General features: G+C 74.5%; 49 protein-coding genes and 1 pseudogene (2 of these 50 cut by a window edge). 21 read left to right on the top strand and 29 right to left on the bottom strand.

The annotated features are described in order from the left end of the window. A protein-coding gene (locus OU787_RS29245; RefSeq protein ID WP_268661162.1) for a PucR family transcriptional regulator crosses the window boundary here: on the bottom strand, positions 1-1,410 show its 5' portion. The gene continues 183 nt to the left of window position 1, outside the view; only the first 1,410 of its 1,593 coding nucleotides appear in the window; it begins with the start codon at positions 1,408-1,410; its stop codon lies beyond the left edge, outside the window. A 284-nt stretch (positions 1,411-1,694) separates the two neighbouring features. Here OU787_RS29245 and OU787_RS29240 point away from each other — a divergent pair, with 284 nt between their 5' ends. The 5 genes from OU787_RS29240 to OU787_RS29220 all read left to right on the top strand — a co-directional run bounded on the left by OU787_RS29240 (position 1,695) and on the right by OU787_RS29220 (position 8,293). Then, positions 1,695-2,582 (top strand): FAD binding domain-containing protein, encoded by an 888-nt coding sequence (locus OU787_RS29240; RefSeq protein ID WP_268661161.1) that lies wholly within the window; start codon positions 1,695-1,697, stop codon positions 2,580-2,582. Beyond that, a complete protein-coding gene (locus OU787_RS29235; RefSeq protein WP_030460384.1) occupies positions 2,579-3,067 on the top strand; it encodes a (2Fe-2S)-binding protein in 489 nt (162 codons plus the stop codon). Before OU787_RS29240 ends, OU787_RS29235 begins: the two co-directional genes overlap by 4 nt. Then, positions 3,064-5,424: a xanthine dehydrogenase subunit D gene (gene pucD, locus OU787_RS29230; RefSeq protein ID WP_268661160.1), complete on the top strand. Its 2,361-nt coding sequence runs from the start codon at positions 3,064-3,066 to the stop codon at positions 5,422-5,424. Before OU787_RS29235 ends, pucD begins: the two co-directional genes overlap by 4 nt. A gap of 189 nt (positions 5,425-5,613) precedes the next feature. Next, on the top strand, positions 5,614-7,077 hold the full coding sequence (locus tag OU787_RS29225; protein WP_030460386.1) for an NCS2 family permease: 1,464 nt from the start codon (positions 5,614-5,616) through the stop codon (positions 7,075-7,077). A 64-nt stretch (positions 7,078-7,141) separates the two neighbouring features. Beyond that, the gene (locus OU787_RS29220) at positions 7,142-8,293 is read left to right on the top strand and encodes an XdhC family protein (protein ID WP_268661159.1); all 1,152 of its coding nucleotides are present in this window, start codon (positions 7,142-7,144) and stop codon (positions 8,291-8,293) included. Position 8,294: 1 nt separating this feature from the next. Here OU787_RS29220 and OU787_RS29215 read toward each other — a convergent pair whose 3' ends face one another. The 3 genes from OU787_RS29215 to OU787_RS29205 form a co-directional block, all read right to left on the bottom strand. Then, entirely contained in the window at positions 8,295-8,570 is a 276-nt protein-coding gene (locus OU787_RS29215) for a hypothetical protein (RefSeq protein WP_030460388.1), read from the bottom strand. Positions 8,571-8,626: 56 nt separating this feature from the next. After that, complete coding sequence (locus OU787_RS29210) at positions 8,627-9,322, bottom strand: hypothetical protein (protein ID WP_268661158.1); 696 nt, start codon at positions 9,320-9,322, stop codon at positions 8,627-8,629. A gap of 112 nt (positions 9,323-9,434) precedes the next feature. Then, complete coding sequence (locus tag OU787_RS29205; RefSeq protein ID WP_268661157.1) at positions 9,435-10,625, bottom strand: Dyp-type peroxidase; 1,191 nt, start codon at positions 10,623-10,625, stop codon at positions 9,435-9,437. Here OU787_RS29205 and OU787_RS29200 point away from each other — a divergent pair. Further along, on the top strand, positions 10,620-11,954 hold the full coding sequence (locus OU787_RS29200; protein WP_268661156.1) for a right-handed parallel beta-helix repeat-containing protein: 1,335 nt from the start codon (positions 10,620-10,622) through the stop codon (positions 11,952-11,954). The two genes, OU787_RS29205 and OU787_RS29200, sit on opposite strands and share 6 nt — an antisense overlap. Positions 11,955-12,210: 256 nt before the next feature. Here OU787_RS29200 and OU787_RS29195 read toward each other — a convergent pair whose 3' ends face one another. Both OU787_RS29195 and OU787_RS29190 read right to left on the bottom strand, forming a co-directional pair. Continuing rightward, positions 12,211-12,993 carry an LppX_LprAFG lipoprotein gene (locus tag OU787_RS29195; protein ID WP_051816985.1) on the bottom strand — a complete coding sequence of 261 codons (783 nt, stop codon included), beginning with the start codon at positions 12,991-12,993 and terminating at the stop codon, positions 12,211-12,213. A gap of 137 nt (positions 12,994-13,130) precedes the next feature. Then, a complete protein-coding gene (locus OU787_RS29190) occupies positions 13,131-15,707 on the bottom strand; it encodes an SdrD B-like domain-containing protein (RefSeq protein WP_268661155.1) in 2,577 nt (858 codons plus the stop codon). 441 nt (positions 15,708-16,148) lie between these two features. Between OU787_RS29190 and OU787_RS29185 the strand changes: the two genes are divergently transcribed. Beyond that, entirely contained in the window at positions 16,149-16,691 is a 543-nt protein-coding gene (locus tag OU787_RS29185) for a GNAT family N-acetyltransferase (protein WP_030464758.1), read from the top strand. 107 nt (positions 16,692-16,798) lie between these two features. After that, positions 16,799-17,092, top strand: coding sequence for a hypothetical protein (locus OU787_RS29180; protein ID WP_030464445.1), 294 nt, complete (start codon positions 16,799-16,801; stop codon positions 17,090-17,092). A gap of 50 nt (positions 17,093-17,142) precedes the next feature. Here OU787_RS29180 and OU787_RS29175 read toward each other — a convergent pair whose 3' ends face one another. The 6 genes from OU787_RS29175 to OU787_RS29150 form a co-directional block, all read right to left on the bottom strand. Next, a complete protein-coding gene (locus tag OU787_RS29175) occupies positions 17,143-17,766 on the bottom strand; it encodes a LysE family translocator (RefSeq protein WP_030464446.1) in 624 nt (207 codons plus the stop codon). A 26-nt stretch (positions 17,767-17,792) separates the two neighbouring features. After that, positions 17,793-18,659: a DUF3626 domain-containing protein gene (locus OU787_RS29170; protein WP_268661154.1), complete on the bottom strand. Its 867-nt coding sequence runs from the start codon at positions 18,657-18,659 to the stop codon at positions 17,793-17,795. Between the two features lie 253 nt (positions 18,660-18,912). After that, on the bottom strand, positions 18,913-20,646 hold the full coding sequence (locus tag OU787_RS29165) for an SDR family oxidoreductase (protein WP_268661153.1): 1,734 nt from the start codon (positions 20,644-20,646) through the stop codon (positions 18,913-18,915). Next, complete coding sequence (locus tag OU787_RS29160; protein WP_268661152.1) at positions 20,643-21,476, bottom strand: M24 family metallopeptidase; 834 nt, start codon at positions 21,474-21,476, stop codon at positions 20,643-20,645. Before OU787_RS29160 ends, OU787_RS29165 begins: the two co-directional genes overlap by 4 nt. A gap of 10 nt (positions 21,477-21,486) precedes the next feature. Then, positions 21,487-22,566, bottom strand: a complete 1,080-nt coding sequence (locus tag OU787_RS29155; RefSeq protein ID WP_268661151.1) for a PDR/VanB family oxidoreductase — start codon at positions 22,564-22,566, stop codon at positions 21,487-21,489. A 344-nt stretch (positions 22,567-22,910) separates the two neighbouring features. Further along, a complete protein-coding gene (locus OU787_RS29150; protein WP_030464451.1) occupies positions 22,911-23,804 on the bottom strand; it encodes a metal-dependent hydrolase in 894 nt (297 codons plus the stop codon). A gap of 208 nt (positions 23,805-24,012) precedes the next feature. On the opposite strand from OU787_RS29150, the gene OU787_RS29145 reads away from it, so the two are divergent. Together OU787_RS29145 and OU787_RS29140 are read left to right on the top strand one after the other, a co-directional pair. Further along, complete coding sequence (locus tag OU787_RS29145) at positions 24,013-24,285, top strand: hypothetical protein (protein ID WP_268661150.1); 273 nt, start codon at positions 24,013-24,015, stop codon at positions 24,283-24,285. Continuing rightward, positions 24,282-24,830 (top strand): pyridoxamine 5'-phosphate oxidase family protein, encoded by a 549-nt coding sequence (locus tag OU787_RS29140; protein WP_051817010.1) that lies wholly within the window; start codon positions 24,282-24,284, stop codon positions 24,828-24,830. The genes OU787_RS29145 and OU787_RS29140 overlap by 4 nt, the downstream gene beginning before the upstream one ends. Here OU787_RS29140 and OU787_RS29135 read toward each other — a convergent pair. The 3 genes from OU787_RS29135 to helR all read right to left on the bottom strand — a co-directional run bounded on the left by OU787_RS29135 (position 24,827) and on the right by helR (position 28,714). Next, a complete protein-coding gene (locus OU787_RS29135; RefSeq protein WP_232794980.1) occupies positions 24,827-25,777 on the bottom strand; it encodes an alpha/beta hydrolase in 951 nt (316 codons plus the stop codon). The two genes, OU787_RS29140 and OU787_RS29135, sit on opposite strands and share 4 nt — an antisense overlap. A gap of 5 nt (positions 25,778-25,782) precedes the next feature. After that, positions 25,783-26,484 carry a DUF6193 family natural product biosynthesis protein gene (locus OU787_RS29130; protein WP_268661149.1) on the bottom strand — a complete coding sequence of 234 codons (702 nt, stop codon included), beginning with the start codon at positions 26,482-26,484 and terminating at the stop codon, positions 25,783-25,785. A gap of 67 nt (positions 26,485-26,551) precedes the next feature. After that, a complete protein-coding gene (gene helR, locus OU787_RS29125; protein ID WP_268661148.1) occupies positions 26,552-28,714 on the bottom strand; it encodes an RNA polymerase recycling motor ATPase HelR in 2,163 nt (720 codons plus the stop codon). A 339-nt stretch (positions 28,715-29,053) separates the two neighbouring features. On the opposite strand from helR, the gene OU787_RS29120 reads away from it, so the two are divergent. Next, positions 29,054-30,109 carry a helix-turn-helix domain-containing protein gene (locus tag OU787_RS29120; RefSeq protein WP_268661147.1) on the top strand — a complete coding sequence of 352 codons (1,056 nt, stop codon included), beginning with the start codon at positions 29,054-29,056 and terminating at the stop codon, positions 30,107-30,109. A gap of 22 nt (positions 30,110-30,131) precedes the next feature. Here OU787_RS29120 and OU787_RS29115 read toward each other — a convergent pair whose 3' ends face one another. From OU787_RS29115 to OU787_RS29075, 9 genes and pseudogenes are all read right to left on the bottom strand, one after another. Then, positions 30,132-31,280 (bottom strand): hypothetical protein, encoded by a 1,149-nt coding sequence (locus OU787_RS29115; RefSeq protein ID WP_268661146.1) that lies wholly within the window; start codon positions 31,278-31,280, stop codon positions 30,132-30,134. A gap of 73 nt (positions 31,281-31,353) precedes the next feature. Beyond that, positions 31,354-31,983, bottom strand: coding sequence for a GNAT family N-acetyltransferase (locus OU787_RS29110; RefSeq protein ID WP_268661145.1), 630 nt, complete (start codon positions 31,981-31,983; stop codon positions 31,354-31,356). Between the two features lie 52 nt (positions 31,984-32,035). Then, positions 32,036-32,824, bottom strand: a complete 789-nt coding sequence (locus OU787_RS29105; protein WP_268661144.1) for an IclR family transcriptional regulator — start codon at positions 32,822-32,824, stop codon at positions 32,036-32,038. A 182-nt stretch (positions 32,825-33,006) separates the two neighbouring features. Beyond that, positions 33,007-34,467 carry a catalase gene (locus OU787_RS29100; RefSeq protein WP_268661944.1) on the bottom strand — a complete coding sequence of 487 codons (1,461 nt, stop codon included), beginning with the start codon at positions 34,465-34,467 and terminating at the stop codon, positions 33,007-33,009. Between the two features lie 327 nt (positions 34,468-34,794). Continuing rightward, a pseudogene (alc, locus tag OU787_RS29095) lies at positions 34,795-35,646 on the bottom strand (allantoicase); the annotation flags it as partial. 104 nt (positions 35,647-35,750) lie between these two features. Continuing rightward, positions 35,751-37,106 (bottom strand): allantoinase AllB, encoded by a 1,356-nt coding sequence (gene allB, locus OU787_RS29090; RefSeq protein ID WP_030460523.1) that lies wholly within the window; start codon positions 37,104-37,106, stop codon positions 35,751-35,753. A 113-nt stretch (positions 37,107-37,219) separates the two neighbouring features. Continuing rightward, on the bottom strand, positions 37,220-38,344 hold the full coding sequence (locus tag OU787_RS29085) for a glycerate kinase (protein WP_268661143.1): 1,125 nt from the start codon (positions 38,342-38,344) through the stop codon (positions 37,220-37,222). Positions 38,345-38,769: 425 nt separating this feature from the next. Continuing rightward, positions 38,770-39,657, bottom strand: coding sequence for a 2-hydroxy-3-oxopropionate reductase (locus OU787_RS29080; protein WP_030460521.1), 888 nt, complete (start codon positions 39,655-39,657; stop codon positions 38,770-38,772). A gap of 72 nt (positions 39,658-39,729) precedes the next feature. After that, positions 39,730-40,575 carry a TIM barrel protein gene (locus OU787_RS29075; protein ID WP_030460520.1) on the bottom strand — a complete coding sequence of 282 codons (846 nt, stop codon included), beginning with the start codon at positions 40,573-40,575 and terminating at the stop codon, positions 39,730-39,732. Between the two features lie 364 nt (positions 40,576-40,939). Between OU787_RS29075 and OU787_RS29070 the strand changes: the two genes are divergently transcribed. The 7 genes from OU787_RS29070 (at position 40,940) to OU787_RS29040 (ending at position 46,555) form a co-directional block, all read left to right on the top strand. Next, entirely contained in the window at positions 40,940-41,236 is a 297-nt protein-coding gene (locus tag OU787_RS29070; protein WP_232794979.1) for a thiamine-binding protein, read from the top strand. Next, on the top strand, positions 41,233-41,604 hold the full coding sequence (locus OU787_RS29065; protein ID WP_030460518.1) for a helix-turn-helix domain-containing protein: 372 nt from the start codon (positions 41,233-41,235) through the stop codon (positions 41,602-41,604). The genes OU787_RS29070 and OU787_RS29065 overlap by 4 nt, the downstream gene beginning before the upstream one ends. Before the next feature lie 152 nt (positions 41,605-41,756). Next, on the top strand, positions 41,757-42,263 hold the full coding sequence (uraD, locus tag OU787_RS29060; RefSeq protein ID WP_157852356.1) for a 2-oxo-4-hydroxy-4-carboxy-5-ureidoimidazoline decarboxylase: 507 nt from the start codon (positions 41,757-41,759) through the stop codon (positions 42,261-42,263). Between the two features lie 46 nt (positions 42,264-42,309). Then, a complete protein-coding gene (gene uraH, locus OU787_RS29055; RefSeq protein WP_030460516.1) occupies positions 42,310-42,642 on the top strand; it encodes a hydroxyisourate hydrolase in 333 nt (110 codons plus the stop codon). A 31-nt stretch (positions 42,643-42,673) separates the two neighbouring features. After that, entirely contained in the window at positions 42,674-43,594 is a 921-nt protein-coding gene (gene pucL, locus OU787_RS29050) for a factor-independent urate hydroxylase (protein ID WP_030460515.1), read from the top strand. A 211-nt stretch (positions 43,595-43,805) separates the two neighbouring features. After that, positions 43,806-45,212, top strand: coding sequence for a nucleobase:cation symporter-2 family protein (locus OU787_RS29045; protein ID WP_030460514.1), 1,407 nt, complete (start codon positions 43,806-43,808; stop codon positions 45,210-45,212). Next, a complete protein-coding gene (locus OU787_RS29040; RefSeq protein ID WP_268661142.1) occupies positions 45,173-46,555 on the top strand; it encodes an 8-oxoguanine deaminase in 1,383 nt (460 codons plus the stop codon). The genes OU787_RS29045 and OU787_RS29040 overlap by 40 nt, the downstream gene beginning before the upstream one ends. A 105-nt stretch (positions 46,556-46,660) precedes the next feature. Here OU787_RS29040 and OU787_RS29035 read toward each other — a convergent pair whose 3' ends face one another. Beyond that, on the bottom strand, positions 46,661-47,896 hold the full coding sequence (locus OU787_RS29035; RefSeq protein WP_268661141.1) for an MFS transporter: 1,236 nt from the start codon (positions 47,894-47,896) through the stop codon (positions 46,661-46,663). Positions 47,897-47,952: 56 nt separating this feature from the next. Between OU787_RS29035 and OU787_RS29030 the strand changes: the two genes are divergently transcribed. Then, complete coding sequence (locus OU787_RS29030) at positions 47,953-48,954, top strand: ArsR/SmtB family transcription factor (protein ID WP_268661140.1); 1,002 nt, start codon at positions 47,953-47,955, stop codon at positions 48,952-48,954. A 31-nt stretch (positions 48,955-48,985) separates the two neighbouring features. Here the strand turns inward: OU787_RS29030 and OU787_RS29025 are convergent, their stop codons facing one another. The 3 genes from OU787_RS29025 to aceB form a co-directional block, all read right to left on the bottom strand. Next, positions 48,986-50,575 (bottom strand): TROVE domain-containing protein, encoded by a 1,590-nt coding sequence (locus tag OU787_RS29025; protein WP_268661139.1) that lies wholly within the window; start codon positions 50,573-50,575, stop codon positions 48,986-48,988. Positions 50,576-50,974: 399 nt separating this feature from the next. Further along, complete coding sequence (locus tag OU787_RS29020) at positions 50,975-51,361, bottom strand: allophanate hydrolase-related protein (RefSeq protein WP_123561602.1); 387 nt, start codon at positions 51,359-51,361, stop codon at positions 50,975-50,977. Positions 51,362-51,443: 82 nt separating this feature from the next. Next, a complete protein-coding gene (aceB, locus tag OU787_RS29015; RefSeq protein WP_268661138.1) occupies positions 51,444-53,090 on the bottom strand; it encodes a malate synthase A in 1,647 nt (548 codons plus the stop codon). 79 nt (positions 53,091-53,169) lie between these two features. Here aceB and OU787_RS29010 point away from each other — a divergent pair, with 79 nt between their 5' ends. Continuing rightward, a complete protein-coding gene (locus OU787_RS29010) occupies positions 53,170-53,988 on the top strand; it encodes an IclR family transcriptional regulator (RefSeq protein ID WP_268661137.1) in 819 nt (272 codons plus the stop codon). Between the two features lie 25 nt (positions 53,989-54,013). On the opposite strand, the gene OU787_RS29005 is transcribed toward OU787_RS29010, so the two are convergent. Beyond that, the gene (locus OU787_RS29005; RefSeq protein ID WP_268661136.1) at positions 54,014-55,288 is read right to left on the bottom strand and encodes an SUKH-4 family immunity protein; all 1,275 of its coding nucleotides are present in this window, start codon (positions 55,286-55,288) and stop codon (positions 54,014-54,016) included. Positions 55,289-55,388: 100 nt separating this feature from the next. Between OU787_RS29005 and OU787_RS29000 the strand changes: the two genes are divergently transcribed. Then, positions 55,389-55,625, top strand: the 5' portion of a protein-coding gene (locus tag OU787_RS29000; protein ID WP_268661135.1) for a hypothetical protein. The gene runs 213 nt beyond the window's last position; the window shows 237 of its 450 coding nt (coding positions 1-237); the start codon lies at positions 55,389-55,391; its stop codon lies beyond the right edge, outside the window.

Below are 55,625 nucleotides of genomic sequence, written 5' to 3'. Positions count from 1 at the left end.
GTCGGCCTGGTGCTCCAGGTCGTAGGCGATGACCTTGTCCAGCAGGCGGCTGCGGAAGGCGCGGCGGACCTCGTCGGGGACGGCGGCCAGCAGCAGGACGTGCGAGGCGAGCTCCTCGGGGCCGGCGACGCAGATCCGGCCGACCCGGGCGGCGGCGATCCGGCGGGCGTGCCGGGCCTCTTCGAGGGCGCCGCGCAGGCCGCCGGACTCGGCGGCGGGGGCGCAGACGCCGACGGTGATCCGGCCCTCGGAGCCGAGGCCGGCCTCCAGCGGGGCGAGCAGGGCGCGGACCGCGTCGGCGGGGACCGCGGTGTCCAGGGCGGGCAGCACGACGACGGCGCCGGTGGGTCCGAGGGCGGCGACCAGGGCCCGGTCGGTGGCGGCGGCCAGCGCCTCCTCGAGGACCGGGCGCAGCGCGCCGTCGGGCAGGCCGGTGGCGTCGGCGGAGAGCACCAGCCACTGGGGCTGGTCGCCGGAGGTCTCGGTGGAGCCCTCGTAGCGGGCGGCCATGGTGGTGGACGCCTGGAGGGCGCGGCCGATCTCGGCGGGGTCGGCGTCGCGCTGGAGCAGGGCGAGGACCTCGTCGGCGATCCGGCGGCGCAGCCGGCGGCCCTCGTCGCGGCGGGTGCGTTCGGCGGCGACCAGGCGGGCCAGGTTCTCGGCGAGCTGCTGGCGCTTGGGGGTCCACTCGGTGACGTCGCCGGCGACGGCGAGGATCCAGTCGGCGAGCGGGGCCTCGTCGGCGGGGTCGGCGGCGGCGGGCAGCAGCGAGTAGGTGCCGGTGGCGAGGCGGACCCGGTGCGGGGGGCGGCGGCGCTGGCGCTGGGCGGCGAGGTGGGCGCGGACGAGCTGGTCGCGGTCGGCGGGCGGCAGGTGGTCGGCGGGTCCGGCGACGACGCGTCCGGTGGGGGTGAGGACCCAGCAGTCGAGGTCGAGGTCGCCGCCGAGCAGGTCGAGGACGGCGTCCAGGCCGCCGGCGCCGGCGGCGGAGACCAGCAGGCGGTGCCGGTCGACCAGGGCGGCGAGGTCGGCGGCCCGGTCGGCGGAGACCTGGCGGCCGACGTACTCGGTGACGGCGCCGAAGGCGACGTCGTCGGGGACGGCGAGCAGCGGCAGGCGGTGGCGGCGGCAGGCGGCGGCGAGGTCGTCGGGGACGGGGCCGACCTCGACCTCGCCGGCGCCGAGGGCGGCGGCGCCGGCCGCGACGATGGTGCGCACGAAGCGCTCGGAGTCGGCGGGGGCGGTGCGCCAGAGCATGCCGGTGAGGACGAGTTCGCCGCCGTGCAGGTAGCGCCCCGGGTCCTGGAGGTCGGTGGTCATCACTCCGGTGACCTGCCGGTCGAGCTCGTCCTCGCCGGCGAGCAGGCGCAGTCGGGGGGCGCCGGGGGCGAGCAGGTCGCGGACGCGCATGGGCGCCCTCCTTGGTCTGTGAGGGTGGGAACGGAGGGTTGGAACGGCCCAGTGTGCACGAGCTGAGCTGGAGGATCGTCCACCTTAGAGGAACGTACAGGACGGCGCGGTGGGCCACCGCCGGGCCTCATGCCATCGGTGACTGCCAGTGGCCCCGGTCACAGCGGTTCACTTGCCAACACGCCGCCGGGCTGCACCGCGGCGCCCGACCGGCCTCCCGGCCCCGGGTGCCGGCAAGGGCGCAGTGCCCGCGTCCGTCGGCGACGACTTGAGGAGTTACCCGCATGGAGTTCCTTCGGCCCGCTACCTGGGACGAGGCACTCGCGGCGAAGGCCGAGCACCCCACCGCGCTGCCCATCTCGGGCGGCACGGACGTCATGGTCGAGATGAACTTCGACGTGCACCGGCCATCCGCGATCCTCGACCTGAACCGCATCACCGAGCTCACCGAGTGGACGGACGACGGCGACGCCGTCCGGTTGGGCGCGGCGGTGCCGTACGCCCGGATCATCGACGAGCTGTCGGTGCCGCTGCCGGGCCTGGCGCTGGCCGCGCACACGGTGGGCTCGCCGCAGATCCGCAACCGCGGCAGTGTCGGCGGCAACCTGGGCGCGGCCTCGCCGGCCGGCGACTCGCACCCGGCGCTGCTGGCCGCGGGCCGGGACGTGCTGGTGGAGGCGCACTCGGTGCGCGGGGTGCGGCTGATCCCGATCGACGAGTTCTACCTCGGGGTGAAGCGCAACAGCCTGGAGCCGGACGAGCTGATCCGCGCGGTGCGGATCCCGGTCGCGGACGGCCCGCAGCAGTTCTCGAAGATCGGCACCCGCAACGCGATGGTGATCGCGGTCTGCGCGTTCGGCTTCGCGCTGCACCCGAAGGACGGCACGGTCGGCACCGGCATCGGGTCGGCCGCGCCGACGCCGCGCCGGGCCGTGGCGGCCGAGGAGTACCTGGGCGGGGTGCTGGCCGAGCGCGGCCTGTGGGAGAGCGGCGAGCTGCTGGGCCCGGAGGTGGTGCAGCGCTTCGGCGAGCTGGTGAAGGCCGCGGCCTCGCCGATCGACGACGTCCGGGGCACCGCCGACTACCGGCGGCACGCGCTGGCCGTGATGGCCCGGCGCACCCTGACGTGGTGTTGGAACGACTATCGCAAGCAGATCAGGAGCGCGGCATGAGGGTCACGTTCAGCGCGAACGGCAAGCCGGTGGAGGCCGACGACGTGTGGGAGGGCGAGTCCCTGCTGTACGTCCTGCGCGAGCGGGTCGGCCTGCCCGGGTCGAAGAACGCCTGCGAGCAGGGCGAGTGCGGCTCGTGCACGGTCTACCTGGACGGGGTGCCGGTGTGCTCCTGCCTGGTGGCGGCGGGCCAGGTGCAGGGCCGCGAGGTGCGCACCGTGGAGGGCCTGGCCGGCCAGGACGGCGAGCTGGGCCTGGTGCAGCAGGCGTTCGTGGACGCGGGCGCCGTGCAGTGCGGCTTCTGCACCCCGGGCCTGCTGGTGCAGACCGACGCCCTGCTGGCCGCGGACCCGCAGCCCTCGGACACGGACATCCGCGAGGCGCTGTCGGGCAACCTGTGCCGCTGCACCGGCTACGAGAAGATCATGGACGCGGTGCGGCTGGCCTCGGCCCGCAAGTGCTCGGTCGAAGGGGTGGCGAAGTGACCGCGCGGACGATCCAGGGCCAGAAGAACCTGCAGAAGATCAACCAGGCGTCCAAGGACGGCGTCGGCGGCTCCCCGCTGCGCCCGGACGGCACGCTGAAGGTGAAGGGCGAGTTCGCCTACTCCTCCGACATGTGGCACGAGGACATGCTGTGGGGCACCGCGCTGCGCTCCCCGCACCCGCGCGCCAACATCCTGTCGGTCGACGTCTCGGAGGCGCTGAAGGTGCCCGGGGTGTACGCGGTGCTCACCCACGAGGACATCCCGGGCGAGAAGTACTACGGCCTGGAGATCCAGGACCAGCCGGCCCTGGCGATCGACAAGGTCCGCTACCACGGCGAGGCGATCGCCCTGGTGGCCGCGGACCACCCGGAGACGGCCCGCCGCGCGGTGAAGAAGATCAAGGTCGAGTACGAGGTGCTCACCCCGATCACCACCGAGGAGCAGTGCCTCGACCCGGAGACCCACGGCTACGTGCACGAGCCGCACGAGTACCGGTCGCACGCGTACGGCAACGTCTGCCACGAGCAGAAGCTGGTCTCCGGCCTGGGCGTCACCGACGAGGTGCGGGCGCTGGCGGACGTGATCGTGTCCGGCGAGTACGAGGTCGGCATGCAGGACCAGGCGTTCCTGGGCCCGGAGTCCGGCCTGGCGGTGCCCGCCGAGGACGGCGGCGTCGACCTGTACATCGCCACCCAGTGGCTGCACGTGGACCGCCAGCAGATGGCGCCCGTGCTGGACCTGCCGCTGGAGAAGGTCCGGCTCACGCTGGCCGGGGTGGGCGGGGCGTTCGGCGGCCGCGAGGACCTGTCGATGCAGATCCACGCCTGCCTGCTGGCGCTGCACACCGGCAAGCCCGTCAAGATCGTCTACGCCCGGGACGAGTCGTTCTTCGGGCACGTGCACCGCCACCCGGCGAAGATGCGCTACGAGCACGGCGCCACCCGCGACGGCAAGCTGGTCTTCGCGGACTGCCGGATCGTGCTGGACGGCGGCGCCTACGCCTCCGCCTCCCCCGCGGTGGTCGGCAACGCCGCCTCGCTGGGCCACGGCCCGTACGTCATCCCGAACGTGCGGATGCACGCCATCGCGCTGTACTCCAACAACCCGTCCTGCGGGGCGATGCGCGGCTTCGGCGCGGTGCAGGCCGCGTTCGGCTACGAGTCGCAGCTGGACAAGCTGGCCGAGGCGCTCGGCATGGACCCGGTGGAGCTGCGGCAGCTGAACGCCGTCACCCAGGGCGACCGGATGCCGACCGGGCAGGAGATCGACGCGCCCGCGCCGGTCGCCGAACTGCTCCAGCGGGTCAAGGACATGCCGCTGCCGCCGCCGCTCGACCTGGAGCACCTGGACGTGCGCACCCTGCCGGGCGCGCTGTCCAACACCTCGCACGGCGAGGGCATCGTGCGCGGCGTCGGCTACTCGGTGGGCATCAAGAACGTCGGCTTCTCCGAGGGCTTCGACGACTACTCGACCGCCCGGGTCCGGCTGGAGGTGATCGGCGGCGAGCCGGTCGCCATGGTGCACACCGCGATGGCCGAGGTCGGCCAGGGCGGCGTCACCGTGCACGCCCAGATCGCCCGCACCGAGCTGGGCGTCGAGCAGGTCACCATCCACCCGGCCAACACCGAGGTCGGCTCGGCGGGTTCGACCTCCGCGTCCCGGCAGACGTACATGACCGGCGGCGCGGTGAAGCTGGCCGCCGAGGCGGTCCGGCACGAGCTGCTGGAGCGCGGGCGGCACCGCTACGGCTGGACGCAGGACGACCTGTCGCTGGTCGGCGGCAAGGTGGTCTCGGCCTCGGCGGGCGTGCTGATCCCGATCGTGGACCTGCTCGGCGAGGACGCCATCGAGCAGACCCGCGAGCACCACCACCGCCCCACCGTCCCGTTCGACAAGGAGACCGGGCAGGGCTTCGGCCACGTCCAGTACACCTTCTGCGCCAACCGCGCGGTGGTGGACGTGGACGTGGAGCTGGGCCTGGTCAAGGTGGTCGAGCTGACGGCCGTGCAGGACGTCGGCAAGGCGCTCAACCCGCTCTCGGTGGTCGGCCAGATCCAGGGCGGCTGCACCCAGGCGCTGGGGCTCGCGGTGATGGAGGAGATCGTGGTCAAGGACGGCAAGGTGCGCAACGCCTCCTTCACCGACTACCTGATCCCCACCATCCTGGACACCCCGCCGATCCCGGTGCAGATCCTGGAGCTCCCCGACCCGAACGCCCCGTACGGGCTGCGCGGCGTCGGCGAGGCCCCCACCGTCTCCGCCACCCCGTCGATCGTCGCGGCCATCCGCCAGGCCACCGGCAAGGCGCTCAACCGCATCCCGGTGCGGCCGGAGCACCTGACCGACACGCTCTGACGGCCCGTCAAGAACGTCCCCGGGGGCGGCACCCAGTCTTCCCTGCCGACCCCCGGGGCGCTGCCGGAGTCTCGCCGGGCCCCGCAGCACCCCCACCCGTGAGTCGAACCAGTCCCCCTGCGTACCCCACCTGACGGGCATTCAGGTCGGCTCGCCCACCCCAACCCCCTATGAACCTTGGGAGTGGACATGTCCCGGACCTCCACGGAGCCCGGCCCCACCGACGAAGCGGCCCCCACCGCGCCCGAAACACCTCCCAGAGGCGCCCTCGACGCCTACTTCAAGATCTCTGCGCGCGGCTCCACCCTGGGCAACGAGATCCGCGGCGGTCTCACCACCTTCATGGCGATGGCCTACATCGTCCTGCTCAACCCGATCATCCTGAGCGGCGCGGACGTCACCGGCGCCAAGCTGAGCCACGCCCAGCTGACCACCGCCACCGCGCTGGCCGCTGCCGTCACCACGATCCTGATGGGCGTGGTCGGCAACGTGCCGCTGGCGGTCGCGGCCGGCCTGTCCGTCTCGGGCGCGATATCCGCGCTGGTGGTGCCGCACACCACCTGGGCGCAGGCGATGGGCCTGTGCGTGATCTACGGCCTGCTGATCGTGCTGCTGGTGGTCTCCGGCCTGCGCGAGAAGATCATGAACGGCATCCCGCTGCCGCTCAAGCACGCCATCACCATCGGCATCGGCCTGTTCGTCTCGATCATCGGCCTCTACAAGGCCGGGTTCGTGCACACCGGCGGCCCCACCCCGCTCTCGCTCGGCCCGTTCGGCGAGCTCCAGGGCTGGCCGGTGCTGATCTTCTCCCTCACCCTGCTGACCATCTTCGTGCTGCTGGCCCGGAACGTGCGGGGCGCGATCCTGATCGGCATCGCGGCGGGCACCGTGGTCGCGCTGGTGGTCAACGAGGCCGCCGGGTTGACCGCGAAGGACTGGGGCGGCTCGGCGCCGACCTGGCCCGGCTCGCCGGTCTCCGCGCCCGACTTCGGGCTGTTCGGACACGTCGACCTGTTCGGCGCGTTCGGCTCGCACGGGCTGGGCGCGATCAGCGCCTCGGTCGCCGTGTTCACCCTGGTGCTGGCCGGGTTCTTCGACGCGATGGCCACCATCATCGGCGTCGGCACCGAGGCCGGGCTGGCCGACTCCAAGGGCCGGATGCCCGGCCTGTCGAAGGCGCTGTTCATCGACGGCGCGGGCGGCGCGATCGGCGGCCTGTCCGGGGCGTCCGGGCAGACCGTGTTCGTCGAGTCGGCGACCGGCGTCGGCGACGGCGCCCGCACCGGCCTGGCCTCCACCGTCACCGGCGGCGTGTTCGCGCTGATGCTGTTCTTCTCGCCGGTGGCCGCCGTGGTGCCGGTGCAGGTCGCCTCCGCCGCGCTGGTGGTGATCGGCTCGATGATGATGAGCCAGGCCCGGCACATCGACTGGTCGGACCGCGAGGTCGCCATCCCGGCGTTCCTCACCTGCGTGCTGATGCCGTTCACGTACAGCATCACCGCGGGCGTCGCGGCCGGCGTCATCTCGTACACCGTGATCAAGGCGGGCACCGGCAAGTGGCGCGAGCCCGGCCCGCTGATGTGGATCCTGACCGGCGTGTTCGTCGTGTACTTCGCGCTCGTCCCGATCAAGTCCTGGCTGGGCGTCCACTGACGCCCCCGCCGCCCCGCCGGACCCTCCGGCGGGGCGGCGCCGTCCCGCTGCGAGGAGCAAACCCGTGCACGACATCGCCGCCCAGCTGCACACCTGGCACGCCGCCGGACGCCCCTTCGCGGTGGCCACCGTGGTCGGCGTCTCCGGCTCCGCCCCGCGCGACCCGGGCGCCGCGCTGGCCGTCGACGCGGACGGCGAGGCGGTCGGCTCGGTCTCCGGCGGCTGCGTCGAGGGCGCCGTGTACGAGCTGTGCCGCACCGCGCTGGAGACCGGCGTTCCCGTGCTGGAACGCTTCGGCTACAGCGACGAGGACGCCTTCGCCGTCGGCCTGACCTGCGGCGGCCTGCTCGACGTCTTCGTCCAGCCGGTCGTCCCCGGCGCGGACCCCGGCCTGGACGCCGCCGTCGCCTACACCGCCTCCGGCACGCCCGTCGCGGTCGCCCGGATCGTCGACGGCCCGCCCGCGCTGCTCGGCGGCACCCTCGCCGTCACCGCCGACGCCCACCACGGCACCTTCGCCTCCTTCCGGCTGGAGCGCGCCGCCGTCGCCGAGGCCCGCGCGATGCTCTCCGCCGGGCGCACCGGCCGGCTGGTCCTCGGCCTGGACGGGCGGCCCTGCGACCCGTCGGCCGAGCACACCGTCACCGTCTTCGTCGAGGCGTACGTGCCGCCGCCGCGGATGCTGGTCTTCGGTGCGATCGACTTCGCCTCGGCCGTCGTGCGGATCGGCAAGTTCCTCGGCTACCACGTCACCGTCTGCGACGCCCGGCCGGTCTTCGCCACCGCGCGCCGCTTCCCCGAGGCCGACGAGATCGTCGTCGACTGGCCGCACCGCTACCTCGACACCCAGCTGGAGCGGCTCGACGGCCGCAGCGTGCTGTGCGTCCTGACCCACGACGCCAAGTTCGACGTCCCGCTGCTGGAACGCGCCCTGCGCCTGCCGGTCGGCTACGTCGGCGCGATGGGCTCCCGCCGCACCCACCGCGACCGCACCGCCCGGCTGCGCGAAGTCGGCCTCACCGAAACCGAGTTGGCCCGCCTGCACTCCCCCATCGGCCTCGACCTCGGCGCCCGCACCCCCGAGGAGACCGCCGTCTCCATCGCCGCCCAGCTCGTCGCCGAGGCCCGCGGCGGCTCCTGCCTCCCGCTCTCCGCCACCGGCGGCCCGATCCACCACGACCTCACCGCCGACCCCGGCTCCCCGCACGCGGCCTGAGCTAGCGGCTGTCGCCGCCCCAGTCCCACCGCCGCGGATCCGCCGCCCGCGGCGCGTAGCGGGAGGTGCCGGCCCCGCCGTAACGCCCCAGGTGGGTGGGCAGGTCGGCGCCGTCCGCGAGGGTGTCGGCCGCCCAGCCCGTGACGTCCAGCAGCAGCCCGTCCAACGGCCCCCCGACCAGCTCCCGGTACACCCGGCCCGCCCGGGGCCCCGGATCGTCGTGGTCCGCCCCGTAGACCCGGCCCCGCAGCAACTGCTCGCTGTCACGCTCGTCCATGGGGCCAGGCTGGCACCCGGGACCGACAACCCGGGCCCGGCGGGCGCCCCCCGGGGTCAGCACTCCGTCTTCTTCGCGGGGCTGAAGAGGATCGGCACGTCCTCCGTCACCCGCTGCCCGTTCCGCGTGACGACGGCCTGGTAGGTGCCGCCCCGGTCCTCGGGGAGGTCGACGGTGTAGAAGCGCCGCTCCACGCCCCCGACCGTGTACCGGGCGACCTCCGCCAGCGGGTGGTCCCGGCCCGCGCAGCTGACCGAGACCGCCTCCTCGGAGCTGGCCATCAGCAGGGCCGTCATGGTGTCGTCGGCGTTCAGCGTGGACCAGAAGACGTGCCGCAGGCCCGGACCGGTCACGGCCAGCTTCTCCGGCCCCTCGCACGTGGACGCCGGGGTGAGGCGGGTGACCGCCTCCACCAGGCAGACGTCCCCGGACGCCGTCTGCCAGAGCAGTTGCGGCACCTGACCGCCGTGTCCACCGATCGAGGCGATGGAACCCTCCACCGGTGACCAGCCCTCGGCCGCCGCCCTCTCCAGCGCCTGGCTGCGCGCCTCGGCCGGGAACCCCGCCACGGGGGCCGCCGACCCGGTGGGCGCCCCGGTGGGGCTCGCCGACCCGGCGGGCGCCCCGGTGGGGGCCACGGCCGTCGCGTGGTCGTCCGGGGCCCCGGAGCCCTGGGTGCAGGCCGCGAGGCCCAGCAGGAGGACGGCCACGGCGGTGGGAGCCGTTCTGCGGCCGATCGGGTTGCGCGCCATCTCTGTTCTCCCCCTTCGACACCCCCGACCCGTACGCCGGGAGGAGGCCCGAGTATGGCACCGCCTCCGGCCCCGACGCCCCGTGGTTTCCCTCCCGTTACCGTGCCTCCCGCTACAGCCCCTCCCCCAGTGCCCCGCCCTCCTTCGCGCCCGGGAGGACCCAGGCGACCGCCGAGGCCGTGTGGGTCAGGAACGGCGTCAGCGCGTCGCGTTCGGCGAGGCGGGTCTGGACGCGGGTGAAGAGGGCGGGGTCGGGCATGAAGGCGCAGAAGAGGAGGCCGCGGTCGGTGGGGGTGTCGTCGTAGGACCAGCCGCGGCGGAGCATCCGGGTGCCGCCGTCGAGGCGGGGGCTGCTGAGGCGGACGTGGGCGGTGGCGGGGATGACGTAGGAGCCGTCGGGGTGCTTGGCGTAGATGTCGGGGTCGTCGTGTTCGGCGGTGCCGGTGAGCGGGGCGCCGGTGTCGGCGCGGCGGCCCATCGCGAGGTCGCGGCCGTCGGCGGGGAGGGCGGCGAAGGCGGCGGTGTCCATCCGGATCCGGCGGTAGACCAGGACGGTGCCGTCCTGCTGCCAGAGGGCGGGGTCGGCGGGGTCGGGGTTGGCGGTGCCGTCCTTGAAGCCGAAGAGGTTGCGCGGGGTCTGCCCGTCGGGGGCGGGGGGCAGGAAACCGGCCTGGTGCCAGCGGAGGGCGGCGCCCGCGGCGGTGGCGGCCGCGAGCAGGTGCTCGGTGAGGATGCCGGTGGTCCAGGGCTGTTCGGCGCTGACCTGGAGCAGCAGGTCGCCGCCGCTGCGGGCCGGGTCGAGGCGGTCGCCGGGGAAGGCGGGGAGTTCGGCGAGGGCGGCCGGGGCGGGCAGGTGGAGGCGGGTGGCGAGGGCCGGCCCGATCGCGGCGAGCGAGGTGACGGGCGGGGTGCCGGTCAGCCGCGGGTCGGCGAGGCCGCCGTCCGCGGCCCGGGCGAGGACCTCGCTCGCGGCGGCGAGCAGGGTGCGCAGCGCGGCCCGGTCGGTGGCGGCGGGCAGGTCGAGGGCGAGCAGCCGGGTGGCGGGGAGCTGGCGGTGCAGGACGCCGGACTGCCGGGCGCCGTGGAACGGGACGGGCCCGGGGGCGGCGGGGCGGCGGCGGGGCCGGGCCGGTCCTCGCGGGCGAGGACGGTCGCGGCGCCGGCTCCGGCGGCGAGCGCGGCCCCGGCGGCGAGCAGCGCCCGGCGGTCGATCCGGGGGCGGGCGGGGGCGGCGGTGTCCTGCGGGTTCGCCCGTTCGGTGTGCATGGCGGCCATTGCAGACGATAGAACACGTTTCATGCAACTCCTCCTCTCCTCTTCACGGTTGATGCACCGTCAGCGCCGGACGGCCCGGCTGCTGCTCGGTGCGGCGCTGCTGCTGCTCCCGGCCGCGGCCGGCTGCTCCTCGGGCGGGGGCGGCGGCACGTCCGCCGACCGCCATCCGCCGGGGACGGTGCTGCGGGTGCCGGAGGACTTCCCGACGGTGCAGCGGGCGGTGGACGCCGCGAACCCGGGCGACCTGGTGCTGGTCGGCCCGGGCACGTACCGGGAGAGCGTGCGGATCACCAGGCCCCGGGTGGTGCTGCGCGGGACGGACCGGAACGCGGTGGTGTTCGACGGCGGGCTGAAGCTGGTCAACGGGATCACCGCGACCGGCGCGGGCAGCGTGGTGGAGAACCTGACCGTGCACGGCTACCTGGCCAACGGCGTGCTGTTCACCGGCGTCACCGACGAGAAGCTCCAGCGGCACGGCGCGGGCGGCTCCGCGTACGACCCGCTGGACACCACCCGCTTCCCCGCCGTGCAGGGCTTCCGGGCGACCCGGGTGACGGCGTACGGGAACGCGCTGTACGGCATCTACGCGTTCGACGCGCGGGGCGGGGTCATCGAGGAGTCGTACGCGTCCGGGCAGGCCGATTCGGGGATCTACGTCGGGCAGTGCAAGCCGTGCGACACCCTGGTGCGGGGCAACACGGTGGAGCGCAACGCGGTCGGGATCGAGATCACCAACGCGTCGGAGAACCTGACCGTGGTGGGCAACCGGGTGGTGGGCAACCGAGTCGGGGTGACGGTCAACTCCAACGACCTGGAGTCGCTGGCGCCGCAGCACGCCGCGGTGATCGCGGGCAACGTGGTGGCGGACAACAACGCGGCGGACTCGCCGGAGCAGGCCGACGGCGGCTTCGGGATCGGCATCGGGATCGGCGGCGGCACCGGCAACCGGGTCGAGCGCAACCTGGTGCGCGGCAACCGGGCGGCGGGCGTGGTGGTGACCGACCCGCCGGGGCACCCGGCGTCCGGCAACCGGGTCACCGGGAACGAGGTCACCGGCAACGGGGTGGACCTGGTCAGCTCGGCCGCCGACCCGGGCAACTGCTTCACCGGCAACGGGCCTTCGACGCAGAGCCCGGACGGGCTGGAGCAGTTGGCGGCCTGCGACGCGACGGGCGCGGGCCGCGTCCCGGCCGGGCGCGCGGCGGGCGTGCAGGCCCCGCCGGGGACGGCGTTCAACGCCGTCCCGGTGCCGCCCGCGCAGCCCTCGCTGGCCGACCCGCACGCCCCGGCGGTGCCCGCCGTCGACCTGCCCGGCAAGGTCGACCCGGACGCCTACCCGCTGCCGTCGGACTCCTGACGCCGCGTCGGCCGACGGCGGCACCGGCTCGGCCTGCCGTCGGCGTCCTGGCCCCGGCTCGGCCCGCGGCCCTCCTGACAGCGGATCAGCCCGCCGCCGGAGCCCTGGCCACGGCTCGGCCCACGACCCTCCTGACATCGGATCAGCCCACCGCCGGAGCCCTGGCCACGGCTCGGCCCACGACCCTCCTGACATCGGATCAGCCCGCCGCCGGAGCCCTGGCCCCGGCTCGGCCCGTCGTCGTCCTGACACCGGATCAGCCCGCCGTCGCCCAGGGCGCCTCGGGGAGCTTCGCCCCGTCCTGCCGGCCCTCGAAGTCGAGGGTGGCGGGGGTGCCGATGCCCGCCATCCGCATGGTGACCCGGCGCAGGCCGCCCTCGGCGTCGATCCAGTAGGTGAGCGGCGAGGTGCCGTCGCCGGTGGCCGCCGCGGTGGTGGCGGCGTCGCGCGGGCGGGGGCCGGAGATCCGGTCGTGCTCGCGGCCGTCGATCCGGTCCCGGCCGAGCCAGCGGGGGCCGGCCTGGGCGAGCAGCAGCGGGTTGTCGGGGCGGTCGGCGCCGAGTTGGACCGCCAGGTCCAGCCCGGCGTCGAGCGGGTCGCTGCCGTAGGTGCGGGAGGCCCAGCCGGTGCGCGGGACGTGCTCGGCCTGCTCCCAGGGCTGCCCGGCCGCCCCGGCGGGGGCCTTGGCCAGGCCGAGGCCCCCGGTGTCCCAGACCACCAGCCCCTCGTCCAGCACCCCCTGGGGTCCGCGCACCCGGTAGCTGCCGGCGGCGTGCCTGGTCCGGTAGTCGATGACGCCGTGCACCTCGACCACCGTCCCGCCGCCCTCGTCGGCGGTGAGCGCGACCTCGACCGGGCTCGCCCCGTACAGGGTGAACCGGGAGAGCGCGAGCCGGGACGCCTCCTCGGTGCTGAGCGGGCGGCTGCCGCCGCCCCGGCCGGACACCTGCCAGGCCGTCACCCCGCCGGCGGCGACCAGGACGGCGGCCACCACGGCCGCGACGGCGTACCGGCGGCGGTTCTTCTTCTGCGTTGCCACGGCTTCCTCTGCTGGGGGTTCACGGACGTCCGGCGCCCGGTGCGGGGTTCACGGACGTCCCGCGCTCGGTGCGCGTTCGGCGTTCTCACGGGCGGGGGCCCCGGGTTGGCGCCCGGGGCCCCCAGTGTGACGTCGGATCAGCTGCTGCGGCGCCTCCTCGCCACGATCACCAGGCCGGTGCCGAGCACCAGCAGCAGCGCGCCGCCGGCCAGCGCGAACGGGACGGCCCCGTCCAGGCCGGTGCTGGCGAGGCTGCCGGAGGGCGCCGGGCGGGCCTGCGGCGGTGCGGGCGCGACCGGGGTCGGCGTGGGGGTCGGGGTCGGGGTGGGCGTGGGGCTCGGGCTGGGTTGCGGGGCGAGGGTGTTGACGGCGGTGGTGATGAGGCCGGCGTCCAGGTGCGCGTCGTCCAGCACGAGCGGTCCGAGGACCGGCTGTTCGGGGGCCTGGTAGCCCTTGGGCGGGCTGACCTCCTGCCAGTAGTAGGTGCCCAGGTCGGCCTGCTCGGTGCAGGTGCCGTCCTCGCCGGTGGTGCACGGGTCGCCGGCCTTGGCGTCGGGCTTCGCCCCGTCGGTCTGCAGGCCGTCGGTGCCGTTGGACTCGCGCCACAGCTGGAAGACCGCACCGGGCAGCGGCTTGCCGTCCTGGTCGTGCTTGACCAGGCGCAGCGCGCCCTGCTGGTGCTGGAACCCGAAGTCGAAGCTGTGGTCGTCCTGGCCGGGGCCGCCGGTGGTGAGCACCCGCTCCACGTAGGTGCCGCCCTTGGGGACGGTGCCGTCGGAGTCGGTCAGGCGGTTGTCGCCGACGTTGTCCTTGGTCGGGACCCAGTGGTACAGCGGGCCGCCCTTGGCGTAGTCGGCGGGGTTGTCGAGCCGGATGGTGTAGCCGGTCTTCGGTTTGAGGCCGCCGGTGACGTTGGTGTCGTCGAAGTAGTACTCGCCGCGGGCGGTGGTCTTGGTGGTGCCGACCAGCTTGCCGTCCGCGTCGTACAGGTGGACGGTCGCGCCGGGGACCGGCTGCTGCTGCGGGAGTTGCTGCCCGGAGCGCTCGGGGTCGTACCAGACCCGGTTGCCGATCTGCAGCGGGGCGCGGTCGCAGAGCACTTCGAGGTCGGCCATCGCGGCGCCCTTGCCGAAGCGTGAGCGGCCGTCGGACAGCTCCTGGCCGAACCCGGGGTCGGGTGCGCCGGTGCGCAGGGTGAACATGGTGCCGGCGGTGACGATGTTGTTGGACACGTCGTAGCCGGAGGTGGCGATCGAACTCTCCACCCGGGACAGCGCCATGCCCGCGAACGTCGGGTACGGGTGCCCGCCGGGGTAGGGCCGGCTCAGGTCGAAGAAGCCCTTGTTGCGGACGGTCTCCCCGCAGCCGAGGTTGACGTCCAGCACGTACGTGCCGCCGGACTTGCAGGCCTTGTTGAGGTCGGCCGAGGCCAGCACGTAGACGAAGCCGGGCGGGAACGGCTGCCCGTCCGGCGGGGCGGCGGCGGCCTGGTCGGCGTACCGGTCGCGGAAGGATAGCAGCATCGAGCCGTCGGTCTCGAAGCCGACCTCGCCGAGCTCGGGCTCCGGGTTGAGGCCGCAGACCTGGCCGTTCTGCAGCGGCTGGTCGTCCTGCCACGGGTACCAGTAGTAGCCCGCGCAGATGTTCGCCGGGGTGCCCCGGTGGTCGAGCGGCTGGTCGAGCACGGCCGCCTTGAAAGCGCCGGTGGCCGGGTCGAAGGGCAGCACGACGGCCCGCAGGTCGGTGATCTTCCCGGTGGACTGGCCGGAGCAGACGCCGCCGACGTAGCCGACCCCGTCCTGCATGCCCAGCCCGTACGGGCGCCAGTCCTCAGCCGACGGGCAGTCGGCGGCGGGGATGGCGTACACGGCCTTGGGCGCGGACGCGGTCGGCGCGGACGCGGTCGGCGCGGTCGCGTCGTACCGGTACAGCCTGCGGTCGTGCAGGTTGACCACGTACAGGTCGCGGCCGTCCTCGGTCAGCTTCAGCCCGCCCAGGCTCTCCTTGCCGACGGCCGGCAGGAACGCCGCGTCGTCGCCGCCGGCGTGGGCGGTGCTGCCCGCGTTCGGGACGGTGGCGAACAGGGCGGTGGTCTTCTTCGCCGGGTCGGTGACGTAGATCGCGCCCGGGCCGCCGGGGCCGTACGCGGTGGCGCGCTTGGCCTGGGCGGAGCTGAACAGCCGCTGGTCGTCGCGGTTCCAGGCGATGCCGAAGACGTTCCCGGTCTCGCCGCTGGTGCCGATGTTCGTGACGTCCTTGTTCACGCCGCGCGCCTCGTACGGGAAGGTCAGCAGGGTGCGCTGGCCCGCCGGGGCGCCGATCGGCGGCTGGCAGGCGGTGGCCAGCGGGGCGTTGCGCTGGCAGTAGTCGGACGGGTTCCACAGGCCGGTGGTGAGGGTGGCCTGCTTGCCCGCGGACAGGTCGACGAACTCCTCGTTGCTGCTCAGCTTGTCCGGCGCCCCGGCCAGGCCCTCGCGGGCGGCGAACGCCGGGTACAGCACGCCCGGCTGCGGATTCACCACCTCGACGCGGTACTTGCCGCTCGCGGTGTCCTTGGCGGGCTTGAGGGTCACCGTGCCGTCGGCCGCCGTGACACCGGTGCGCACCCCGCCGTCCTCGCCGGTCAACGTCACCGTCACCCCGGCCAGGCCCGGCTCCAGCGCCGGACTCCACGTCCCGCTCTCGTCCACCGCCCGCACCACCCGCACCGTCACCGACCCGTCCGCCGAGGCGGGCGAGGCCGAGGGGCGGCGACGGCGGTGGCCGCCGCGAAGGCCGCCACCACGGCGGCGGCCCGTTCGGCCCGCCGCCGACCGGCGCCCCGTACGGGCGCCCTGGTCTGTTGCTCTGTCTGGGTCATGCCCTGCTCTCGTCGTCGCTCCGGAAGGCGCGCCGGACCGCTGCGGAAGGATCACCGGAACGGTGCAGGACGCACCCCTTTTGGCCGAATGGTAAGCGGAATACGAACATCCGCGGTGCCGTACAAGAAAATTGACGACCCATCAGGAAGCACATCGATCACCGCCGCGTGCGCCTCGTGCGCCCCGCCCTGCGACCTCCTGACGCACCGTCAGATCGCCGCGCCGCGGCTGGAACGGCACCCGGCCGATCCGGTACGGTACGGTCCTCGTCCGTACCGGAACCGGGGGGCTGGGATGACGAGGACACCGGACACCACCGCACTGCGCACCGCCGACCTCCACCTGCGCCCGTGGGAGGACGCCGACGCCGACACCCTCACCGCGCTGCTCGCCGACCCGGAGATCCGCCGCTGGTCCTCCCGCCGCATCGACGACCGCGACGCCGCCCTGCACTGGATCGCCACCCAACGCACCAACCGCGCCACCGGCGAACTCCTCAGCTACGCCGTCCTCGCCGACGGCCTGATCGCCGGCCACATCGCCCTCAAACGCCCCGGCGGCACCGGCCCCACCGCCGAGGTCGGCTACTGGACCGCCGCTCCCGCCCGCGGCCGCGGCCTCGCCACCCGCGCCCTCACCCTGCTCTCCGCCTGGGCCCTCTCCCCCGCCGACGGCCTCGCCCTGACCCGCCTCGAACTCATCCACAACGCGGCCAACCCCGCCTCCTGCCACGTCGCCCGCAAAGCCGGCTTCCCCCTCGAGTCCACCCTCCCGCCCCGCCCCCCGCACCCCGCCGAGGGCCACCTCCACGCCCGCACCCGCCCGGCCCCCGAGTAGCCGGCCCCGGCCCCGGGGCGGGGTGGACGTTCCACCGCGACCGGGGTGGGTGGGGGCAGGAGAATGGAACGGTTCGCGGAAGCCCTGAGAGGTCTGGGAGGCGTGCGATGCGAACCCTGATCGTCGCGGAGATCGACACCGAGAAGTCCAACGAGCTGATCACCAGCGGGCAGATGCCCGAGATGATGGGCCGGATGATGGAGCAGTTGCGGCCGGAGGCGGCGTACTTCTACCCGCTGAACGGCCACCGGGGGTTCACCCTCGTGGTGGACGTGGACCAGGAGTCCTCGCTGGTCACCACCATGGAGCCGCTGTGGATGCGGCTCGGGGCCAGGGTCACGGTGACGCCGTGCATGTCGGCGGACGAACTGCGGGCCGGGATCGAGAAGTTGAGGGGCTGAGACCGAGGGGTCGAGACAGCGGGTGCCGCCGCAGCCCGGGGCCGCGGCGGTCAGTCGCCGAGGGCGAGTTTCGCACCGAAGCCGAGGACGGCGATGCCGGTGGCGCGGTCCAGCAGGCGGCGGACGGAGGGACGGCGCAGGCGGGTGCGCAGGGTGCGGGCGAAGGCGATCAGGGCGGCGGACCAGAGCAGGCCCTCGGCCACGTGGACGGAGGTGAGCAGGACGCCGGCCGCCAGGTGCGGGGCGCCGGCCGGGATGAACGGGGGCAGGACGGCGACGTAGAAGACGCCGACCTTGGGGTTGAGCAGGTTGGTGAGCGTCCCGCGCCGCCAGCCGGCCCACCAGCCGCCGGGGCGCTCCGCGCCGTCCTCGTCGGCGGGGTCGTCCGGTTGCGGGCGGCGGCGGAGCATCTGCACGCCCATCCACAGCAGGTAGCAGACGCCCGCCCAGCGCAGCGTCTCGTAGGCGAGGCGGGAGGCGGTGAGCAGCACGCTGATCCCGGCCGCGGAGGCGGTGCCCCAGATCAGGGTGCCGGTCTGGATGCCGAGGACCACGCCCCACGCCTGGCGCCGCGGGCCGAGCACGGCGGTGCGCAGGATCAGCGCGGTGTCGAGGCCCGGGGTGAGCGTGAGCAGGCCCACCACCAGGGCGAAGGAGGCGAGCGGTCCGGCCATCGTCGTCAGGTCCACGGCGGGTCAGTCTACGAGCCCGCGGGGCGGCCGAACCGGGCCAGGCAGTGCCAGACCTGCTTGAGGTGCTGCGGGTCGTGCCGCCCGGTGCGGGCGGCGGCGCCGATCGCCGCCGGGTCGAGCACCCCGTCGCGGGCGATCGCGGCGGCGAGCGCGGTCACGTGCGGGCCGCGGTAGTCGGCGTGGCGGGGCAGGTCGGCGGCGGGGAGGCGGTGGCCGGGGTGCCACTCGACGGGGCAGGGCAGGGCGCGGGCGGCGGTCTCGACCTCGGTGCCGCGGTAGCACGGGTCGAGGACCAGGGCGGCGACGTGCGCGTCGAACCGGACGGGGCCGTGCAGGTGGGCCTCGATGCAGTCGTCCAGGGCGTCCTGCTCGTCGGCCTCGGCGACCGCGAGCAGCGGCATGGCGTCGGCGGTGCCGAAGTCCTCGGGCTCGAAGACGCTGTCGGGGTAGCAGAAGGTGGCCCGGTGCAGGGTGCCGGGCATCAGCCGGAAGTGCGCGGACCCGAAGCGCGGCGCCCCGCCGTAGGGGCTGCGCCGGTAGTTGAGCGCGCCGTAGACGGGACGGCGCTCGGCCGGGGCCCCGTCGTAGGCGCCGCCGAAGATCCGGCTCTCCCACCTCCAGCGGTCGCCGCCGGGGTGGGCGGTGAGGCCGCCGTTGCTGGTCCCGGTGCTGAACTGGGAACGGTAGGCGCCGTCGCGGGCCATCGCGGCCAGGATCGGCGTCCCGTCGGGGCCGGTGCGGTCCGGGTGGAAGTTAAGCGTGACGTCGAGCCCGGCGGGCAGCGGGTCGCCGCTGCTGCGGGCCGCGACGTGCGAAAGGGCTGCGCGGGCTTCGGACGGCTGTTCCATGGCGCGCAGTCTGCCCTGGTCAGCCATGCTCCCGCAGCCCCTTTTCGCGCGGCGAAGCGACCGGATGCGAAAGCAGGGGCGCGGGGAACTGCGCGAAGGGGAACGGGGCTTCGGAAAGATCCGGCTTCCCTCGGCACCCGAATCCTGGTCGCGGCCCCCTGCGGAGCGTGGCACGCGCAGGGGCTCCGCCCACCTGCCACCGGCCCTCCGTCCACGGATCTTGCCCGCGGCCCGTCCCCCTGCGCGCAGTTCCCCGCGCCCCTGATTTCTCGCAGGCTGTTCAGCCCGCGTTGATCCGGGCGGCCTTGCGCAGCAGGGCGGGGCTGAGGCGGCCGAGGAGGCGGGCGGCTTTGGCTTCGAAGGTGACGGGGACGACGGGTTTGCGGGTGCGGACGGCGCGGAGGATCTCGGTGGCGACCTTCTCCGGGGGGAAGTTGCGGCGGGCGTACAGCTTGGAGACCTTGGCCTGCTGCGCGGCGAGGGCGTCGTCGTCGAGGCCGGAGAAGGTGGTGGTGCGGGTGATGTTGGTGTTGACGATGCCGGGGCAGATGGTGGAGACGCCGATGCGGTGCGGGGCGAGTTCGGCGCGCAGGCAGTCGGAGAGCATGAAGACGGCGGACTTGGAGGTGGCGTACGCGGCGAGCTGCTTGGCGGGCAGGTAGGCGGCGGCGGAGGCGAGGTTGACGAGGTGGCCCCCCGTGCCGCGGTCGACCATGAGTCGGCCGAAGGCGCGGCAGCCGTGGATGACGCCCCACAGGTTGACGTCCAGGACGCGGCGCCACTCGTCCTCGGTGGTCTGCAGGAAGGTGCCGGAGTGGCCGATGCCGGCGTTGTTGACGACCACGTCGGGGACGCCGTGCTCGGTGGCGACCTGCTGGGCGAAGGCGTCGACGGCGGCGCCGTCGCTGACGTCGACCTGGTAGGCGGCGGCCTTGGTGCCGGAGAGTTCGCAGAGTTCGGCGGTGCGCTGGGCGGCGGGCAGGTCGCGGTCGCAGACCACGACCCGGGCGCCCGCGTCGGCGAAGGCGAGGGCGGTGGCCCGGCCGATGCCGCTGCCGCCGCCGGTGACGACGACCAGTTCGCCCGCGGTGGAGGGTTCCTGGCGGGCGGCGCCGTGGTCGCGGGCGGTGAAGTCGCGGACCAGGGCGGCGACGGTGGGGCCCTGTTCGAGCAGCGCGGACCAGTGGGTGGCGTTGAGGGTGCGGCGGGTGAGCCGGGGGACCCAGCGTTCCAGGCCCTCGGAGAGGAAGTCGGAGACGTAGTGGTCGCGTTGCAGGGTGATCAGCTGGACCGGTACTTCGGTGTGCCGTTCGCGCGGGGCCCGGACCCGGGGGCGCATGTTGGCCCGGTACAGCTCGATGCCGTGCACGGCGTCCTCGGCGAGGGTGGCCTGCGGGTGGCCGGGCCGGGGGCGGACGGCTTCCAGGTCGCGCAGGACGCGGGGCCAGAGCCGGGCCAGGCCGAGCTTCCAGGCGGCGGGGGCGAGGACGGGCAGTTGGAACAGCGCGATGTACCAGGAGTGGGCGCCCTGGCGCAGCAGTTGGGACAGGTGGCGGGGGGTGGGGCGGCGCAGCCGGTGCCGGATCCAGTACCCCATGTGGTCCAGGCAGGGGCCGGACATGGTGGTGTAGGAGGCGATCCGCCGGTACGCGCCGGGGGTGGTGACGGCCTCCCAGGACTGGACGCTGCCCCAGTCGTGCGCGACGACGTGCACGGGGCGGTCGGGGCTGACGGCGTCGGCGACGGCGAACAGGTCCTCGCCGAGCAGTTCGAGCCGGTAGTCCTCGCGGGTGGCGGGCACGCCGGAGGCGCCGGAGCCGCGGGTGTCGTAGCGCACCACGTGGTGGTCGGCGGCGAGGTCGGCGGCGACGTCGTCCCAGACCGAGTGGTCGTCGGGGTAGCCGTGCACCAGGACGACGGTCGGGTCGGCGGGGTCGCCCTGCTCGTACACGGCGAGGGCGAGCCCGCCGGAGTCGACGGTGCGGCGGCGGATGTCGGTGCGGCGGCCGGTCATGCTGCGTCCTCCTGGAGTGCCCAGCGCCGCACGTGCGGCAGGTCGTCGTCGAGCCAGTACGCGTCCTCGTCGGTGACCACGAGGAGTTCCTCGAACTTGATGCCCACGTCGCGGAACCCGATGTGCGGTTCGACCGCCCACAGGCCGGGGGTCGGCGCGTGCCGGGAGGCCCGACCGCCCGCCCACAGCGGGGACCTGCCCTCCAGGCGCTCCTTGACCAGTTCGCGTCCGAGGGTCTGCAGCGTACGCACTCCGAAGCCGAACAGGTTGACTCCGGCCGGACCGCGGGCGGTGTTCCTGGTCACCTGGTGGCCGATCACCCGGCCCGGGTAGACCTGGTGGCGGTTGTCGTAGCCGTGCGCGGCGAGTTGGGCGTCGACGGCGGCGTACACCTCGGCGAGCGGCTTGCGGGCCTTTACCTCGCGCAGGATCAGGTCGCGGTAGGTCTTGAGGTCCTTGGCGAGCAGGTCCCAGACGGCGTTCTCGCCGACCTTGCCGCCGTAGCCGATGTCGGCGGTGTAGCCGTCCACCACGGGCGCGCAGTCCAGCACGTACGGCATGCCCTCGGCGAGCACCCGGGAGCCGGCGAAGAACTGCAGCGGGGTGTGGAAGTGCCGGAACGCGGTGCGGTCGCCGAACCAGGCGAACGGCACGTGGAAGAAGTCCTGCACGCCGGCCTTCACCAGGCAGCGGCGCAGCTCGGCGGTGGCCTGACGCTCCGTCACGCCGGGTTCGATCCAGGCGGCGACCTGCTCGGCGCAGTGGTAGGACAGCTGCTGGACCTCCCGGAACTTCGCCAGGTCGCGCTCGTCGTACGGGAATCGGGGCACCTTCGACACCTCACACCTCCAGGACGAGGGTCTCGCCCTCGGCGGCCCGGGACACGCACGGCAGCAGCAGGCCGGCGGCCCGCTGCTCGGCGGTCAGTCGGCGGTCGCGGTGCTCGGGCGTCCCGGCGGCGACCTTGAGCACGCAGGTGCCGCAGAAGCCCTGCTGGCACGAGTACGGCAGTTCCGGGCGCACCTCGCGGGCGACGTCCAGCGCGGAGCGGTCCGCCGGGACGGTCAGCGTCTCGTCGCCGACCCGGATCCGGAACGGGCGCCCGTCCAGGATCGGCGCGGCCCCGAACCGTTCGAAGTGCAGCGAGACGGCGGGCGAGGCGGGCAGCGCGCGCTGCACGGCCAGCAGCATCGGCGCCGGGCCGCACACGTACGCGGCCGCGCCCCGGGGCGCGTGCGCGAGCAGCTCGGCGGCGTCCGGCAGGCCGTGCTCGTCGTCGGTGCGGACGGTCACCCGGGCCGGGTCGAGGGCGGCCAGTTCGGTGGTAAACGGGAGCGCCGCGGCGGTCCGGCCGGTGTGCACCAGGTGCCAGTCGACGCCCGCGTGCTGGGCGGCCCGGGCCATCGGCAGCAGCGGCGTGATGCCGATGCCGCCGGCCAGGAACAGCACCTTCTCCTCGCCGCAGAACGCGAAGCCGTTGCGCGGCCGGCGCACCCGCAGCCGCACCCCGACGTGCAGTTCGTCGTGGATCTCCACCGATCCGCCGCCGCCGTCCGCGATCCGGCGCACCGCGACCCGGTAGGCGTGCCGGTCGGCCGGGTCCCCGCACAACGAGTAGTGGCGCTCGCGCCCCGACGGCAGCGTCAGCACGATCCGCGCCCCCGGCTGCCAGGCCGGCAGCATCCCGCCGGACGGGTCGGCCAGCCGCAGCTCCACCACGTCCTCGGCGACCACCCGGTGCGACACCACCACCAGGTACAGCGGCGGCACCGGCCGGGCCTCCGCCCGCCGCGGACTCCGCCGCAGCCCTGGACTCCCCAGCGCGGGGCTGTACCAGTCGCCGAAGGCGGTCAGCCGGGCGAAGAAACGGTCGGCCCGTGGGCGTCCGTACAGGTCGGGGGGCGGGGTTTCGAGATCCATGGCGGGTGCGGGCTCCAGGGTGGAGTGGAGGGTGGATGGTTGCGAAAGCAGGGGCGCGGGGGTGCGAAAGCAAGTGGGGTGGAGGGTTGCGAAAGCAGGGGCGCGGGGAACTGCGCGCAGGGGAACGGCAAGCGGGCGAGGTCCGTGGACGGAGGGCCGGTGGCAGGTGGGCGGAGCCGCTGGGGGTGGCACGCTCCGCAGGGGGCCGCGACCAGGATTCGGGCGCTCAAGGCATTCGGATCTTTCCGAAGTCCCGTTCCCCTTCGCGCAGTTCCCCGCGCCCCTGGCTTCGCAGCCGCTCGCGCCCCAGCCTCCCGGGCTGCGCCAGCACCTCTCGGGAGCCCTCAGCGAGTGGCGGCAGCCTGCGCGGCCGGGGATTTGGCGAGGTAGGCGAGGGCCTGGGAGGAGCTGCCTTCGCGGGTGGGGTGGTAGCCGGGGCCGAAGTACCTGGCGGCGGAGCGCAGGAAGCGGGCGGGTTCGGGGAGGAGGCCGCGGCGGGCGGCGCGCTGGGCGTCGCGCCAGGTGGGGGCGAGGCGGCCGTCCAGGGTGGGGTCGGCGGCGAGCATGAAGCGGGTGCCGCGGATCCAGAGGTGGACCAGGAGCGGGCCGGAGACGAACATGCCGCGGATGCGGCGCAGGTATCCGGGGTCGAGGTGGCGCATCAGGTCGTAGGCGACGCTGCGGTGTTCGACTTCTTCGGCGCCGTGCCAGCGCAGCAGGTCGAGCATGGTGGGGTCGGCCTTGGCGCGGTCGAGGCCGGGCGAGTTGAGGGCCCAGTTGCCGAGGAAGGCGGTGAAGTGCTCGATCGCGGCGACGAAGGCGACGCGTTCGATGATGTTCTCGCGGCGCCGGCGGGCGGTCAGGCCGGGCTTGTCGCCGAGGACGCGGTGGAAGAGCCAGCTGATCTGCCGGACGTAGGGGCGCGGGTCGAGGCCCTGGCCGAGCAGGTGGTCGAGGACTTCCTGGTGGGCCTCGGCGTGGATGGCCTCCTGCCCGATGAAGCCGAGCACCTCTTCGCGCAGTTGTTCGTCGCGGATCAGCGGCAGCGCTTCCTTGAAGACCTTGACGAACCACCGCTCGCCCTCGGGCAGCAGCAGGTGCAGCACGTTGATGGTGTGGGTGGCCATCGGCTCGTCGGGGATCCAGTGCAGGGGCAGCTCGGACCAGTCGAAGTGCACGTCGCGCGGTTCGAGCACCAGGCTGTCGTGCACGGTGACGGGCGGGGTGGGGCGGGGCATGGGTGCCTCCTGACACGCGGCGGACGAGGGGGCGGACCGGGGCGGGGGGCCCGGCGGGCACACCGGCAAACTACTCGCGGGTAGCGGGTCGGACAAGGGTTTCGACCACTCTTATCAACATCGAGTCTAATAAGCCGCCCGATCGGGTGACACCACTCGCCGCGAACCCGCTTGTCCTGCCGCCCCGCGAACCGTCAGGCTGGACCCCATGCCCGGTCAGCACAGACGCAAACGCAGACAGGAAGCGGCACAACGGCGCCAGGCCGCGCGGTACGAGGGCTGGCAGTGGCACCCGCTGTACTCGACGCAGGACTACGCCGAGTTCACGGCGTACTTCCGCCGGCTGCGGGCCGAACGCACCTACGAAGAGGAACGCCTGCGGCTGGACACGTTCTGCGGGCGGCTCACCCACCCGACGACCTACCGGATCAGCGTGCTGATGCCGCCCGACGCCCCGCCGCCGCCACCGGAGACCCCGTGACCGACTCGCCCACCCCCCTCGTCCGCGCGCTGATCGCGCACCCGGTGCTGGCCGCCCCCGCCTACCCGGCGCCGGACCACGCGCCCACCGGCCCGGCCGAGCTGTTCACCGCCTGGCTGCTGGACGCGCTGGCCGCAGGCGTCCCGGACGCGCAGGTGCTGACGCTGGCCACGGTGGACGCCGAGGGGCGCCCGGACGCCCGGGTGCTCGTCCTGCGGGACGTCGAACTCCCCGCCGCGGCCTGGCACTTCTGGACCGAACCCGACTCCCCCAAGGCCCGCCAGTTCGCCGCCCGCCCGGACGCCGCGCTGACCGTCTACTGGCCGGCCCGGGGCCGCCAGGTCCGCCTGCGCGGCCCGGTCCGCCCCTCCCCCGGCTGCGCCACCCCCTCGCCCGACCTGCGCTGCTACGCCCTGCACGCCGCCGAGGCCGAGTTCTGGCAGGCCGCCCCGGACCGGCACCACCTGCGCCGCCGCCACACCCGCACCGCCACCGGCTGGACGGACACCGGCTGGACCGACACCCGGCTGCCGGCTGCCGGCTAGCTGAACAGCAGCCGCCGCAGCCAGTCCCGGCGGGCCGCGAGTGCCGTCCGGCTGACGGCGGCTCCGGGGGCCAGGGTGTCGAAGCCGTGCGGGGCGCCGGGCCAGACGTGCAGTTCGGCGTGGGCGCCGCTGCGCCACAGGGTGTCGGCGTAGGCGGTGACCTCGTCGCGGAAGGTCTCGGCGGAGCCGACCTCCAGGTAGGCGGGCGGCAGGCCGGAGAGGTCGTGGGCCCGGGCGGGGGCGGCGTGCGGCGGGAGGTCGGGGGTGCCGTGCAGCGGGCCGAGGGCGGCCTGCCAGGCGGTGGTGTTGGAGACGGCGTCCCAGGTGTCGTGCCCGGCGGCCTGCCGGGCGGAGGCGGTGGCGCCCCGATCGTCCAGCATCGGGCTGAGCAGCAGTTGGCCGGCCGGCACCGGCCCGCCCTCGTCGCGCAGCAGCAGGGCGAGTGCGGCGGCCAGGCCGCCGCCGGCGCTCTTGCCGGCCAGCACGATCCGGTCCGGGTCGATCCGCAGCCGTCCGGCGTGCGCGGCCGCCCAGCGCAGGGCGGTGCGGCAGGCGTGCAGCGGGGCGGGGTAGCGGGCGGCGGGGGCGAGCGGGTACTCGACGGAGAGCACGGCCAGGCCGAGCGGCTCGGCCAGCTCGCGCAGCACCCGCGGCAGGACGGCGTGCGCGTTGCCGCCGATCAGCCCGCCGCCGTGCAGGTAGAGCAGGGCCGGGAGCACCCCGGTCGCCGCGGCCGGGCGGCCGTGGACGACCGGGACGCCGTCGGCGTCGTGCCCGGCGGCCTCGAACCGTCCGCCGTCGGCGAGTTGTCGCAGGGTCGGGCGGGGCCGCCGGGCGGCGTCGTGCCGCTGCCACTGCGTCAGGTTCTCGGGCGTCAGCGGGGCGGGCACGCCGCCCCGGGCGGCCAGCGCGGCGGCCAGCTCCGCGTCCAGGTGGGGCTTGTGCACGGGGCTCAGACCATCGGGGGGTAGGGCTCGGGCACGGCGTCCGCGGGCAGCAGGTCGAGGACGGCGGCGAGGGTGGCCGCGAGGCCGTCCACCTCGCGGACCTCCCGGCGGCCCTCGCCGTGGCGGATCTCGTAGCGGTCGCCGCCGCGCGCGCCGACCATCGGGAGGTCGCGGCAGAGCGGCCGTTCGGCCCGGCGGCTGAACGTCACCCAGAACATCGACATGCCCGGGGAGAGCGCCCGCAGCCGCGGTTCGGCGTGGGCGGCCTCGATGAACGCGTGCAGTTCGGCGGCGTGCCGGAGCCGGATCCGGGAGGCCCGCAGCTGCGCCCAGCGGGCCGGGACGGGGTCGCCGCACTCGTACGCCTCGGCGAGGCTCCCGACCTCCAGGAAGGGCCACCGGTCGGTGAGTTCGCGCACCGGAACCGGCCGCAGCCACTGCTCCACCGCCCCGGCGGCCGCCGCCAGGTCGTCGGTGGTGCCGCCGGCCATGTGGATCGTCCGGGCCCAGCACAGGACCCGGAAGCCGCGTTCCCCGGCGACCGCCACCACCGACACCCCCCGCTCGCCCGCCTCGGCCCGCACCGAGTCCGGGTAGCGGTCGGGCGTGTCCGGCGGCAGGGCCGTCCCGAGCGCGGCGCGCAGAGATCCGGCCCGCACCAGGTCGGGGTAGTGGCGGGCGTGGTCGGTCGCCGGGTCCTCGGTCATGCGGTCGAGTATGCGCGAAGTGCGGGCCGCCCGCGGCGGATTCACCGGGGCGGCCGCGCGGGAGCGGTCAGCGCAGGACCGCGAGCTGCCCGGTGGCGCGGGTCATCGCCACGTAGCGGTCGACGGCGCCCTCGATGCCGTCGCCGAACGCCTCCGGGTCGACGATCACCACCAGGTCGAACTCCAGGCCCTTGACCAGTTCGGGACTGAGCGAGCGGACCCGGCCCCCGCCGGGGAAGGACGGGTCGCCGATCACGCAGGCGGTGCCCTCGGGGTGCTCGGCCAGCCAGGCGTCCAGCAGCGCGTCGCGTTCGGCGCGGGCGCCGTGGTGGACGGGCAGGCCGCTGCGCCGGATCGAGGTGGGGACGTTGGCGTCGGGCAGGGCGGCCCGGATCACCGGCTCGGCCTCGGCCATCACCTCTTCCGGGGTGCGGTAGTTGACGGTCAGCGAGGTGAGGGTGACCCGGTCCAGGCCGGCCCGCTCCAGGCGTTCGGTCCACGACTCGGTGAAGCCGTGTCGGGCCTGGGCCCGGTCGCCGACGATGGTGAAGGAGCGGGACGGGCAGCGGGCGATCAGCATCTGCCACTCGGCGTCGGTGAGTTCCTGCGCCTCGTCCACCACGATGTGCGCGAACGGCCCGGCCAGCAGGTCGGGGTCGACGGGTTCGGCCTCGGTGTGGTCGATCAGCGCCTCGCGCAGGTCGGCGCCGCGCAGCATGGCGACCGCGCCCTCGCTGTCGTAGTCGGCGTTCAGCAGGTGGTCGACCACGCCGTCCATCATCTCGCGCTCGGCGGCCAGCCGGGCCCGGTGGGCGCGCTGGCGGCGGTCGGCGTCGGTGTCGCCGAGGCGGCGGCGGGCGGCGTCCAGCAGCGGCAGGTCGGCGAGCGTCCAGGCGGCGGGGTCGGTGCGCTGCAGGGTGCGGATCTCCTCGCGGCTCAGCCAGGGCGCGCACAGCCGCAGGTAGGCGGGGACGGTCCACAGGTCGCCGACCAGGTCGGTGGGCTCCAGGATCGGCCAGGCGCGGCGCAGCGCGCCGAGCAGTTCGGGGTCGCGGCGCAGTTCGCGGCGGAGCACCTCGGGCGAGATGCCGTCCTCCTCGTCGTCGAAGGAGTCGGCGTTCTTGTCGAGCAGGATGGTGATCAGCTCGTCCAGGATCTGCTGCCGGGCCTCGTTGTGCGGGACGCCGGGGCCGGGGGCGGCGAACGCCTCGGACCAGTCCTCCGGGTCGATCCACAGCTCGTACCACTCGGTGGAGAGCTTGCGGCCCTCGGCGGGCGGCTCCTCGTAGACGGCGACGGCCTTCTCGATCGCGTGCACCATCCCGGCGGCGGCCTTCAACCGGGCCACCTCGGGGTCGGGTTCGGGGGCGACGGCGGCCCCCTCGGGCAGCAGGTCGCGCAGCGTGCAGGTCTGCACGCCCTCCTCGCCGAGGCTGGGCAGCACGTCGGCGACGTACGCCAGGTACGGCTGGTGCGGGCCGACGAACAGGACCCGGCCCTTGCGGTGGCCCAGGCGCGGGTCGGAGTACAGCAGGTGGGCGGTGCGGTGCAGGGCGACCACGGTCTTGCCGGTGCCGGGGCCGCCGTCGACCACCAGGGCGCCGCGCGAGCCGGCCCGGATGATGGCGTCCTGGTCGGCCTGGATGGTGGCCAGCACGTCGCGCATCCGCGCGGAGCGGGAGCTGCCGAGGCTGGCGATGAACGCGGACTGGTCGTCGAGGGCGGCGTGGCCCTCCAGGCCGTCGGCGGTGAACACCTCGTCCCAGTAGTCGCCGACCCGGCCGCGCTGCCAGCGGTAGCGGCGGCGGCTGGCCAGGCCCATCGGGTTGGCGTGGGTGGCGGCGAAGAAGGGTTCGGCGGCGGGCGAGCGCCAGTCGACCAGCAGGCGGCGGCCGTCGGCGTCGGCGAGACCGAGGCGGCCGATGTAGACCGGCTCGGGGTCGTCGGCGCGGACGATCCGGCCCAGGCACAGGTCGTGGCCGAAGCGGCTCAGGGTGCGCAGCCGGGCGGAGAGTTGGTGCACCTCGTTGTCGCGGTCCATCGCGGCCTGCCCGGCCCCGCCGGGGCTGCGGCGCACCTGTTCGAGGCGCGCGGTCAGCTCCGCGGTGTCCCGGCTCAGGGTGTCGGCGACCTCGGCGAAGTGCCGGTCGTCGGCGGCGATCAGGGCCGGGTCCGCCTTGGCGGCGAGCCGCTCGGGCAGGTCGAAGGCGCTGGTCGTCGGCTGGTTCATGGGTGGTGACTCCGATCCGCTGCCGGGTGGGCCGCGCTCCGTCCGCGTGCTGCTCGCGGTCTGCCCCGTCTGTGCTGTTCGCGCGGGTTCCCCGGTTCAGATCAGCGATTGTGCGGCATCGAGGGGGCCTTGCGGCAAGGCCCCCCTTGCGGTATAAGTTTGATAACGGCAGGAGAGCTTCGGCTCCCTGCCTTTCGTGCGTCCGGGGCCGGTCGCCCGGCGCCGTCCTTCCGCCGGGGTCCGGGCACCGTACCGGGTGTTCGGGCAGCTCGGAGCACCTGGCATGCTGAGCGCGCCGTCCGGGGGGCCGCGCGGCACGGAGCAGGAGGTGGGCGGGAGATGACCGCGACGACGGAGCCCGGGAGTTCGGACGGGGAGGCCGGAGCCGCCGGGAAGGCCGGAGCCGCCGGGGAGGCCGCGGCGGCCGACGCGGAGGAGCGGTTCGAGACCTGGCGGGACCTGATCACCCTGACCAGGGAGTGCGACGCCAGCACCCCGCACACCGACGGGTTCTCGGCCGGCCTGCGGCGGCTGGAACTCGGCCCGGTGACCTTCCTCGGCACCTCCTTCCCGTCCTCCCGGTTCCGGCGCACCGCCGCCCGGGTGCGCTCCTCCGACCCGTCGGTCTTCCACCTCACCCTGCTGCTCAACGGGGCGCTGGACCTGTCCGGCCCGCACGGCAGCGGGTTCGCCTCCGGGGCCGGCGACCTCAGCGTGCTCGACAGCTCCCGCCCCTACGACCTGCGGGCCTTCGGCGCCCGGAGCGCCGGCTCGCCCCGGCCCCGGGTCGACGCCCTCGGCCTCGACTTCCCGCGCGCGCTGCTGCCGATACCGCCGGACCGGCTGCGCCGCCTGCTCGCCCGCAGCTACCGGCCGCAGGGCGGCACCGGCGCGCTGCTGGCCGACTTCCTGCACAGCCTGGACCGGCAGGCCGAGCGGATCCCGCCCGCCACCGCGGAGCGGCTCGGCCCGGTCCTGGTCGACCTGGTCGCCGCCTGGCTGGCCGAGGAGTCGGAGACCACCGACACTCTGGCGCCCACCGCCCGGCGGCGCGCCCTGGTCGAGCACGTCCGGGCCTTCGTCCGGCGCAACCTGCACGACCCCGCGCTGACCCCCACCGTGATCGCCGCGGCGCACCACGTCTCGGTCAGCTACCTGCACCGGGTCTTCACCGAGGAGAACGGCGGCGAGAGCATCGCCGCCTGGATCCGCCGCCGGCGCCTGGAGCAGGCCCACCGCGACCTCGCCGACCCGGCGCTGCGCGCCGTCCCCGTCCACGCCCTGGCCGCGCGCTGCGGCATCCCGCGCCCCGACGACTTCAGCCGGGCCTTCCGCGCCGCGTACGGGCTCTCCCCCCGCGACCACCGCCGGCAGGCCCTGAGCGGACCCGGGTAGGCGCGGCGCCGACCCGCCGGGGTCAGGCCGCCGCTGCCGCCAGGGCGGCGCGGGCGGCGGCGGTGCCGTGGTGGTCCGGTCCGAAGTGTTCCGTCCAGTCGGCGAGCGCGGCGGTGAGCGTGGCCCCGCCCCGGCCCTGGCGGGTCTCGGCGGTGCCGAGGGCGGTGCGCAGTTCCAGAGTGCGGTGGCTGGGGCGGTCGCCGGGCGGGCAGAGCGCGAGGGCGTCGCGGGCGGCGCGTTCGGCGGCGGCCGGGTCGCCCTCGGCGAGGTGCAGGGTGGCGGCGGCCAGGCCGAGCGCGGAGCGGTCGGCGTCGGGCAGGGCGGGCAGCCGGTCGGCGAGGGACAGCGCGGTGTCCAGTTCCGTGCGGGCCGCACCGGTGCGGCCCCGGCCGAGCAGCGCGCGCACCAGGTTGACGTGCAGGATCAGCGCGAACGCGTCGTCGGCGGGGTTCGCCGCCTGCGCCCGGTGCAGGAGTTCCTCGGCGTCGGCGTGCCGGCCGCGCAGGGCGAGGCTGAGCGCCAGGCTGTTGTTGGCCGAGACCCTGGTCCAGGTGGCGTCGGGTTCGGGGGCCCGGGTGGACTCGTCCTTGAGCCGGGCGGCGCCGTGTTCGACCGCCTCGTGCTCGCCCAGGTAGGTGAGTTGGGCCAGCCGGTTGCTCTCGGCCAGCAGGGCGAAGGACGACCGCTCCCGGCGGCCGGCGGCCGCGAGCCCGGCGTACTGCTCGGCCGCCTCCCGGTGCCGGCCCAGGTCGGCCAGCAGGGCCGCGTTCGCGCGCCGGGCCTGCACGGCGGGGGCGAACGAGGCGTCCACCGCCAGGGCGCGGCCGATCTCCTCGACCGCCTCCGGGTAGCGTCCCTCGCTGCGCAGCAGGGAGGTGAGCGCGGTGCGCAGCAGCGCTTCCGCGTCGGGCTCCGGGCCGTCGGCGGCCAGTGCGGCGCGCAGTTCGCGCTCCGCCTCCGCCGTGCGGTCCTGGTCGCGCAGTGCGCGGCTCACCGTGACGAGCGCGCCCGCGGTCTGCGCCGCTCCGGGGCCGGCCGCCCGGCCGTACAGTTCGGCGGCCTGCCGGGCGAGGCGCTCGGCCTCGGCGGACCCGCCGCCCCTCTCGGCCCGGTGGGCCTGCTCCAGCAGTTCGGCGGCCTGCTGGAGCTTGCGGCCCGTGAACAGCCTCATCCTCGTCCTCCCCTTCGATCGGCGGTGATCGTAGCGGGGCGGGCGGGCGGCGGGGTTCAGCGGGTGGCGGGGTTCAGCGGGTGGTGGGGCGGCCCAGGTAGGTGAGCGGGCCGGGGTCGGAGACGGGGAGGGGGTGGAAGCCGAGGCGGTCGTAGAAGGCGCGGGCGGCGGTGTTGGCGGTGACCATGCCGAGGTGGACCTTCGGGACGCCCTTGGCGGCCAGGGCGTCGAGCAGGGTGTGCATCAACTGCCGTCCGTGGCCCGCCCGCTGGTGGCTGGGGAGCAGGTCGATGTGCAGGTGGGCGGGGTGGTCGGCGAGTTCGGGCAGCAGGAGCCGCTCGGGGGTGTGCAGCAGGTGGACCATCACCTCGCTGGGGGTGGCCGGTTCGCCGGTCGGCGGCGGGTAGCGGTCGGTGACGGTGGGCAGCCACTCGTCGCGGAAGCGCCGCACGAACGTCGGGGTGTCGGCGGTGGCGAGCACGTAGCCGACGGCGCGGCCGGTGCCGTCGTCCAGGACGAACGCCAGGTCCGGTTCGAGGACGGCGTAGGGGGCGGCGAAGATGGTCGGCAGCAGGTCGTGGTCGGGGTAGGTCTGCCGGGAGTCGCCGCCGAGTTCGCCGGTGCGCACGCAGATGTCGTACAGCGCGGCCCGGTCGGCGGGCCGGTACGGGCGGACGGCGGGCCGTCGGGGATGGTCGCTCATCCCCGGCATCCTTCCTTCGAACGCGCTGTTCGACAAGCGGGTTGACGGGTGGTCAGACCGCCATCGCCAGCATCAGCGGCGTCGCCCGGGCGGCCAGCAGTTCGGCGGCCTCGCGCAGCCGGTGGGCCTGGGCGACCGGCAGCGAGGTGGCCAGGCAGCCGACGGTGCTGCCGGCCACGATCGGGACGGCCGCGCAGACCGTGTCCATCGAGTACTCCTGGAGGTCCAGCACCGGGACGGTGGCGGGCTGCCGGTCGAGCCGGTGCAGCAGGCGGTCGGTCTCGGTGATGGTGCGCGCGGTCAGCCGGGCGGCCGGGTGCCGGGCGAGGTGGTCGAGCCGGGCGTCGTGGTCGAGTTGGGCGAGCAGGCACTTGCCGATCGCGGAGGCGTGCGCGGTGGCCCGGAAGTCCGCCCACTCGTGCACGGCGGGGGCCTGCTCGTCCGCGCAGACCGCCTCGACCGAGAGTTCGCCGTCGTGGTAGCGGCTGAAGTAGACGGCCGCGCCGAGCTCCTCGCGCAGTTCCTCCAGCCGGTGGTGCAGCCGGGCCCGGACCATCGGTTCCCGGTGCTGGGTGCCGAGCAGGGTGAACGCGCCGCCGAGCGCCCAGCTGCCGTCCAGCCCGACCAGGTACCCTTCGGTCTCCAACTCCTCGGCCAGCAGGCGCACTTGCTCCTGCGGCAGGGTCAGTTCCCGGGCCAGTTCGGCCAGCGTCGCGCCGTCCGGGCGGCGGTCGACCGCCTCCAGCAGCCGCAGCGCCCGCCGCAGCGTCCCGAACGGCCCGCCGCCGGGGCCGCCCGATCCGAGCAACCCGTCCTCCCGGCCCCTGCTCGCCGTCGACATGGCTCCGCCCCCTCCGTCGCCGGTCCCGCCTCCCGTCCAGCGTAGCCAGCCCACCGCGTCCGCACCGTCCCCTCACCGGATATTCGCCCCGGCGGAGGGCCGCGCCCTTGACACGCATATGCCGGACCGGCCCCGGCGCACCACGCGCGCCGGGGCCGGTCCCGAGAGGGGGTGACGGGGCGTCAGTCCTCCTGGGCGGAGCGGAGCTCGGCGACCGCGGCGGCGAGGCGGCTGCCGTAGTCGGGGTCGGCGGCGTGGAAGTGGGCGAGGTTCTTCTCGACCACGTCGTCGCGGCCGACCTGGGCGAGCGAGCCGGCCAGGTTGGCGATCAGCCGGGACTTCTCGCCCTCCGTCATCAGCCGGTAGAGCTCGCCGGCCTGGAAGAAGTCGTCGTCCTTGCTGTGCGCGGGGGTGGTGTAGGTGCCGGTGTGGCCGGTGAGCGGCTGCGGGGCGTGCAGCGGCTCGTCGGTCTGGGCGGGGCCGCCGTACGAGTTGGGCTCGTAGTTCTTGCCGCGGCCGTTCGGGTTGAGCGCGGCGTAGCCGTCCTGGCCGTAGTTGGCGGCCTCGGCGGCGCGCGGGGCGTTGACCGGCAGCTGGGTGTGGTTGACGCCGAGCCGGTAGCGCTGGGCGTCGGCGTAGGCGAACAGGCGGCCCTGGAGCATCTTGTCGGGCGAGGGGCCGATGCCGGGGACGAAGTTGTTCGGCGAGAACGCGGCCTGCTCGACCTCGGCGAACACGTTCTCCGGGTTGCGGTTGAGCACCAGCCGGCCGACCTTGACCAGCGGGTAGTCGGCGTGCGGCCACACCTTGGTCAGGTCGAACGGGTTGAACCGGTAGTCCGCGGCGTCCTCGACCGGCATCAGCTGCACGTACAGCGTCCAGGACGGGAACACCCCGCGCTCGATCGCCTGGTGCAGGTCGCGCTGGTGGCTGTCGGCGTCGCCGCCCGCGGTCTCGGCGGCCTGGGCGGCGTCCAGCGAGCGGACGCCCTGGTTGGTCTTGAAGTGGTACTTCACCCAGTGCGCCCGGCCCTCGGCGTTGACCCACTGGTAGGTGTGCGAGCCGTAGCCGTTCATGTGCCGGTAGGAGGCCGGGATGCCGCGGTCGCCGAACAGCCAGGTGATCTGGTGGGTGGAGGCCGGCGAGTGCGCCCAGAAGTCCCAGACGTTGTCGGGCTCCTGGATGCCGGTGTACGGGTCGCGCTTCTGCGAGTGGATGAAGTCCGGGAACTTGATCGGGTCCTTGATGAAGAACACCGGGGTGTTGTTGCCGACCAGGTCGTAGTTGCCCTGCTCGGTGTAGAACTTCACCGCGAAGCCGCGCGGGTCGCGCACCGCGTCGCTGGCGCCGAGCGCACCCGCCACGGTGGAGAAGCGCAGGAACAGCTCGGTGCGCTTGCCGACCTGCGAGAGGAACGCGGCCCGGGTGTACTGCGAGACCTCGTCGGTCACCTCGAAGTACCCGTACGCGCCCGACCCGCGGGCGTGCACCACCCGCTCCGGGATCCGCTCGCGGTTGAACCGGGCCAGCTTCTCCAGCAGGTGCTGGTCCTGCACCAGCAGCGGGCCGTACTCGCCGGCCGAGGCGCTGTTCTGGTTGTCGGCGACGGGCGCGCCGGACTCGGTGCTGAGGGTTTTGGGCATGGGTGATCCTTCTCGGGCGTGCAGAGAACAGGAGGAGTGCGGGGGTGGTGGCGCGCTGACGGCTCGCGGAGGGTGGCGTGCCGTCAGCGCGCGGGGTGACGCGCCGTCAGTGCGCGTACAGCGGCCGGACGGCCGTCGCGTCGGCGAGCGGGCGGGCCTCGGCGAGGTCCTCGGCGAGGCCGGCCGCGGCGAGCGCCGCGCGGGCCTCCCCGCGGGGAGCGCGTTGAACCAGCGCAGCGCGAGGGCGTCCTGGCCGGCGGGGGTGAGGCGGCCGGTGAGGCGCAGGCGGGCGAGGCCGCCGTCGGGGTAGACGTTGATCCGGACGTGGGTGACGGGGGTGCCCGCGGGGAGCCGGAAGCGGTGGCGGGTGTCGGGCTGCAGGCGGGTGCGCGGCAGCAGGACGGTCTCCTTCTCCCCGTCGGTGCCGACGAGTTCGGCCCAGCCGGGGGCGTTGGCGACGAAGCAGGAGGTGTCCACCTCCGCCGCCAGGACCTCGCCGCCCCCGGCCAGGGCCACTCGCACCCAGTCGTTGGCCTTGTCGCGCCGACGCCGGGTCTCCCAGCCGTCGCCCATGACGGAGGCGCGGCCGGGAGCGTTCAGGTTGTGCGGGGAGGAGAAGTAGCGGTCCGAGGCGGCCTCGGCGACGCCGCCGTACTCCTGGGCGGCCAGGTCGAAGGTGAGGCCGGCCAGGTCGCGCGGGTCGGGCAGCACCTCGCCGTGCACCCGCAGCCGGGCGACGCCGCCGTCGGGCCAGATGTTCAGGCGGACGTGGGTCCAGCGGGTCGGGTCGTCGACCGGGAACAGGTGCGCGGTGTCGCCCTTGAGCGCGGTGCGCGGGACCAGGTCGGTCCACTCGGCGGCGGCCAGCTCCTCGGGCGAGGGGTGGCCGGGTACGGACGCGGCCTGCACGGACGCGGTCTCGGGGTAGTTGCCGGTGAAGTGCGCGGTGTCGACGACCACGCCGCGGATCCGGCCCGCGACGCCGAGTCGGACGACCGCCCAGTCGTGGTCCTCGTCGGTGGGGTGCGGCTGCTCGGCGCTCGCGCCGCGGCGGCGGCGGGACTCCCAGCCGTCCATGATCTGGCCCTTGTGGCCGAAGGTGTGCGGGCGGAACTCGGCGGGCTGGGCGACCAGCAGGTTCTCGGCGTCCGCGAAGGTGTCCTCGTTGGTGGCGACCACGCCCGCGCCGAGCAGCCGGGAGGCCAGGTCGACCAGCTCGGTGAACGGCGCGTTCGAGGTCAGGTCAGTACTCAACTGGTGCTCCTTCTATCGGCGTTGGACTGTCAGGGTCGGGTGATCTGGCGGCCGTGCGGGGCGCCGTCGGGGTCGACGGTCCGTCCGCGCAGCCAGGTGTGCCGGACCAGACCGGTGAGGGTGCGGCCCGCGTAGGGGGTGACCGGGTTCTTGTGGTGGAGGCGCTCGGCGCGGACGGTGAGTTCGCCGTCCGGGTCGAAGGCCACCAGGTCGGCGTCGTACCCGGGCGCGATGGCGCCCTTGGTGCCGGTCAGGCCGACCAGTGCGGCGGGTCCGGCGGCCATCCAGCGGACCACGTCCGCCAGGGTGTGGCCGCGGCGGCGGGCCTCGGTCCAGACGGCGGGCAGGCCGAGCTGGAGCGAGGCGATGCCGCCCCAGGCGGCGGCGAAGTCGCCGCTGCCGCCGTGCCGGGTGAGGAGTTTGAGGTCGGGGGTGGAGGGCGAGTGGTCGGAGACCACGGCGGTGAACTCGCCGTCCGCGAGGGCCTGCCAGAGCAGGTCGCGGTTGGACTCGTCGCGGATCGGCGGGCAGCACTTGAAGGCGGTGTCCCCGTCGGGGACCTCCTCGGCGGCCAGCGTCAGGTAGTGCGGGCAGGTCTCGGCGGTGACGTCGACGCCGTCGGCGCGGGCCTGCCGCAGCAGCGGCAGCACGGCGGCGGAGGAGACGTGCAGGACGTGCACCCGGGCGCCGGTGCGGCGGGCGGCGGCCAGCAGGGCGGCGACCGCGGCGGCCTCGGCGCCGTCCGGGCGGGAGGCCAGGAAGTCGCGGTAGTGGGTGCCGGGGACCTGCGGGGCGGCGGCCAGCACCGCCGGGTCCTCGGCGTGGATGATCGCCAGCGCGCCGATCCGGGCCTGCTCGGCGAGCGCCGCCTCCAGGTCGGCGGGGGTGGCCAGGTGCGGGAACTCGTCCACCCCGGACGGGGCGAGGAAGGACTTGAAGCCGAACACGCCGGCGCGGTGCAGGGGTTCGAGGTCGGCGGTGTTGCCGGGGACGGCGCCGCCCCAGAAGCCCAGGTCGACCCAGGTCTGGCCGTCGGCGGTCTTCCGCTTGGCGGCCAGGCCCTCGACCGTGGTGGTCGGCGGGATCGAGTTGAGCGGCATGTCGACGATCGTGGTGACGCCGCCGGCCGCGGCGGCCCTGGTCGCGGAGGCGAAGCCCTCCCAGTCGGTGCGGCCGGGCTCGTTGACGTGCACGTGGGTGTCGACCAGGCCGGGCAGCAGCGCGGTGTCGCCGAGGTCGGTGAGCTGCCGGTCGCCGGCGAGCAGGGTGCCGTGCGGGGCGACCTGCTCGATCTTTCCGGCCCGCAGCAGCACGTCGGCGGGGCGCTCGCCGTCCGGCAGGACCACCCGCCGGGAGCGGATCACCGCGGTGTCGCCGATGGGCATGAGGGGACCTCCGAGCGTCGTGAACAGCGAGGGTGGGTCGAAGGAGTGGTGGGAGCCTAGGCTCGCCTTCAACAAAACGTCAATGTGTGAACGTACGAGAATTCAACAAACCGTCAGGCCAGCAGCGCGACCGCCAGCCGCTCCCCCGCGAGCTCCGCGAGCTCGCCCGCCCGGGCCATCGACTCCGCCGGATCGCCCGCCAGGTCGGCCAGCGCCAGCGCCGACACGAAGCCCGCCGCCCGCCACTCCCGCTCCGCCAGCTCCAGCCGCCCGGCCACCGCGGCCACCGGCACCCCGGCCCGGGCCGCCGCCTCGGCCACCCCCGCCGGGGCCTTGCCGTGCAGGGTCTGCTCGTCCAGGCAGCCCTCGCCGGTCACCACCAGGCGCGCCCCGCGCACCGCCCGCTCGAAGCCCAGCAGCTCCAGCAGCAGCTCGATGCCGGGCCGCATGGCCGCCCCCAGCAGCGCCAGCGCGGCGAAACCCACCCCGCCGGCCGCGCCCGCGCCCGCCGCACCGCGGACCTCACGGCCCGTCAGGTCGGCGACCGCGTCCGCCCAGCGGGTCAGCCCCTCCTCCAGCACCACCAGGTCGGCGGCGTCCGCGCCCTTCTGCGGGCCGTACACGGCGGCCGCGCCGCGCGGGCCGAGCAGCGGGTTGTCCACGTCGCACGCGACGATCACCTCCACCCCGCGCAGCCGCTCCGCGAGCGGGCCCGGCTCCACCCGGGCCAGCCGGCGCAGCGCGGCCCCGCCGGGCGGCAGCGGGGCGCCGTCCGCGTCGTACAGCTCGACGCCCAGCGCCTGCACCATGCCCGCACCGCCGTCGGTGCAGGCGCTGCCGCCCAGGCCCAGCACCACCCGGGTCGCCCCGAGCGAGACCGCCTTGGCGATCAGCTGGCCCACCCCGTACGAGCCCGCCGCCAGCGGCGCGGTCCGGCCGCCGGGCAGCCGGGCCAGGCCGGAGGACTGCGCCAACTCGACCACCGCGGTCTCGCCCTTCACGGCCAGCCCCGCGACCACCGGCAGGCCGGTCGGCCCGGCGACCTTCACCTCGACCCGGGAGAAGCCCGCCGCGAGCGCCGCCGCGAGCGTCCCCTCGCCGCCGTCGGCCACCGGCAGCTCCCGCACCTCGAGGCCGGGCACCGCCCGCCGGATCCCGGCGGCGATCCGCGCGGCGACCTCGGCGCCCTCCAGCGACCCCTTGAACTTGTCGGGGGCGACGACCACATGACCTCGCACGGCGGACCGGCCTTTCACGGGGAGGAACTGTCAGGGAGCTGGGGGATGCGGGAGCGGGGCCCGGGACGGCCGGCGGTTCGCCACCCGGCCCCGAGACGGCCGGCGGTTCGGCGCCGGGCCCCGGGGCGGCCGGCGGTTCGCCACCGGGCCCCGAGACGGCCGGCGGTTCGCCACCGGGCCCCGAGACGGCCGGCGGTTCGGCGCCGGTGCGCGCCGTCCCCCGAACCCCTGGTGAGGAGTCTCCCTCCCCGCCGACCTCCCGTCCCGCTTCCGACGTGCGGGAGGCTCCCCTCGGCGGGGAGGGGGTGGTGCCCCCCTGGCGACGCGGGCGCGACCGGACAGGTACACGCCGCCAGGGGGAGTCGGTTGTCGGGCCTGCGGCGGCCCGGCCTCCAGCGGCCGGGCCCCCGTTGCCGGCCCGTCGGTTACTTGACCTCGCGGCCGGAGAGCCGCTCGACGCCGCGCAGCAGGGCGGAGTGGTCGAGCGAGCCGTCGCCGTTGGCGCGGGCGGAGGCGACGAGCTGGGCGGCGACCGCGCCGAGCGGGAGCGCGGCGCCGACGGCGCGGGCGGCGTCGGTGACGATGCCCATGTCCTTGTGGTGGAGGTCGATCCGGAAGCCGGGGGCGAACTCGCGGGCGAGCATGTTGCCCTTCTTGCGGTTCAGCACGGTGGAGCCGGCCAGTCCGCCGCCGAGCACGTCGAGGGCGGCGGCGAGGTCGACGCCGGCGTTCTCCAGGAACACCACGGCCTCGGCCAGCACCTGGATGTTGACGGCGACGATCAGCTGGTTGGCGGCCTTGACGGTCTGGCCGGCGCCGGCCGGGCCGACGTGCACGACGGTGGTGCCGAGCGCGTCGAACAGCGGCTTCGCCTCGGCGAAGTCGGCGGCCTCACCACCGACCATGATGGAGAGCACGGCCTCGACCGCACCGGCCTCGCCGCCGGAGACGGGGGCGTCCAGGGTGCGGACGCCGCGGGCCCTGGCGGCGGCCTCGACCTTGATCGAGGTCTGCGGGGTGATGCTGGACATGTCGATGACCAGGGTGCCGGCCTTGACGTTCTCCAGGACGCCGCCCTCGCCGAGGACGGCCTGCTCGACGTGCGGGTCGGCGGGGACCATGGTGATGACGACCTCGGCGTCGGCGACGGCCTCGGCGATCGAGGCGGCACCGTGGCCGCCGGCCGCGACCAGGGCGTCGATGGGCTCCTGGGTGAGGTTGTAGCCGGTGACGTGGTGGCCGGCCTTGACCAGGTTGACGGCCATGGGCTTGCCCATGATGCCGAGGCCGATGAAGGCGATCTTGCGGCTCATCGCGTGCGGGTCCTTACGTGTGAGGGTCTTGAGGGGAAAGGAGAGCTCGGCGCCCGGGGTTCAGCGCGGGGCTCAGCGCGCGGCGCGCAGTTCGCGCGGCAGCCAGTCGAAGCTCTCGGCGCTGACGCCGCCGGCCGGGCGGTACTCGAGGCCGATGCGGCCCCGGTAGCCGGCCGCGGTGAGGCGGGCGAACAGGTCCTCGAAGTCGAGTTCGCCGGTGCCGGGTTCGTTGCGGCCGGGGGTGTCGGCGATCTGCACGTGGCCGATCCGGTCGGCGTACGCGTCGATGACGGCGGCCGGGTCCTCGCCGTTGCGGGCGAGGTGGTAGAGGTCGCAGAGGAACTTGGCGTTGCCGAGGCCGGTGGCGGCGTTGACCTTGTCGACGACGTCGACCGCGGCGGCGGCGGTGACCAGCGGGTAGTCCGGGGACTCCGCCTTGTTGAGGGTCTCGACCAGCAGGACCGCGCCGACGGAGTGGGCGGCCCGGGCGGCGAGGGCGAGGTTCTCCAGCGCGAGGGCGTCCTGTTCGGCGGGGTCGGCGTCGGGGACGCGGTTGCCGTAGAGGGCGTTGAGCGCGCCGGTGCCGAGGCGTTCGGCGAGGGCGGTGGCGACCGGGATGTTCTCCCGGAAGCGCTCGCTCTCGGCCGGGACGGAGAGCGTGCCGCGGGCGCCGCGGGTCAGGTCGTCGACGAAGTTGAGGCCGGTGAGCTGGACGCCGGCGGTCTCGAACGCGCTTGCCAGGGCGTCGAGTTCGGCGTTGCCGGGGGCGTGGTCCTCGCCGAACGGCCACCAGAGCTCGGCGGCGGTGAAGCCGGCCGCGGCCGCGGCGGCGGGCCGCTCCAGCAGCGGCAGTTCGCCGAACAGGATGGACAGGTTGACCGTGAAGCGGTGCTGGGCGGCAGCGGTCACGTCGTTCACCTCAATCGCTCTCTCGCCGGGCGGCGCCCGCCGGGCAACTTCCACGATCCGGAAGCTGGATTCTGCTTGATGGAAGCTTCTCCGCCGCCCGGCCGGACTGTCAAGAACGTCGCAACAATTTGTTGAAGCAGCCGAACTCCCGGCCGCGCTGCGGGACGGCACTGTCCGATCGACCAGACCGGGCGGATCGATGAGACCGACCGGCAAATGGAGGGTGGGTGAAGGAGCGGGTCGAGGGCCGAGTCCGGGCGGTGCCGACGAGGGAGCCGTGGCGAAGCCACGGCGACTGAGGAGAAGCCGTCCGGGCGACAGCCATCGGCCCGCGACGCCGCCCTCCATTTGCCGGTCGGTCTAAGGTGGGCGGGTGCGATTGATGGTGGAGTTCACGACAGAGCCGTTCGAACTGGACGGGTTCCCCGAGCACGCCAAGGCCGCGCGCCGGGTGGTGGACGAGGCGGGCCTCGCCGTCTCGGTCGGGCCGTTCGGCACCAGCGCCGAGGGCGACGCCGAGCCGGCCCTGGCCGCCGTCACCCGACTGCTGCGGGAGACCCTGGCGGCGGGGGCGAGCCGGATCTCGGTCCAGGTCAGTGTGTTGGACGAGCGGCCCGGCACCCCCGCGGCGCCCGGGCCGGAAGGATCCGAAGGAGGGGATAAGCAGTGAGCGACGCCCTGGACCACCCGCTCACCGCCGCCCTGCGGCCACTGCTGGACGCGGTCGGCGCGACCGCGGTCGCGCCGGCCGAGGCCCGCGCGGAGGACGTCGTCCTGGAGTGGGACGGCGCGCCCGCGCTGGCGGTGCGGCTGCCGCACCTGAGCAGTGCGCTGGACCGGCTGCTGGCCGAGATGGTCCGGCAGTTCGACGGGCGGCCGCTGACCGAGCTGGACCGCGCGGACAAGCAGCGGGTCGTCGCCCTGCTGGAGGAGCGCGGCGCATTCACCGTCCGCCACGGGGTGGAGACGGTCGCGTCGGCGCTCGGGGTCAGCCGGTTCACCGTGTACAACTACCTGAACCGGCAGGAGAAGGACTGACCCGCCGGGCCCTGCTTTGGCGGATCGCACACGGCGCCGGGTCGCGGACCCGGCGCCGTGTGCTGTCAGCACAAACAGTTCAACAAAGTGTTGACGGCCTGTTGCGGCCCATCTAGCTTGTGCGGGTGGCACCAACCCTCAGGAGGTCCACCGTGACCCAGCCACCCCCTGCTCTCTCGGCCCTGGCCGCCACCGGCGCGTCCGGGCTGCGGGAGATCCTGCTGGAGGTCTGCTCCAGCCCCACCTGGGCCGCCGCCGTCGCGGCGTCCCGCCCCTGGCACGACCGCGCCGAGCTGTCCGCCGCCAACGCGAAGGCGATGGCGGAGCTCTCCGCGGACGACCTGCACGACGCGATGGCCGGGCACGCCCGGATCGGCACCCCGAAGGCCGGCGACGCCACCTCCGAGCGCGAGCAGGCCGGCATCCGGGGCACCGCCCCGGCCGTGCTGGACGAGCTGCGCGCGGCCAACGCCGCCTACGAGGCGAAGTTCGGCCACGTGTTCCTGATCTGCGCGACCGGCCGCACCGCGGAGGGCATGCTCGCCGCGCTGCGCGAGCGGTACCCGAACGACACCGCCACCGAGGCGGAGAACGTCCGGGAGGAGCTGCGCAAGATCAACGAGATTCGCCTCGATCAACTGCTTGACGTCAAGCAATGAATTGACGGACAGTCACTTCCTGCCATTCAGTGAGGTCTTCCCCACCATGACCGGCATCTCCACGCATGTGCTCGACACCAGCCTCGGCCGTCCGGCCGAGGGCGTTCCGGTCGAGCTGGCACTGCACACCGAGGGTGGCTGGCAGGTGCTCGGCACCTCCGCCACGGACTCCGACGGCCGGGTCAAGGACCTGCCGGCCGCGGAGGCGGGCTCGGTCGTCCGGCTGCTGTTCGACACCGCGGCGTACTACGCGGGGTCGGCCGAGCAGCCGTTCTTCCCCGAGGTCTCGATCGTCTTCACGGTCGCGCCCGCGCAGCACCACTACCACGTGCCGTTGCTGCTCAACCCGTTCGGCTACTCGGTCTACCGCGGAAGCTAGGTAGACCGTCTGGAACCCTAGGAGCCACGTCATGGCCCACGTGCTCGGTCAGAACCAGTACGGCAAGGCGGAGAACCGCATCGTCCGGGTCTACCGCGATTCCACCCGCCACGAGATCAAGGACCTGAACGTCTCGGTCGCGCTGCGCGGCGAGTTCGACGACGTGCACCTCACCGGCTCGAACGCCAACTGCCTGCCCACCGACACCACCAAGAACACCGTGTACGCCTACGCCAAGGAGCACGGCATCGAGTCCGCCGAGGGCTTCGCGGTCCGGCTGGCCCGGCACTTCGTGGACGACACCGAGCGCGGCGTCGTGCACAGCGCCCGGATCCGGGTCGAGGAGTACGGCTGGGAGCGGATCAAGACCCCCGACTCCTCCTCCCGGTTCATCGGCTCCGAGGAGGTCGGCCACTCCTTCGTCCGCAAGGGCCAGGAGGTGCGCACCACCGAGGTGGTGTACGACGGCGACCGGTTCCGGGTGATCTCCGGGCTCAAGGACCTGGTGGTGCTGAACACCACCAACTCGGAGTTCTGGGGCTACATCAAGGACCGGTACACCACCCTCCAGGAGGCGTACGACCGCATCCTGGCCACCCAGGTCACCGCCCGCTGGGCGTTCGGCTTCCACGGCCGCGACGACCAGCCGGAGCCGAACTGGAACCGCTCGTACCAGCAGGTGCGCCGCCACCTGCTGGAGGCGTTCGCCGAGACCTACTCCTACTCGCTGCAGCAGACCCTGCACGCGATGGGCACCCGGGTGCTGAACAACCGCGCCGAGGTGGACGAGGTCCGCCTCGAACTGCCGAACAAGCACCACTTCCTGGTCGACCTGGAGCCGTTCGGACTGAAGAACGACAACGAGGTCTACTTCGCCGCCGACCGGATGTACGGCCTGATCGAGGGCACCGTGCACCGCGAGGGCGTCACCCCGGTCATCCCGGTCGCCTGACGCTCCGCCAACCGCCTTACGCAGCACCGCAGTTCCGCTCTCTCCCTCCCCCCACCGTTCGGAGACCGTGCCCGCCCTCACGGCGGCAGTCCCGGGAGCTGGAGAGCAGTCCGGAGGGACCCTGCACCGTCGTCCCGCCCTCCGGCCGATCCACACCCTCTCCAGCGCCCGGGTTGCGCCGAGAGCCTGGGGCAGCAAAGGGGCTACTTCCATGGCACTCCGCACCACCCCCACCACTGACGACGGTTCCACCCCCACCCACCCGGTGGACGAGGTGCTCTCCCCGCCGAAGCTGTTCGGCACCGGGCTGCAGCACGTCGCCGCGATGTACGCCGGCGTGGTCGCTCCACCCCTGATCGTGGGCGCGGGCGTCGGGCTGACCCCCGGCGAACTCGCCCTGCTGATATCGGCCAGCCTGTTCACCGCCGGACTGGCCACCCTGCTGCAGACCCTGGGCGTCTGGCGGATCGGGGCCCGGCTCCCGTTCGTCAACGGCGTCTCGTTCGCCGGCGTCGCACCGATGCTGGCGATCGCCAAGGAGCACGGCCCGAAGGACGCCCTCCCGGTGATCTTCGGCGCGGTGATCGTCGCGGGGGTCCTGTGCTTCCTCGCGGCACCGTACTTCTGCCGGCTCGTCAGGTTCTTCCCGGCGGTCGTGCAGGGCACCGTGATCACCCTGATCGGTGTCTCCCTGCTGCCGGTGGCGGTCAACTGGGCGCGCGGCGGCTCGCCGGGCGCGCCCGGCTACGGCTCCGCGAAGGCGGTCGGCCTGGCCGCGTTCACGCTGGCCGCCGTGGTGCTGGGCAACCGGCTGCTGCGGGGCTTCTGGCAGCAGATGTCCCTGCTGATCGGACTGGCCGTCGGCACCGCCGCCGCCTTCCCGCTCGGCCTGGCCGACTTCTCGAAGGTCGGCGAGGCGCAGGTGTTCGCGCTGCCCTCGCCGTTCCACTTCGGCGGGCCGCAGTTCGACATCGCGGCCATCGTGTCGATGTGCATCGTCATGGTGGTCTCGATGACCGAGTCCACCGCCGACATGCTGGCGCTGGGCCGGATCGTCGACCGCGAGGCGGACGAGCCGACCCTGGCGGCCGGCCTGCGCGCCGACGGCCTGGCCACCGCGGTCAGCCCGGTGTTCAACGGCTTCGCGTGCAGCGCGTTCGCCCAGAACATCGGACTGGTGGCGCTCACCAAGGTCCGCAGCCGGTTCGTGGTCGCGGCCGGCGGCGGGATCCTGGTGCTGCTGGGCCTGTTCCCGGTGCTCGGCTCGGTCGTGTCGCTGGTGCCGCAGCCGGTGCTCGGCGGCGCGGGGATCGTGCTGTTCGGCACGGTCGCGGCGTCCGGCATCCGCACCCTCGCGGAGGCCGGGATGGAGTCGACCTCGCACACCATCCTGGTGTCGGTGTCGCTCGGGGTCGGGATCATCCCGATCGCCGTACCGTCCTTCTACGACGGGTTCCCGGAGGCCGTCCGCACCCTGATGCACTCCGGCATCTCGGCCGGCTGCCTGGCCGCGGTGCTGCTCAACCTGCTGTTCCACCACGTCGGCTCCGCCGGCCGTTCCCTCCAAGGAGTACCCCCATGGCAGTCCAGCCCCCCGCCGCCGACCGGCGGATCGTGATCGAGAACGTCGCGATCGCCACCGTCGACGCCCAGGACACCGAGTACGCCCGCGGCCACGTGGTCGTGCTCGGCAACACCATCGAGTCGGTCGGCGACGGGCCCGCGCCCGCCTGGCTGGACAACGTGGCGCGACGGATCAACGGCGAGGGGCACCTGCTCACCCCCGGGCTGGTCAACACCCACCACCACTTCTACCAGTGGATCACCCGCGGCCTGGCCCAGGACAGCATCCTGTTCGACTGGCTGGTGGCGCTCTACCCGACCTGGGCACGCATCGACGAGGACCTGGTGCACGCCGCCACCCAGGGCTCCGCCGCGGCGCTGCTCAAGTCGGGCTGCACCACCGCCTCCGACCACCACTACGTCTTCCCGCGCGGCGGCGGCGACGTGCTGGGCGCCTCGGTGGCCGGCGTGCAGGAGCTGGGCCTGCGGTTCACCGCGCTGCGCGGCTCGATGGACCGCAGCAAGAAGGACGGCGGCCTGCCGCCGGACCACGCGGTCGAGGACACCGACGAGATCCTCGCCGCGTCCGAGAGCGCCGTCGACAAGTGGCACGACGCCTCGTTCGGCTCGATGCTGCAGGTCGCCATCGCGCCCTGCTCCCCGTTCTCGGTCTCCACCGAACTGATGCGGCAGTCCGCCGAGTTGGCCCGCCGCAAGGGCGTGCGGCTGCACACCCACGGCTCGGAGACCGCCGAGGAGGAGGAGTTCTGCAAGCAGCTGTTCGGGATGGGCCCCACCGACTACTTCGAGTCGACGGGCTGGCTCGGCGAGGACGTGTGGATGGCGCACTGCGTCCACATGAACGACTCCGACATCGCGAAGTTCGCCGAGACCGGCACCGGCGTCGCGCACTGCCCGTCCTCCAACGCCCGCCTCGCGGCCGGCATCGCCCGGGTCCCCGACATGCTGAGGGCGGGCGTCCCGGTCGGCCTCGGCGTGGACGGCACCGCCTCCAACGAGTCCGGCGAGCTGGGCACCGAACTGCGCAACGCGCTGCTGATCAACCGCCTGCACGGCCGCCCCGACGCCCTGACGGTCCGCCAGGCGCTGCGCCTGGGCACCATGGGCGGCGCCCGCGTACTGGGCCGCCAGGCCGAGATCGGCTCGATCGAGGCCGGCAAGCTCGCCGACCTCGCCCTGTGGAAGGTCGACGGCGTCCTGCACTCCTCGATCGCCGACCCGGTCGCCGCCCTCGTCCTGGGTGCCCTCCCGCCGCTGGCCGCGCTGTTCGTCAACGGCAACGCCGTGGTCGAGAACGGCCGCCTCACCACCGTCGACGAGGACCGGATCGCCCTCGCCGCCGCCCGCGCCGCCCGCGACCTCGCCGCCCGCGGCTGACACCCCCTCACACTCCGGGGGCCCGCCGCCAGGGACGACGGCGGGCCCCCGGACCCACGGCCCCGGACCCACGGCGAAGGGTCCGGGGTCGGCTCCGCGCTCCGCTCACGCCATCGCCGCACGCACCGCCGCCCCGCGCGCCACCGCCCGGATCGCCAGCCCCGCCGCTGCCAGCAGGGCGCCCAGGACGGCCCAGCCCGCGACGCCGTGGGCGAGGACGGTGGCGGTGACGACCAGCGGGCCGATCACGTGCGAGCCGGCCTGGCCGCTCATGAAGACGCCCTGGTACTCGCCGTGCCGGTCCGGGTCGGCCAGGTCGAGGCTGAGCGTCCAGCCGCCCGCGGAGGTGAGCAGTTCGGCGAGGCTGTGCAGCAGCACGCCGGTCAGCACCAGGGCCACCGCGAGGACGGCGCCGTGCCCGGCGGCGGCCGCGTACACCAGGCAGGCCGCGCCCAGCAGGACGCCGCCGCGGGCGCAGGCCCGGGCGGCCGAGCGGAGGTCGACCACGCCGCGGCCGGCGCGGACCTGGAACAGCACCACGGTCAGGCAGTTGACGATGCCGACCACCGCGACCAGGGCGCGCGGCGCGGCGGTGCGGGTGGCGATCCACAGCGGGATGCCGATCTCCAGCATGGCGAACTGCAGTTCCAGCACGGCGTGCAGGAAGGCCACCAGCAGGTAGCGCCGGTCGGCGAGCGCGGTGCGCGGCCTCCCGGCGCCGGTCCGCCGCCCGGCGGGGACTCCGGCCTCCGGCAGGCCGCGCAGCAGCAGCGAGGTGGCGGCGAAGCTGGCGGCGTCCACGGCCAGCGCGGCGGTGTAGCCCCAGTGGCTGTCCGACTGGAGGGCGAAGACCGCGCCGGTGGAGCCGATCACCAGCCCGGCGTTCATCACCGAGCGCAGCACCGCCCGCGAGCGCACCTGGTCCTCGGCGGGCAGCAGGTGCGCGATCAGCGCGCTGCGCACCACGATCGCGCCGCGTTCCAGCACGGTGGCGGTGACGATGGCGGCGACGAACGGCGCGAAGCCGTCGACGAAGGCGTAGGTGAGCACGGCCAGGCCCTGCAGCGGCCCGAGCAGGTACAGCAGCCGGCGGTGGCCGACCCGGTCGGCGAGCCGTCCGAACGGGACGCCGGCCAGCATCCCGGCGACTCCGGCGGCGGCCAGTCCGGTGGCCAACTGTCCGGCGCTCAGCCCTACTTGGCGGGTGAAGTAGAGGGCGCTGACGGAGTAGTAGAGGCCGTTGCCGACGGTGTTGACGGCGGTCATCACGGCGAGCCGGCGCAGGATCGGGTCTGCGGGCAGGAGGGAGCGGCGCCCGGCGGGCGCGGCGGCGGCGGTCATGCGGGCCAGGACACCAGGGTTCCCAGCGGCCGGGAATCCTTTTACCGTTGGGGTCAATGTTCGAGTTCGCCTTCGGCGTGGACGACCTCGCCACCACCTGGATCACCTACTCGCCGCTGCAGGAGGCGGTGTTCAGCCTGCGGGCCCGCCGCCGCCCGGCGGCGTACCCGCACTACCGGCGCTGGACGGCGTCCTGGGAGGCCGAGTACCGGGAGCTGGACTCCGCGCTGCTGGACGCGCTGGTGACGCCCCGGGTCTGGGTGCCGGACTTCCTGACGCCCCGTCCGGCGGGCCGGCGCCCGTCCTTCGAGAGCGAGTTGGCGGTCCTCGCGGCCACCGATCCGGCCGTCGTCGCCAAGGACTTCACGGCCGCGCACCAGGGCGACGGCGCGCCGCTGCCGCCCTCGCTGGCCACCCGGCTGGACGACCCGGCCGCCCTGCTGGCGCACTGTGTCGAGCAGTTGCGCGGCTACTGGGAGCGTTGCCTGCTGCCGCACTGGTGGCCGCGGGCGCGGGCGATCCTGGAGGCCGACCTGGCCCACCGGGGACGGATGTTCGCCGAGCACGGCGCGGAGGGCCTGTTCGCCGACCTCTCCCCCCAACTCTCTTGGAAATCAGGGGTGTTGCGGCTGGACGACCCCGACCCCCGGGTCCGGGCGCTGGGCGGCCGGTACACCCCGGTGGCGGGCCGCGGCCTGATCCTGCTGCCCACCCTGTGCGGCCGCGGGGCCCACACCGTGATCGACCCGGACGAGCCGCCGGTGATCAGCTACCCGGCCCGTGGCACGGCGCTGCTGGGCGAGCAGCAGCCGTTCCCCGAAGTGCCGGACGCGCTGGCCGAGTTGATCGGCCCCCCGCGGGCCCGCCTGCTCCTGCTGCTGGCCCACCCCGCCACCACCACCGCCCTGGCCCACCGCCTCGGCGTCACCCCGGGCGCCGTCAGCCGCCACCTGTCCGCCCTCACCGCCGCGGGCCTGCTCACCCGCACCCGGGCCGGCCGCAGCGTGCTGTACGCCCGCTCCCCCCTGGGCGCCGCCCTCGCCTCCGGCGAACGGTGAACTCCCCTACCCCACAGGGGTGTTGACCGGCCTACCGGTCCTGCTCCCACGGCCAGGCGGCGTCCCGTCCGGCTTCCAGCAGCGGGACGAGGCGGAACGCGGCGTCGGTCAGGCCGCCGAAGGTGTGGCGGTTGCCGGTGCCGGAGGGGGCGTGGCCGGTGCGGTAGCCGGCCAGGTTCCAGGTGTAGCAGGGGACGTGGGCGGGGACGGACGCCAGCGGGTCGTGCGGGAAGTCGCCGTACGCCTGCTCGTCGGTGACGATCACCACCCGGTCGTGGCCGCGGTAGTGGGTGCGGACGGCCTGGGCGGTGCTGGTGCCGCCGAGGTTGCCGAAGCGGTCGACCGCCTTGAGCAGGGAGTCTCCCCGCCGGAGGTCGATCGTCCGGCTGGTGGTGCCGAACTCGACCAGGTCGGCGCCGGCGGACCGCAGGGCGATCGCGGTGCCGAAGACGGCGGCGGTGTCGGCCCGGTTGAGTTCGGTCTGCGCGCTGGGCCGGTCGAACATCGAGCCGGAGCGGTCGACCAGGACGAGGGTGCGTCCGGGCAGCTGCGGCACGTTCTCCAGCGAGTGCCGCAGGGCCTGTTCCAGGGCGTGGCCCCAGCGCAGCGAGGGTGCGTGCCGGTGCGCGGCGAGGTAGCGGAACGGGAACTGGCGCGAGCGGCGGACTTCGTCGCGGTCGGCGATCCGCCGGGCGACGGTCGCGGCGACCTCGTCGGAGACCCCGGCCCGGTCGAAGTTGCGCAGGTTGCGGACCAGCGCCATCGGGCCCATGGACGGGATGACGGCTTCCCAGGCGGTGGCGTCCAGCGGGCCCTGTAGCCAGCCGGCCAGGGCCTCCCAGGTCATTCCGGCGGCGGCCAGGCGCTCGGCGCCGCCGGGGCTCTCCAGGACCGCCCGGCGTTCGGCCACGGGCAGGGCGGTCAGTTCCCGGTGGGCGGTCAGCACGGCGTTCCCGGCGGGCGGGAGGGCCTCGTCGGGGCGGTGGCGGCGGTCCAGCGCGTAGCGGAACAGCTCGCCCTGCCACGGCTTGTCGCGGTGCGGGGCGGGGTGGGTCAACTCCAGGACGTCGCCGAAGCGGTAGCCCTTGCTCGCGGTGTCGTACTTGAGCAGGGCGCGCGCGTCGTACATCCGGGCGGCGGCGTCGGCGACGCCGCGCTTGAGCGGCTTGGGCAGGGCGCGGCCGTAGCGGGAGGTCCAGTAGGCGAGCAGTTCGCCGGGCTCGTCGGGGCGCCGCAGCACCGCGTCGACGGCCTGGCGGGAGTGTCCGGGCAGGCCGGCGTCGAGCCGGGCGCGGGTGAACTCGGCGGCGCCGACCAGCGAAGCGGTGCGCATCGCGGCGCCGTGGCGCAGCCAGCGCAGCAGGCCGAGGGTCCATTCGGGGTCGCGGACGGCGAGGGTGCGGACGAGGGCGGTGTAGCGGTCGTCGCGGTCGCCGCCGCGTTCGTAGAAGCTGTCCTGGCCGACCAGGTTGGCGACGGCGAGCAGGAAGAGTTCGGACTTCTCGTCGCGCAGGTGGCCCGTTCCGCCGTTGTGGTTGCGGAGGGTTTGCCCGGTGGTGGTCACGGGCGAGGTCGGGCCGCTGGTGGCGGCGGGGCGGCGGCGGATGTTGAAGCGGGCCATGGGGTGGGTCCTCCTGCGTCCTGCGGGGAGGCATGCCGAACCGGGGCGTCCGAGGTCGTGCGGGCCGGAGCGGCCCGCCGCGGCGGAGGTGACAGTTCGGTGCTCTACCGCATTGAGCTACCGCCCGTGCGGGCACGGGCGACCGGGGATCGAACCCGGAACCGCCGAAACCAGAAGTATCCCCCGCCTGCGCACCGGACGCCCCGGCGCGGTGGCCTCCCGAGATCGAAAGCGGTGCCGGTGGTTTCGTTGGAGGAAGTAACCGGCGCCTGCGCACCGGGAGGTGGCAGTCGTGTGGAGTTGTGCGTCCGGGAGGCGATCCGTGCCTGCGCACCTGAACGGGCTTCACCCTAGCCCGGACGACCCCCCTGCCCGCACCTGCTTTTTCTCGACGGCCCCTCAGGCCTCGCGGCCCAGGGTCGCCAGGTAGGCGCGCCAGCCGCCGTGTTCGGTGATCTCGCGGTGGGTGCCGCGTTCGAGCTGGCCGCGGGCGAGGACCATCGACAGCGAGGGGGTGCCGTCGGCCAACTCGATGACGCCCAGCTCGAGTTCGAGGGGTTCGCCGGGGAGGACGGCGTCCCGGAGGTGTTCCAGCGGGAGGTCGTACAGTTCGCCCTCGATGGCGGTGTCGACGTTCGGGTCGGCGAGCAGGGCGGGGCATTCGTCGCGGATGGAGAAGAAGCGGTAGCCGGGGGCGGTGCTGACCGGGCCGACCAGGTGGCCGTGGACCTTGGCGTGGAAGGGGCCGCCGGTCATCGCCTGGCCGTTGAAGAAGATGCGTGCCATGGTGCTCCTTTCGTCGGGCCGCCCCGCACCGCGGCCGATGTGAGGGTGCCTGCGGTGCGGGGCGGAGCGCGTGGGCGTTCGCTCAGTCGATGAGGGCGAGCGCCGGGAGGGTGAGGAAGTCGGGGAAGTCCTCGACGAGGGCGACCTGTTCGAACAGCGCGGCGGCTTCCGTCCAGCGGCCGGCGGCGTACCCCTGTTCGCCCAACTCGGCTTGCAGCGCGGCGAGTTCTTCGGCGACCAGGCGGCGGACGAGTTCGGCGGTGGTCTTCTCGCCGGTGTCGGCGAGGACCACGCCGTTGTGGATCCACTGCCAGATCTGGGAGCGGGAGATCTCGGCGGTGGCGGCGTCCTCCATCATGTGGAAGATGCCGACGGCGCCGAGGCCGCGCAGCCAGGCCTCGATGTAGCGGACGCCGACCTGGACGGCGTTGTGCAGTCCGGTGTGCGTGCAGCTGCCGCCGGCCGCGGCGACGTCGAGGAGCTGGGCGGGGGTGACCGGTTCGGGCGCGCCGGGGTTGTCCTTCTGGTGCGGGCGCTCGCCGAGCACGGCGTCGAAGCAGGCGCGGGCGACGGGCACCAGGTCGGGGTGGGCGACCCAGGAGCCGTCGAAGCCGCCGTTCGCCTCGCGCTCCTTGTCGGCCCGGACCTTGACCAGGGCGGCGGCGTTGACCTCGGGGTCCTTGCGGGAGGGGATGAACGCGGCCATGCCGCCGATGGCGTGGGCGCCGCGCCGGTGGCAGGTCCGGACGAGCAGGCGGGTGTAGGCGGCCATGAACGGGGAGGCCATGGTGACGGTGTTGCGGTCGGGCAGCACGTAGCGCTCGCCGGCGTCCCGGAAGTTCTTCACGATGGAGAACAGGTAGTCCCACCGGCCGGCGTTCAACCCGGCGGCGTGCTCGCGCAGTTCGTAGAGGATCTCGTCCATCTCGAAGGCGGCGGTGATGGTCTCGATCAGCACGGTGGCGCGGATCGTGCCGTGCGGGATGCCGAGGGCGGCCTGGGCGTGGGTGAAGACCTCGTTCCAGAGCCGGGCCTCCAGGTGGCTCTCGGTCTTGGGGAGGTAGAAGTAGGGGCCGGAGTTGGGGTCCTGCTCGCCCTTGGCGATGAGCCGGGCGGCGTTGTGGAAGAAGTACAGGCCGAAGTCGACGAAGGCGCCGGCCACCGGTTCGCCGTCGACGGTGAGGTGCCGCTCGTCCAGGTGCCAGCCGCGCGGGCGGACCACGACGGTGGCGAGTTCGGCGGCGGGCTTGAGCGCGTACGCCTTGCCCTGGGGGCTGGTGAAGTCGATCCGGCCCTCGAAGGCGTCGATCAGGTTGACCTGGCCGGAGACGACGTTCTCCCAGGTGGGGGCGGTGGCGTCCTCGAAGTCGGCGAGCCAGACCTTCGCGCCGGAGTTGAGCGCGTTGATGACCATCTTGCGGTCGGTGGGGCCGGTGATCTCGACCCGGCGGTCGGTGAGGGCGCGCGGGGCGGGGGCGACCTGCCAGTCGCCGGAGCGGACGTCGGCGGTGTGCGGCAGGAAGTCCAGCGTGCCGGTGCGGGCGATCTCGGCGCGGCGCTCGCGGCGGGCGGCCAGCAGTTCGCGGCGGCGGCCCTCGAACGCCCGGTGCAGGTCGGCGACGAACTGCAGTGCTCCCGCGGTCAGCACCTCCCCGGCGCGCGGCACCGGCGGACCGGAGACCGTGACACCGGGGACGGAGGGGGACGAACCCTGATCTGCGGCGGCCATGGGCAGGACTCTCCTTGGGCTGTTCCGTTCTGTACAGTGGAGACTAGTTTCCGCGATACAGAATTTCAACGGTTTGTTGATGAATCGCGTGGACTCTACTCCTCCCCGGACATTGAAGGGAACGCCCGTGGCCAGCACCTCCACCGAACGCACCACCGGCTCGGTGCAGTCCGTCGAGCGCGCCTTCCAGCTCCTGGAGGCGCTCGCCGACTCCGGCGGCATCGCCACCCTCAGCGAGCTGTCCGCCAGCTCCGGCCTGCCGATGCCGACCATCCACCGCCTGGTCCGCACCCTGGTCGCCCAGGGCTACGTCCGGCAGGACACCGCCCGCCGCTACACCCTCGGCCCGCGCCTGATCCGCCTCGGCGAGACCGCCGGCCGCCTCCTCGGCTCCTGGGCCCGCCCCTACCTGGCCGAACTCATGGAGGCCACCGGCGAGACCGCCAACCTGGCCGTCCTGGAGGGCGGCGAGGTGGTCTACGTCGGGCAGGTCCAGTCCCGCCGCTCCATGCGTATGTTCACCGAGGTCGGCCGCCGCGTCCAGCCCCACTGCACCGGCGTCGGCAAGGCGCTGCTCGCCCAGCTCCCCGAGGACGAGGCCCGCGCCCTGCTCGGCCCCGGCCCGCTCCAGGCGCACACCCCGCACACCGTCACCATCCCCGCCGCGCTGCTCGCCCAGCTCGCCACCGCCCGCGAGCTCGGCTACGTGGTCGACGACCAGGAGCAGGAGATCGGCGTCCGCTGCATCGCCGTCGCCGTCCCCGGCGCCCCCACCCCCACCGCCCTCTCGGTCTCCGGCCCCGAGGCCCGCATCCAGGCCCTGGAGGCCCAGTCCGGCGCCGCCGGCCTGGTCCCGCTCATGCAGGCGATCGCCGCCCGCCTCGGCGAGGTCCTCTGACGGTGCGTCAACTCGCTTCTCCTGCCTAGCTGTTGTGCAGGTGGCCCATCAGCCGGTGCCAGAACCCGTCCGGTTCGGCGGCCGCCTCCGGGTCCACCCGCCGCAGCAGCGCCGTGAAGCGCCGCTCGACGCCCGCCGGGTCGAGGTGGTCGCGGTAGCGGAGGCCGGTCTCGTAGAAGGGGCGCTCCGCCTCCAGGGCGTGCAGCGCCAGGACGAACGCGTCGATCCGGGTCGCGGCCAGCTGCGGGGGCCCGCCGTCCGGGACGTTGCGGACCCGGCCGGTGACGGTGTCCAGGTGGAAGCAGTCCGCGCCGAACCGGCCGAGCGCCAGCCGGTGCGCCGCCCCGGGTTCACCCCCGGTCCGCGCCTCGCCCCACCGGAGCTCCGGCTGCAGGGCCAGGAACGCGGCGTCGCCCGGCAGCCCGACCTCCCGCAGGAACACCCGGCTCGGCCGGTGCGCGACCGCGGCCGCCGAGCGCCCGTCCAGGGTGACCATCCCGTCCGCGCCGAACACCGCCCGCGCCGCGCCCCGGTCGAGCAGGAAGCCGTGCACGAGCGCGTCGTCGGGCCCGGGCGGCGCCGCGAAGTCGACGGTCGCCAGGCAGGTCCGGAAGCGCTCGGCCGCCAGCCGCAGCCGGTCCTCGTGCCGGTCCAGCGCCACCGCGCAGCGCTCCACCTCCACCGGGTCGAAGCGGTGCTCCGGGCCGAGGTCCTCGCCCCGGTCGAGCGCGGCGAACAGCTCCGCGGAGCGCGGCCGCCCGGGCCCGCGCGACGCCTCGGCGACGATCGCCCCCAGCTGGTCGGCCGCGACCTCGCTGACCTGGTCCAGCGCGTAGTGCTCCAACTGCCGCTGCAGGTAGGCGATCTGCTTCTCCGCCGCAGCAGCCCGGTCCGCCACCGGCCGGCCCTCGTCCGCCGCCAGCGCCGCCAGTTCCTCGACCACCTCGTTCTGCATGCCGGCGATCACGTCGGCCGCCACCTGCAGCCGCCGCGCGCACGTCCGCGCCCCGGCCACCATCCGGGCCATCCGCCCCTGGGCCGCCTCCCGGTACTCGGCCAGCAGCGCCTCGTACACCGGCCCCCGGTAGTGCGCCCCCAGCCCGGTCAGCTCCCGCAGCCCCTCCCGCAGGTTCTCCTCCAGCGCGTCGGCGAACTCCCCCACGTACCGCCCGAACCGCCGCACCGCCCCGTCGTTCGACGGCTCCCACCCCACCCCGGCGCCGTCGAGGAACACCCTTGCCGCACCCGGCAGTTCGGCCGTCCACACCGCTGCCCCGCCTGCATCCCCCGCAGTTCCCATGCGCCCCACGCTACCCGCCGCCCGGCGTGGTCCGGCGGGGCGGCCCGGGTGGCGCGACTACGCTGGGTGCACGACTGACCGCGCTCCGCCGGAGGCCCCCGTGCACCGTCTCCCCGCCCTGCTCGCCGCGCCCCTGCTCGCCCTGGGGGCGCTGGGAGCGGCCGCCGCCCCCTCGGACTCGGACCTGCGGGTGGTGCGGCTGGATCCGGACCCGGTGGCGCCGGGCGGGGTGACGACGGTGCACGCCTTCGTCGCCAACGGCGGTCCGCAGACCACGGGTTCGCCGTTCACGGTGGTGGTGGAGCTGCCGCCGGGCTTCGCCCCGGAGGGGCCGTAC

The organism is Kitasatospora sp. YST-16 (assembly GCF_026802215.1).
Classification (GTDB): Bacteria; Actinomycetota; Actinomycetes; order Streptomycetales; family Streptomycetaceae; genus Kitasatospora; species Kitasatospora cineracea.
This window is presented reverse-complemented; position numbering and strand designations above follow the sequence as displayed.

Bases quoted from the DNA above. Each gene is read 5' to 3' on its own strand.
- pucL (WP_030460515.1), top strand. From the start codon at position 42,674: ATGGCCCACGTGCTCGGTCAGAACCAGTACGGCAAGGCGGAGAACCGC.
- OU787_RS29170 (WP_268661154.1), bottom strand. From the start codon at position 18,659: ATGGCTGACCAGGGCAGACTGCGCGCCATGGAACAGCCGTCCGAAGCC.
- OU787_RS29185 (WP_030464758.1), top strand. From the start codon at position 16,149: ATGACGAGGACACCGGACACCACCGCACTGCGCACCGCCGACCTCCAC.
- OU787_RS29165 (WP_268661153.1), bottom strand. From the start codon at position 20,646: ATGACCGGCCGCCGCACCGACATCCGCCGCCGCACCGTCGACTCCGGC.
- OU787_RS29180 (WP_030464445.1), top strand. From the start codon at position 16,799: ATGCGAACCCTGATCGTCGCGGAGATCGACACCGAGAAGTCCAACGAG.
- OU787_RS29105 (WP_268661144.1), bottom strand. From the start codon at position 32,824: ATGTCGACGGCGAGCAGGGGCCGGGAGGACGGGTTGCTCGGATCGGGC.
- OU787_RS29110 (WP_268661145.1), bottom strand. From the start codon at position 31,983: ATGAGCGACCATCCCCGACGGCCCGCCGTCCGCCCGTACCGGCCCGCC.
- OU787_RS29005 (WP_268661136.1), bottom strand. From the start codon at position 55,288: ATGGGAACTGCGGGGGATGCAGGCGGGGCAGCGGTGTGGACGGCCGAA.
- OU787_RS29035 (WP_268661141.1), bottom strand. From the start codon at position 47,896: ATGACCGCCGCCGCCGCGCCCGCCGGGCGCCGCTCCCTCCTGCCCGCA.
- aceB (WP_268661138.1), bottom strand. From the start codon at position 53,090: ATGGCCGCCGCAGATCAGGGTTCGTCCCCCTCCGTCCCCGGTGTCACG.
- OU787_RS29225 (WP_030460386.1), top strand. From the start codon at position 5,614: ATGTCCCGGACCTCCACGGAGCCCGGCCCCACCGACGAAGCGGCCCCC.
- OU787_RS29215 (WP_030460388.1), bottom strand. From the start codon at position 8,570: ATGGACGAGCGTGACAGCGAGCAGTTGCTGCGGGGCCGGGTCTACGGG.
- OU787_RS29080 (WP_030460521.1), bottom strand. From the start codon at position 39,657: ATGAGCCGCAAGATCGCCTTCATCGGCCTCGGCATCATGGGCAAGCCC.
- OU787_RS29030 (WP_268661140.1), top strand. From the start codon at position 47,953: ATGTTCGAGTTCGCCTTCGGCGTGGACGACCTCGCCACCACCTGGATC.
- OU787_RS29130 (WP_268661149.1), bottom strand. From the start codon at position 26,484: ATGACCGAGGACCCGGCGACCGACCACGCCCGCCACTACCCCGACCTG.
- uraH (WP_030460516.1), top strand. From the start codon at position 42,310: ATGACCGGCATCTCCACGCATGTGCTCGACACCAGCCTCGGCCGTCCG.
- OU787_RS29155 (WP_268661151.1), bottom strand. From the start codon at position 22,566: ATGGATCTCGAAACCCCGCCCCCCGACCTGTACGGACGCCCACGGGCC.
- OU787_RS29235 (WP_030460384.1), top strand. From the start codon at position 2,579: ATGAGGGTCACGTTCAGCGCGAACGGCAAGCCGGTGGAGGCCGACGAC.
- helR (WP_268661148.1), bottom strand. From the start codon at position 28,714: ATGAACCAGCCGACGACCAGCGCCTTCGACCTGCCCGAGCGGCTCGCC.
- OU787_RS29200 (WP_268661156.1), top strand. From the start codon at position 10,620: ATGCAACTCCTCCTCTCCTCTTCACGGTTGATGCACCGTCAGCGCCGG.
- allB (WP_030460523.1), bottom strand. From the start codon at position 37,106: ATGCCCATCGGCGACACCGCGGTGATCCGCTCCCGGCGGGTGGTCCTG.
- OU787_RS29045 (WP_030460514.1), top strand. From the start codon at position 43,806: ATGGCACTCCGCACCACCCCCACCACTGACGACGGTTCCACCCCCACC.
- OU787_RS29025 (WP_268661139.1), bottom strand. From the start codon at position 50,575: ATGGCCCGCTTCAACATCCGCCGCCGCCCCGCCGCCACCAGCGGCCCG.
- OU787_RS29145 (WP_268661150.1), top strand. From the start codon at position 24,013: ATGCCCGGTCAGCACAGACGCAAACGCAGACAGGAAGCGGCACAACGG.
- OU787_RS29020 (WP_123561602.1), bottom strand. From the start codon at position 51,361: ATGGCACGCATCTTCTTCAACGGCCAGGCGATGACCGGCGGCCCCTTC.
- OU787_RS29040 (WP_268661142.1), top strand. From the start codon at position 45,173: ATGGCAGTCCAGCCCCCCGCCGCCGACCGGCGGATCGTGATCGAGAAC.
- OU787_RS29175 (WP_030464446.1), bottom strand. From the start codon at position 17,766: ATGGCCGGACCGCTCGCCTCCTTCGCCCTGGTGGTGGGCCTGCTCACG.
- OU787_RS29120 (WP_268661147.1), top strand. From the start codon at position 29,054: ATGACCGCGACGACGGAGCCCGGGAGTTCGGACGGGGAGGCCGGAGCC.
- OU787_RS29010 (WP_268661137.1), top strand. From the start codon at position 53,170: ATGAATCGCGTGGACTCTACTCCTCCCCGGACATTGAAGGGAACGCCC.
- OU787_RS29100 (WP_268661944.1), bottom strand. From the start codon at position 34,467: ATGCCCAAAACCCTCAGCACCGAGTCCGGCGCGCCCGTCGCCGACAAC.
- OU787_RS29210 (WP_268661158.1), bottom strand. From the start codon at position 9,322: ATGGCGCGCAACCCGATCGGCCGCAGAACGGCTCCCACCGCCGTGGCC.
- OU787_RS29150 (WP_030464451.1), bottom strand. From the start codon at position 23,804: ATGCCCCGCCCCACCCCGCCCGTCACCGTGCACGACAGCCTGGTGCTC.
- OU787_RS29115 (WP_268661146.1), bottom strand. From the start codon at position 31,280: ATGAGGCTGTTCACGGGCCGCAAGCTCCAGCAGGCCGCCGAACTGCTG.
- OU787_RS29240 (WP_268661161.1), top strand. From the start codon at position 1,695: ATGGAGTTCCTTCGGCCCGCTACCTGGGACGAGGCACTCGCGGCGAAG.